This is a genomic window from Streptomyces sp. HSS9-12, from assembly GCF_054963655.1.
Window position 1 is genome coordinate 57,531 of sequence record NZ_JBUEGC010000003.1, and the last position, 56,912, is coordinate 114,442.

General features: G+C 70.0%; 52 protein-coding genes, 1 pseudogene and 1 riboswitch. Of the genes and pseudogenes, 27 read left to right on the forward strand and 26 right to left on the reverse strand.

Annotated elements, in window-relative coordinates:
• Positions 1–138 precede the first annotated feature (138 nt).
• From ACY34J_RS02310 to ACY34J_RS02325, 4 genes are all read left to right on the forward strand, one after another.
• Entirely contained in the window at positions 139–3,942 is a 3,804-nt protein-coding gene (locus ACY34J_RS02310; protein ID WP_462724667.1) for a multifunctional oxoglutarate decarboxylase/oxoglutarate dehydrogenase thiamine pyrophosphate-binding subunit/dihydrolipoyllysine-residue succinyltransferase subunit, read from the forward strand.
• 278 nt (positions 3,943–4,220) lie between these two features.
• Positions 4,221–4,403 carry a DUF6104 family protein gene (locus ACY34J_RS02315; protein WP_462724732.1) on the forward strand — a complete coding sequence of 61 codons (183 nt, stop codon included), beginning with the start codon at positions 4,221–4,223 and terminating at the stop codon, positions 4,401–4,403.
• Positions 4,404–4,511: 108 nt separating this feature from the next.
• A complete protein-coding gene (locus tag ACY34J_RS02320) occupies positions 4,512–5,435 on the forward strand; it encodes a DUF4097 family beta strand repeat-containing protein (RefSeq protein WP_462724666.1) in 924 nt (307 codons plus the stop codon).
• 2 nt (positions 5,436–5,437) lie between these two features.
• Positions 5,438–6,451 carry a PadR family transcriptional regulator gene (locus tag ACY34J_RS02325; RefSeq protein WP_462724665.1) on the forward strand — a complete coding sequence of 338 codons (1,014 nt, stop codon included), beginning with the start codon at positions 5,438–5,440 and terminating at the stop codon, positions 6,449–6,451.
• A 135-nt stretch (positions 6,452–6,586) separates the two neighbouring features.
• On the opposite strand, the gene ACY34J_RS02330 is transcribed toward ACY34J_RS02325, so the two are convergent.
• Together ACY34J_RS02330 and ACY34J_RS02335 are read right to left on the reverse strand one after the other, a co-directional pair.
• The gene (locus ACY34J_RS02330) at positions 6,587–7,549 is read right to left on the reverse strand and encodes a zinc-binding dehydrogenase (RefSeq protein ID WP_462724664.1); all 963 of its coding nucleotides are present in this window, start codon (positions 7,547–7,549) and stop codon (positions 6,587–6,589) included.
• Positions 7,550–7,761: 212 nt separating this feature from the next.
• Positions 7,762–8,976 carry an NAD(P)-dependent malic enzyme gene (locus ACY34J_RS02335; RefSeq protein ID WP_462724663.1) on the reverse strand — a complete coding sequence of 405 codons (1,215 nt, stop codon included), beginning with the start codon at positions 8,974–8,976 and terminating at the stop codon, positions 7,762–7,764.
• 539 nt (positions 8,977–9,515) lie between these two features.
• Between ACY34J_RS02335 and ACY34J_RS02340 the strand changes: the two genes are divergently transcribed.
• From ACY34J_RS02340 to ACY34J_RS02350, 3 genes are read left to right on the forward strand one after another with little or no spacing between them, the layout of a single operon-like run.
• On the forward strand, positions 9,516–10,460 hold the full coding sequence (locus tag ACY34J_RS02340; RefSeq protein WP_462724662.1) for an ABC transporter substrate-binding protein: 945 nt from the start codon (positions 9,516–9,518) through the stop codon (positions 10,458–10,460).
• Positions 10,461–10,519: 59 nt separating this feature from the next.
• Positions 10,520–11,464 carry an amino acid ABC transporter permease gene (locus ACY34J_RS02345; protein ID WP_462724661.1) on the forward strand — a complete coding sequence of 315 codons (945 nt, stop codon included), beginning with the start codon at positions 10,520–10,522 and terminating at the stop codon, positions 11,462–11,464.
• 5 nt (positions 11,465–11,469) lie between these two features.
• Positions 11,470–12,222, forward strand: a complete 753-nt coding sequence (locus ACY34J_RS02350; RefSeq protein ID WP_462724731.1) for an amino acid ABC transporter ATP-binding protein — start codon at positions 11,470–11,472, stop codon at positions 12,220–12,222.
• A gap of 85 nt (positions 12,223–12,307) precedes the next feature.
• Here ACY34J_RS02350 and ACY34J_RS02355 read toward each other — a convergent pair whose 3' ends face one another.
• Positions 12,308–13,099, reverse strand: coding sequence for a class I SAM-dependent methyltransferase (locus ACY34J_RS02355; protein ID WP_462724660.1), 792 nt, complete (start codon positions 13,097–13,099; stop codon positions 12,308–12,310).
• A gap of 89 nt (positions 13,100–13,188) precedes the next feature.
• Here ACY34J_RS02355 and ACY34J_RS02360 point away from each other — a divergent pair, with 89 nt between their 5' ends.
• Entirely contained in the window at positions 13,189–13,854 is a 666-nt protein-coding gene (locus ACY34J_RS02360; RefSeq protein ID WP_462724659.1) for a CGNR zinc finger domain-containing protein, read from the forward strand.
• On the opposite strand, the gene sodX is transcribed toward ACY34J_RS02360, so the two are convergent.
• The gene (sodX, locus tag ACY34J_RS02365) at positions 13,740–14,237 is read right to left on the reverse strand and encodes a nickel-type superoxide dismutase maturation protease (protein WP_462724658.1); all 498 of its coding nucleotides are present in this window, start codon (positions 14,235–14,237) and stop codon (positions 13,740–13,742) included. The genes ACY34J_RS02360 and sodX overlap by 115 nt on opposite strands.
• Before the next feature lie 142 nt (positions 14,238–14,379).
• Here sodX and sodN point away from each other — a divergent pair, with 142 nt between their 5' ends.
• Positions 14,380–14,775 carry a superoxide dismutase, Ni gene (sodN, locus tag ACY34J_RS02370; protein WP_462724657.1) on the forward strand — a complete coding sequence of 132 codons (396 nt, stop codon included), beginning with the start codon at positions 14,380–14,382 and terminating at the stop codon, positions 14,773–14,775.
• A gap of 134 nt (positions 14,776–14,909) precedes the next feature.
• A pseudogene (locus ACY34J_RS02375) lies at positions 14,910–15,410 on the forward strand (NUDIX domain-containing protein).
• A gap of 95 nt (positions 15,411–15,505) precedes the next feature.
• Here ACY34J_RS02375 and ACY34J_RS02380 read toward each other — a convergent pair.
• The 5 genes from ACY34J_RS02380 to ACY34J_RS02400 form a co-directional block, all read right to left on the reverse strand.
• A complete protein-coding gene (locus ACY34J_RS02380) occupies positions 15,506–16,240 on the reverse strand; it encodes an ABC transporter ATP-binding protein (RefSeq protein WP_462724656.1) in 735 nt (244 codons plus the stop codon).
• Positions 16,237–16,794 (reverse strand): hypothetical protein, encoded by a 558-nt coding sequence (locus ACY34J_RS02385; RefSeq protein WP_462724655.1) that lies wholly within the window; start codon positions 16,792–16,794, stop codon positions 16,237–16,239. The genes ACY34J_RS02380 and ACY34J_RS02385 overlap by 4 nt, the downstream gene beginning before the upstream one ends.
• 23 nt (positions 16,795–16,817) lie before the next feature.
• Entirely contained in the window at positions 16,818–18,092 is a 1,275-nt protein-coding gene (locus tag ACY34J_RS02390; RefSeq protein ID WP_462724654.1) for a hypothetical protein, read from the reverse strand.
• An 84-nt stretch (positions 18,093–18,176) separates the two neighbouring features.
• The gene (locus ACY34J_RS02395; RefSeq protein WP_462724653.1) at positions 18,177–18,458 is read right to left on the reverse strand and encodes a hypothetical protein; all 282 of its coding nucleotides are present in this window, start codon (positions 18,456–18,458) and stop codon (positions 18,177–18,179) included.
• 944 nt (positions 18,459–19,402) lie between these two features.
• Positions 19,403–20,449 (reverse strand): family 2 encapsulin nanocompartment cargo protein polyprenyl transferase, encoded by a 1,047-nt coding sequence (locus ACY34J_RS02400; protein WP_462724652.1) that lies wholly within the window; start codon positions 20,447–20,449, stop codon positions 19,403–19,405.
• A 266-nt stretch (positions 20,450–20,715) separates the two neighbouring features.
• Here ACY34J_RS02400 and ACY34J_RS02405 point away from each other — a divergent pair, with 266 nt between their 5' ends.
• On the forward strand, positions 20,716–20,949 hold the full coding sequence (locus ACY34J_RS02405) for a hypothetical protein (RefSeq protein ID WP_462724651.1): 234 nt from the start codon (positions 20,716–20,718) through the stop codon (positions 20,947–20,949).
• Between the two features lie 140 nt (positions 20,950–21,089).
• Positions 21,090–22,061, forward strand: coding sequence for a 1-aminocyclopropane-1-carboxylate deaminase/D-cysteine desulfhydrase (locus ACY34J_RS02410; RefSeq protein WP_462724650.1), 972 nt, complete (start codon positions 21,090–21,092; stop codon positions 22,059–22,061).
• On the opposite strand, the gene ACY34J_RS02415 is transcribed toward ACY34J_RS02410, so the two are convergent.
• Positions 22,058–23,647 carry a Na+/H+ antiporter gene (locus tag ACY34J_RS02415; protein ID WP_462724649.1) on the reverse strand — a complete coding sequence of 530 codons (1,590 nt, stop codon included), beginning with the start codon at positions 23,645–23,647 and terminating at the stop codon, positions 22,058–22,060. The genes ACY34J_RS02410 and ACY34J_RS02415 overlap by 4 nt on opposite strands.
• 109 nt (positions 23,648–23,756) lie before the next feature.
• Between ACY34J_RS02415 and ACY34J_RS02420 the strand changes: the two genes are divergently transcribed.
• The 3 genes from ACY34J_RS02420 (at position 23,757) to ACY34J_RS02430 (ending at position 25,692) form a co-directional block, all read left to right on the forward strand.
• Positions 23,757–24,017 carry a UBP-type zinc finger domain-containing protein gene (locus ACY34J_RS02420; RefSeq protein WP_462724648.1) on the forward strand — a complete coding sequence of 87 codons (261 nt, stop codon included), beginning with the start codon at positions 23,757–23,759 and terminating at the stop codon, positions 24,015–24,017.
• Positions 24,018–24,247: 230 nt separating this feature from the next.
• Entirely contained in the window at positions 24,248–24,661 is a 414-nt protein-coding gene (locus tag ACY34J_RS02425) for an ATP-binding protein (protein ID WP_462724647.1), read from the forward strand.
• Positions 24,658–25,692 carry an RNA polymerase sigma factor SigF gene (locus ACY34J_RS02430; RefSeq protein ID WP_462724646.1) on the forward strand — a complete coding sequence of 345 codons (1,035 nt, stop codon included), beginning with the start codon at positions 24,658–24,660 and terminating at the stop codon, positions 25,690–25,692. Before ACY34J_RS02425 ends, ACY34J_RS02430 begins: the two co-directional genes overlap by 4 nt.
• 31 nt (positions 25,693–25,723) lie before the next feature.
• Here ACY34J_RS02430 and ACY34J_RS02435 read toward each other — a convergent pair whose 3' ends face one another.
• A complete protein-coding gene (locus tag ACY34J_RS02435) occupies positions 25,724–26,203 on the reverse strand; it encodes a hypothetical protein (RefSeq protein WP_462724645.1) in 480 nt (159 codons plus the stop codon).
• A gap of 109 nt (positions 26,204–26,312) precedes the next feature.
• Between ACY34J_RS02435 and ACY34J_RS02440 the strand changes: the two genes are divergently transcribed.
• On the forward strand, positions 26,313–27,281 hold the full coding sequence (locus tag ACY34J_RS02440; RefSeq protein WP_462724644.1) for a diacylglycerol/lipid kinase family protein: 969 nt from the start codon (positions 26,313–26,315) through the stop codon (positions 27,279–27,281).
• A 316-nt stretch (positions 27,282–27,597) separates the two neighbouring features.
• Positions 27,598–27,855: a WhiB family transcriptional regulator gene (locus ACY34J_RS02445; RefSeq protein WP_462724643.1), complete on the forward strand. Its 258-nt coding sequence runs from the start codon at positions 27,598–27,600 to the stop codon at positions 27,853–27,855.
• Positions 27,856–28,075: 220 nt separating this feature from the next.
• Here the strand turns inward: ACY34J_RS02445 and ACY34J_RS02450 are convergent, their stop codons facing one another.
• From ACY34J_RS02450 to ACY34J_RS02475, 6 genes are all read right to left on the reverse strand, one after another.
• Positions 28,076–29,551, reverse strand: a complete 1,476-nt coding sequence (locus ACY34J_RS02450; RefSeq protein ID WP_462724730.1) for a sensor histidine kinase — start codon at positions 29,549–29,551, stop codon at positions 28,076–28,078.
• Positions 29,552–29,864: 313 nt separating this feature from the next.
• Positions 29,865–30,935: an SIS domain-containing protein gene (locus ACY34J_RS02455; protein ID WP_462724642.1), complete on the reverse strand. Its 1,071-nt coding sequence runs from the start codon at positions 30,933–30,935 to the stop codon at positions 29,865–29,867.
• Positions 30,936–30,985: 50 nt separating this feature from the next.
• A complete protein-coding gene (locus tag ACY34J_RS02460) occupies positions 30,986–32,524 on the reverse strand; it encodes a glycoside hydrolase family 3 protein (protein WP_462724641.1) in 1,539 nt (512 codons plus the stop codon).
• Between the two features lie 9 nt (positions 32,525–32,533).
• Entirely contained in the window at positions 32,534–33,280 is a 747-nt protein-coding gene (locus ACY34J_RS02465) for a carbohydrate ABC transporter permease (RefSeq protein WP_462724729.1), read from the reverse strand.
• 104 nt (positions 33,281–33,384) lie between these two features.
• Positions 33,385–34,374 carry a carbohydrate ABC transporter permease gene (locus ACY34J_RS02470; RefSeq protein ID WP_462724640.1) on the reverse strand — a complete coding sequence of 330 codons (990 nt, stop codon included), beginning with the start codon at positions 34,372–34,374 and terminating at the stop codon, positions 33,385–33,387.
• 110 nt (positions 34,375–34,484) lie between these two features.
• Positions 34,485–35,759, reverse strand: a complete 1,275-nt coding sequence (locus ACY34J_RS02475) for an extracellular solute-binding protein (protein WP_462724639.1) — start codon at positions 35,757–35,759, stop codon at positions 34,485–34,487.
• Between the two features lie 228 nt (positions 35,760–35,987).
• On the opposite strand from ACY34J_RS02475, the gene ACY34J_RS02480 reads away from it, so the two are divergent.
• From ACY34J_RS02480 to ACY34J_RS02500, 5 genes are all read left to right on the forward strand, one after another.
• Complete coding sequence (locus tag ACY34J_RS02480; protein WP_462724638.1) at positions 35,988–36,794, forward strand: GntR family transcriptional regulator; 807 nt, start codon at positions 35,988–35,990, stop codon at positions 36,792–36,794.
• Between the two features lie 190 nt (positions 36,795–36,984).
• Entirely contained in the window at positions 36,985–37,242 is a 258-nt protein-coding gene (locus ACY34J_RS02485) for a DUF3311 domain-containing protein (RefSeq protein ID WP_462724637.1), read from the forward strand.
• Entirely contained in the window at positions 37,239–38,912 is a 1,674-nt protein-coding gene (gene mctP, locus ACY34J_RS02490) for a monocarboxylate uptake permease MctP (protein ID WP_462724636.1), read from the forward strand. Before ACY34J_RS02485 ends, mctP begins: the two co-directional genes overlap by 4 nt.
• A gap of 318 nt (positions 38,913–39,230) precedes the next feature.
• A riboswitch (cobalamin riboswitch) is annotated at positions 39,231–39,362 on the forward strand.
• Between the two features lie 151 nt (positions 39,363–39,513).
• On the forward strand, positions 39,514–41,928 hold the full coding sequence (locus ACY34J_RS02495; protein WP_462724635.1) for a ribonucleoside-diphosphate reductase subunit alpha: 2,415 nt from the start codon (positions 39,514–39,516) through the stop codon (positions 41,926–41,928).
• Between the two features lie 143 nt (positions 41,929–42,071).
• Positions 42,072–43,028, forward strand: coding sequence for a ribonucleotide-diphosphate reductase subunit beta (locus ACY34J_RS02500; RefSeq protein ID WP_462724728.1), 957 nt, complete (start codon positions 42,072–42,074; stop codon positions 43,026–43,028).
• 469 nt (positions 43,029–43,497) lie between these two features.
• Here ACY34J_RS02500 and def read toward each other — a convergent pair whose 3' ends face one another.
• From def to ACY34J_RS02540, 8 genes are all read right to left on the reverse strand, one after another.
• On the reverse strand, positions 43,498–44,145 hold the full coding sequence (gene def / locus ACY34J_RS02505; protein WP_462724634.1) for a peptide deformylase: 648 nt from the start codon (positions 44,143–44,145) through the stop codon (positions 43,498–43,500).
• Between the two features lie 86 nt (positions 44,146–44,231).
• Entirely contained in the window at positions 44,232–45,227 is a 996-nt protein-coding gene (locus ACY34J_RS02510; RefSeq protein ID WP_462724727.1) for a tetratricopeptide repeat protein, read from the reverse strand.
• Between the two features lie 340 nt (positions 45,228–45,567).
• Complete coding sequence (locus ACY34J_RS02515; RefSeq protein WP_462724633.1) at positions 45,568–46,785, reverse strand: HD-GYP domain-containing protein; 1,218 nt, start codon at positions 46,783–46,785, stop codon at positions 45,568–45,570.
• A gap of 173 nt (positions 46,786–46,958) precedes the next feature.
• Positions 46,959–48,509, reverse strand: a complete 1,551-nt coding sequence (locus ACY34J_RS02520; protein ID WP_462724632.1) for an HD-GYP domain-containing protein — start codon at positions 48,507–48,509, stop codon at positions 46,959–46,961.
• Positions 48,510–48,709: 200 nt separating this feature from the next.
• Positions 48,710–49,066 (reverse strand): mycothiol system anti-sigma-R factor, encoded by a 357-nt coding sequence (rsrA, locus tag ACY34J_RS02525; RefSeq protein WP_462724631.1) that lies wholly within the window; start codon positions 49,064–49,066, stop codon positions 48,710–48,712.
• Positions 49,063–49,734 (reverse strand): sigma-70 family RNA polymerase sigma factor, encoded by a 672-nt coding sequence (locus ACY34J_RS02530; RefSeq protein WP_462724726.1) that lies wholly within the window; start codon positions 49,732–49,734, stop codon positions 49,063–49,065. The genes rsrA and ACY34J_RS02530 overlap by 4 nt, the downstream gene beginning before the upstream one ends.
• Before the next feature lie 270 nt (positions 49,735–50,004).
• Positions 50,005–50,637, reverse strand: coding sequence for an alpha/beta hydrolase family protein (locus ACY34J_RS02535; RefSeq protein WP_462724630.1), 633 nt, complete (start codon positions 50,635–50,637; stop codon positions 50,005–50,007).
• 64 nt (positions 50,638–50,701) lie between these two features.
• A complete protein-coding gene (locus ACY34J_RS02540; RefSeq protein ID WP_462724629.1) occupies positions 50,702–51,520 on the reverse strand; it encodes an SOS response-associated peptidase in 819 nt (272 codons plus the stop codon).
• Positions 51,521–51,605: 85 nt separating this feature from the next.
• Between ACY34J_RS02540 and ACY34J_RS02545 the strand changes: the two genes are divergently transcribed.
• The 4 genes from ACY34J_RS02545 (at position 51,606) to ACY34J_RS02560 (ending at position 55,258) form a co-directional block, all read left to right on the forward strand.
• On the forward strand, positions 51,606–52,319 hold the full coding sequence (locus ACY34J_RS02545; RefSeq protein ID WP_462724725.1) for a M50 family metallopeptidase: 714 nt from the start codon (positions 51,606–51,608) through the stop codon (positions 52,317–52,319).
• 119 nt (positions 52,320–52,438) lie between these two features.
• Positions 52,439–53,812 carry a 3-phosphoshikimate 1-carboxyvinyltransferase gene (gene aroA / locus ACY34J_RS02550; RefSeq protein WP_462724628.1) on the forward strand — a complete coding sequence of 458 codons (1,374 nt, stop codon included), beginning with the start codon at positions 52,439–52,441 and terminating at the stop codon, positions 53,810–53,812.
• Between the two features lie 12 nt (positions 53,813–53,824).
• Positions 53,825–54,832 carry a ribosome small subunit-dependent GTPase A gene (rsgA, locus tag ACY34J_RS02555; protein WP_462724627.1) on the forward strand — a complete coding sequence of 336 codons (1,008 nt, stop codon included), beginning with the start codon at positions 53,825–53,827 and terminating at the stop codon, positions 54,830–54,832.
• A 102-nt stretch (positions 54,833–54,934) separates the two neighbouring features.
• Positions 54,935–55,258: a DMT family transporter gene (locus ACY34J_RS02560; RefSeq protein ID WP_462724626.1), complete on the forward strand. Its 324-nt coding sequence runs from the start codon at positions 54,935–54,937 to the stop codon at positions 55,256–55,258.
• Here ACY34J_RS02560 and ACY34J_RS02565 read toward each other — a convergent pair.
• Complete coding sequence (locus tag ACY34J_RS02565; RefSeq protein ID WP_462724625.1) at positions 55,150–55,857, reverse strand: TetR family transcriptional regulator; 708 nt, start codon at positions 55,855–55,857, stop codon at positions 55,150–55,152. The genes ACY34J_RS02560 and ACY34J_RS02565 overlap by 109 nt on opposite strands.
• Before the next feature lie 150 nt (positions 55,858–56,007).
• Here ACY34J_RS02565 and hisN point away from each other — a divergent pair, with 150 nt between their 5' ends.
• Positions 56,008–56,808: a histidinol-phosphatase gene (hisN, locus tag ACY34J_RS02570; protein WP_462724624.1), complete on the forward strand. Its 801-nt coding sequence runs from the start codon at positions 56,008–56,010 to the stop codon at positions 56,806–56,808.
• Positions 56,809–56,912: the final 104 nt, after the last annotated feature.

Sequence of the window (56,912 nt, forward strand, 5' to 3'; positions counted from 1 at the left end):
AAACTTGCGCCGAAACCCGCCGATCAATGTGACTTGCACGACGACTGGGCCGCTCAGCCTGCATCAAGCGTTGTAACAGGCGTAGCCTTTATTTCCGCTGTCCACCACCTAAGGAAGCGGAAGAGGGCGGTCGCCGCCGTGTCGCAACAGTCTCCGGATACCTCGAGCATCTCGACCGACCAGGACGGGCAGGGGACCAACCCTGCCTCCGCCTTCGGTCCCAATGAGTGGCTCGTCGACGAGATCTACCAGCAGTACCTCCAGGACCCGAACTCGGTCGACCGAGCTTGGTGGGACTTCTTCGCCGACTACAAGCCGGGCCAGGACACCGGATCGGCCGTAGCCGCTCCGGCCCAGCCCAAGGAGACCTCTGCGCCTCCGGCGCAGACGCAGGCCGCGCCGCCGGGCGCCGCCACCGCCCCGGCGCAGGCCAGGCCCGCCCCGGCCCCCGCGAAGCCGGCCGCGGCGGCCGCGCCGAGTGCCCCCGCCCCGGCGAAGCCTGCCGCTAAGCCGGCGGCCAAGGCCCCGGCCGCCCCCGCCAAGCCGGCGGGCAAGGTGGCTGAGCCTCCGGTGACCGGGTCGGAGTTCGTCACGCTGCGTGGACCGTCCGCCGCGGTCGCGAAGAACATGAACGCCTCGCTGGAGCTGCCGACGGCCACGTCCGTCCGCGCGGTGCCGGTGAAGCTGCTGTTCGACAACCGCATCGTCATCAACAACCACCTCAAGCGCGCCCGCGGCGGCAAGGTCTCCTTCACGCACCTCATCGGCTACGCCATGGTGCAGGCGCTGAAGATCATGCCGTCGATGAACTACTCCTACGCGGAGAAGGACGGCAAGCCGACCCTCGTCAAGCCCGAGCACATCAACCTCGGCCTCGCCATCGACCTGGTCAAGCCGAACGGCGACCGCCAGCTGGTCGTCGCGGCGATCAAGAAGGCCGAGACACTCAACTTCTTCGAGTTCTGGCAGGCCTACGAGGACATCGTCCGCCGCGCCCGCGAGGGCAAGCTGACGATGGAGGACTTCTCTGGAGTCACTGCATCGCTCACCAACCCTGGCGGCATCGGCACCGTCCACTCCGTGCCGCGCCTGATGCCCGGCCAGGGCCTGATCATCGGCGTCGGCGCGATGGACTACCCGGCCGAGTTCCAGGGCACCTCCCAGGACACCCTGAACAGGCTGGGCGTCTCCAAGGTCATGACGCTGACCAGCACCTATGACCACCGGGTGATCCAGGGCGCCGCCTCCGGCGAGTTCCTGCGGATCATGCACCAGCTGCTGCTCGGCGAGAACGACTTCTACGACGAGATCTTCCAGTCGCTGCGCATTCCGTACGAGCCGGTCCGCTGGATGCGCGACATCGACGCCTCGCACGACGACGACGTCACCAAGGCCGCCCGGGTCTTCGAGCTGATCCACGCCTACCGGGTCCGCGGCCACGTCATGGCCGACACCGACCCGCTGGAGTACAAGCAGCGCAAGCACCCCGACCTTGACATCACCGAGCACGGCCTCACGCTGTGGGACCTGGAGCGGGAGTTCGCGGTCGGCGGCTTCGCCGGCAAGTCGATGATGAAGCTGCGCGACATCCTGGGCGTGCTGCGCGACTCGTACTGCCGCACCACCGGCATCGAGTTCATGCACATCCAGGACCCGAAGCAGCGCAAGTGGATCCAGGACCGGGTCGAGCGGCCGCACACCAAGCCGGAGCGCGATGAGCAGCTGCGGATCCTGCGCCGGCTGAACGCCGCCGAGGCGTTCGAGACCTTCCTGCAGACCAAGTACGTCGGCCAGAAGCGCTTCTCGCTGGAGGGCGGAGAGTCGGTCATCCCGCTGCTCGACGCCGTGCTGGACGCGGCCGCCGAGTCGCGCCTGGACGAGGTCGTCATCGGCATGGCCCACCGCGGCCGCCTCAACGTGCTGGCCAACATCGTCGGCAAGTCGTACGCGCAGATCTTCCGCGAGTTCGAGGGCAACCTCGACCCGAAGTCGATGCACGGCTCCGGCGATGTGAAGTACCACCTGGGCGCCGAGGGCACCTTCACCGGCCTGGACGGCGAGCAGATCAAGGTCTCGCTGGTCGCCAACCCCTCCCATCTGGAGGCCGTGGACCCGGTCGTCGAGGGTGTCGCCCGCGCCAAGCAGGACATCATCGGCAAGGCCGGTACGGACTTCACCGTCCTCCCGGTCCAGCTGCACGGCGATGCGGCCTTCGCCGGCCAGGGCGTCGTGGCCGAGACCCTGAACATGTCGCAGCTGCGCGGCTACCGCACCGGCGGCACCGTGCACATCGTGATCAACAACCAGGTCGGCTTCACCGCCGCCCCGACCGCGTCCCGCTCGTCGATGTACGCCACCGACGTGGCGCGCATGATCGAGGCGCCGATCTTCCACGTCAACGGTGACGACCCGGAGGCCGTGGTCCGCGTCGCGCGGCTCGCCTTCGAGTTCCGCCAGGCGTTCAACAAGGACGTCGTCATCGACCTCATCTGCTACCGCCGCCGCGGTCACAACGAGGCCGACAACCCGTCCTTCACCCAGCCGCTGATGTACGACCTGATCGACAAGAAGCGCTCGGTGCGCAAGCTCTACACCGAGTCCCTGATCGGTCGCGGCGACATCACCCTGGAAGAGGCCGAGCAGGCGCTGCAGGACTACCAGGGCCAGCTGGAGAAGGTCTTCACCGAGGTCCGGGAGGCCACCGCCGCTCCGGCCCCGGCGCAGGTCCCCGAGCCGCAGGCCGAGTTCCCGGTGTCCGTGGAGACGGGCATCTCCACCGAGGTCGTCAAGCGGATCGCCGAGTCGCAGGTCAGCATCCCCGACCGGATCACCGTCCACCCGCGTCTGCTGCCGCAGCTGCAGCGCCGTGCGGCGATGGTCGAGGACGGGACGATCGACTGGGCGATGGGTGAGACCCTCGCGTTCGGCTCGCTGCTGATGGAGGGCACCCCGGTCCGCCTGGCGGGCCAGGACTCCCGGCGCGGCACCTTCGGCCAGCGGCACGCGGTGCTGGTGGACCGTGTGACCGGCGAGGACTACACCCCGCTGCTGTACCTGTCCGAGGACCAGGCGCGGTTCAACGTCTACGACTCGCTGCTCAGCGAGTACGCGGCGATGGGCTTCGAGTACGGCTACTCGCTGGCCCGCCCGGAGGCGCTGGTCATCTGGGAGGCGCAGTTCGGTGACTTCGCCAACGGCGCCCAGACCGTGCTGGACGAGTTCGTCTCCTCCGCCGAGCAGAAGTGGGGCCAGACCTCCGGCGTCACCCTGCTGCTGCCGCACGGCTACGAGGGCCAGGGCCCGGACCACTCCTCGGCCCGCCCCGAGCGCTTCCTCCAGCTGTGCGCGCAGAACAACATGACGGTCGCCATGCCGACACTGCCGTCGAACTACTTCCACCTGCTGCGCTGGCAGGTCCACAACCCTCACCACAAGCCGCTGGTCGTCTTCACCCCGAAGTCGATGCTCCGGCTCAAGACGGCGACGTCCGCGACGGAGGAGTTCACCGGCGGCGGCTTCCGCCCGCTGATCGGTGACGACTCTGTGGACCCCGCGGGCGTCCGCAAGGTGGTCTTCTGCTCCGGCAAGGTCTACTACGACCTCGCGGCGGAGCGGCAGAAGCGCGGCGTCACCGACACCGCCCTGCTCCGGCTGGAGCGCCTGTACCCGCTGCCCGGCCAGGAGATCCAGGCCGAACTCGCCAAGTACGGAAACGTGGAGAAGTTCGTCTGGGCCCAGGAGGAGCCGGCCAACCAGGGTGCGTGGCCGTTCATCGCGCTCAACCTGATCGACCACCTGGACCTGTCGGTCGGCGCCGGCCTCCCGCCCGCTGAGCGGCTGCGCCGGGTCTCCCGCCCGCACTCCTCCTCGCCGGCCGTCGGCTCGGCCAAGCGGCACCAGGCGGAGCAGCAGGCGCTGGTCTCCGAGGTGTTCGACATCTGACCCTTGACATCGGTCAGCCCGCCGCAGGCGCGGGGCCCCATCGGGGCTCCGCGCCTGCGGCGTTTCTCAGGTCGGCTGGGCAGTTCGATCTTCTGGATGCGTGCGGCGGCTCCCCCGATTCGCCACGGCAACTCCCTTTCATGGGCTCAAGTTGACCCTGAAAGGGGTTACTGGCCTGCACCGATGCACCCGAGCGCCACGCGGCTCGTGGATCACGGCGAGCCCGGCACCGAATACCCTGGGAGGAGGAGAAATACCGTCCTGATGTGGAGAGCCCCTTGTACTTCACCGATCGCGGCATCGAGGAGCTGGAGAGCCGGCGCGGCGAGGAGGAGATCACCTTCGAGTGGCTGGCCGAGCGCCTGCGCGAGTTCGTCGATCTCAACCCGGACTTCGAGGTACCGATGGAGCGCCTGGCCACCTGGCTGGCCCGGCTCGACGAAGAGGACAACGACGTATAGGTCGGGCCCCGCCGCGACTGACCAGCGCCTTGACTTCCCGGGCACGCGATATATCGTGACTATGAGAGAGTCGCGATATGTTGCGACCCTGCCCGGAGGAGGCCAGGCATGTCATCCCGGTCCAAGCGGTCGTCCCCCAGCCACCACTGGGGGGACCCCCACCAGCCGCGGGAGTTCGCTCTGGAAGAGCCTGTCACCGCGGTCAAGGTGCGCGTCGTTGGCGGCACGGTCAACGTGGTCGGCACCGACGCGCCCGGTCCCGTCCGGCTCGAGGTCACGGAACTGCAGGGCCCGCCGCTGACGGTCACCCACAAGGGTGGAGTGCTGACCATCGCGTACGACGACCTGCCCTGGAAAGGCTTTCTGAAGTGGTTCGACCGCAGCGGCCGGCACCGTAGCGCCGTCGTCTCGGTCACCGTCCCGACCAGCACCCGGGTTCAGGTGGGCGTGGTCGACGCGAGTGCCGTAGTCTCCGGGATCTCCGGGCGTACGGAGCTGTGCGGCGTCTCCGGTGACAGCACCCTCCTCGGCCTGACCGGCGACGTCCGCGCGGACACCGTCTCGGGGCGGGTCGAGGCCCAGGCGGTCACCGGCGACCTGCGCTTCAGCTCCGTCTCCGGCGACCTCACCGTCGTCGAAGGCTCCGGGCGCCACGTACGGGCCGACTCGGTCAGCGGGAACGTCGTGCTCGACCTCGTCCCCGCCGCCAAGGGCTCCCTCATCACGCTGAACACGGTCTCCGGCGAGGTCGCGATCCGGCTGCCCCACCCGGCCGACGCGCACGTGGCGGCCAACACCGCCAGTGGCGCGGTGACGTGCGCCTTCGACGACCTGCATGTCACTGGGCAGTGGGGCGCCAAGAGGATTACCGGCAACCTCGGCTCCGGCAGCGGGCGGCTCGAGGTCAACACTGTCTCCGGCGCGATCGCGCTGCTGCGCCGTCCACCGGCGGAGGAGGAGCCCGCCCCAGCCACGGCCGGAGCTCCCGGTACCGCGGAGCAGGACGCCTCCGGACAGAAGAAGGTGCTCTGACCATGCCTCCCGTGTTCGCCCACGGCCGCCTGCGCCTCTACCTCCTCAAGCTGCTCGACGAAGCCCCGCGCCACGGCTACGAGGTCATCCGCCTGCTCGAGGAGCGCTTCCAGGGCCTGTACGCCCCCTCCGCCGGCACCGTCTATCCGCGGCTCGCCAAGCTCGAGGCCGAGGGCCTGGTCACCCACACCACCGAGGGCGGCCGCAAGGTGTACTCCATCACCGACGCCGGGCGCGCCGAACTGGCCGACCGCCAGGGCGAGATCGCCGAACTGGAGCTGGAGATCCACGAGTCCGTCTCCGAACTGGCCGCGGAGATCCGCGAGGGCGTCCGCGGCTCGGCGAGCGACCTACGGCGCGAGGTGCGCGCCGCCGCCCGGCAGGCCCGTACGGAGGACGCCGGCCAGACGGGCAGGGAGGCCGGGGAGGCGCCTTGGGGCGACACAGAGGCCTGGCGGAAGGCGAAGGACGACATGCGCCGCGCCAAGGAGGAGTGGAAGGAGCAGGCCCGCCGGGCCAAGGAGGAGAGCCGCCGCGCCAAGCAGGAGGCCCAGCGCGCCCGCCAGCAGGCCAAGGACGCGCAGGACGTCGCGCGCGAGGAGGTGCGGCGGATCGCGCGGCGCGTACAGGATCAGGTGCAGTCGCACGCCAAGGGCGGTGACTGGCAGGGCGCGATGCGCGAGGGCATGGCGGAACTGTCCCGGCAGCTGGGCGGCCTGGGCAATCTGGGCAGGATCGTGGGACAGACGACCGCTTGGCCGCCGTACATCAAGCCCGAGCCGGCACAGGCCACGCCGCCCGAGGGCGGCGAGGTGCCGGAGTGGGCTACGGAACCGGAGACTCCGTCAGCGGATCCGGTGCGTGATCTGGAGCGGCTGCTCGACCGGTTCCGCGACGACATTCGCGATACGGCCCGGGACCACGGGGTGACGGCGGATCAGCTGCGGGAGGCCCGCCGTCATCTCTCCACGGCGGCCGCCCACATCTCCGTGCTCCTGCGCGGCCCACGGCCGTAACCGCCGTGACGGCGGGGCGCCCGGCGCTGCGCGCCGGTCTCTTCCCCGCCCACCCGCTCCTGGTGAAGGGCAGGTGGGCGGGAAGGCGCCGAAGGCAGGTGCACGGGCGGAAGCGAAGACGCCCGCGCGCAGTGGTCAGACCGTGAGGACGACCTTCCCGAAGAGGTCGCCGCTGGCCATCTTCTCGAAGCCCTCCCGGGCCCGCTCCAGCGGCAGCACGGAGTCGATGACGGGCCGGACGCCGGTCGCCGCGCAGAAGGCCAGCAGGTCCTCCAGCTCCTCCTTGGTGCCCATGGTCGACCCGACGACCTTCAACTCGAGGAAGAAGATCCGGTTCAGCTCAGTGGCCTTGGGGTTCGGGCCGCTCGTCGCGCCCGAGATGACCAGGGTGCCGCCCGGCTTCAGCGACTTGACCGAGTGCGACCAGGTCGCCGCGCCCACCGTCTCGATGACCGCGTCCACGCGCTCCGGCAGCCGCGCGCCCGACTCGTACGCCTCGAGCGCACCGAGTTCGACGGCCCGCTTGCGCTTGGCCTCGTCGCGGCTGGTCGCGAACACCCGCAGTCCGGCCGCCTTGCCCAGGACGATCGCGGCCGTGGCGACGCCCCCGCCCGCACCCTGGACCAGGACGCTGTCGCCGGGTCGTACGCCCGCGTTGGTGAACAGCATGCGGTACGCGGTGAGCCAGGCCGTCGGCAGGCAGGCCGCCTCCTCGAAGGACAGCTCCTTCGGCTTGGGCAGAACGTTCCACAGCGGGACGGTGACCTGCTCGGCGAAGGTGCCCTGGTAGCGCTCGGTGAGGATCGAGCGCGGCTCCTTCGGGCCCACCCCGTGGCCGGTCTGGCCGATGACGGAGTGGATGACGACCGCGTTGCCGTCCTCGTCGATACCGGCGGCGTCACAGCCGAGGATCATCGGCAGCGACTCCTCCGCGAGGCCGACGCCACGCAGTGACCACAGGTCGTGGTGGTTGAGCGAGGCGGCCTTGACGTTGACGGTCGTCCAGCCGGGACGTACCTCGGGGGCGGGGAGATCCCCCAATTCGAGGCCGGTGAGCGGCTGGTCACGGTCGATGCGGGCGGCGTAGGCAGCGAACATGACCTTGACCTTAGGACCCGGGTGGATGCGACGGAACCTCAGACGGATGTGACACACGCCGCGTGTCAGCTCCCGGCACCAGCGGCGCCCAGCCGCGAGGCCGGGCCGGGCCGCCTGCTGGGCTGCTGAGCGCCTCCGCCCTCGCGCGGCCGCCGGGGAAAGAAAGCGCCGGGCCCGGCACGTGTGCCGGGCCCGGCGCCTGACCGGAAGGCCTACCGGCGGGCGACGCCCTCGGCGCGCGCCGCCGCGGCAACCGCCGCGGTGACCGCGGGGGCCACCCGCTCGTCGAACGGCGACGGGATCACCTTGTCCGCGCTCAGCTCGTCGGCCACGACCGCGGCCAGCGCCTCGGCAGCGGCCAGCTTCATCCCCTCGGTGATCTGGGAGGCCCGCACCTGGAGGGCACCCGCGAAGATTCCGGGGAAGGCGAGCACGTTGTTGATCTGGTTCGGGAAGTCGCTGCGCCCGGTGGCGACCACGGCCGCGTACTTGTGCGCGACGTCCGGGTGGATCTCCGGGTTCGGATTGGCCATGGCGAAGATGAGGGAGTCCTTCGCCATCGTCGCCACCGCGGACTCCGGAACCGTGCCACCGGACACGCCGATGAAGACGTCCGCGCCGTCCAGGGCGCCCTCCAGAGAGCCGGTCAGCCCCACCTTGTTGGTGAAGCCCGCCAACTCGCGCTTGACGTCGTTGAGGTCCTCGCGGTCCGCGCTGACGATGCCCTTGCGGTCGCAGACCGCGACATCGCCGATGCCCGCCTCGACGAGGATCTTGGCGATGGCGACCCCCGCCGCTCCCGCGCCGGAGATCACGGCCCGCAGCTGGCCGAGCGTACGGTCGGTGAGCTTGGCGGCGTTGCGCAGCGCGGCGAGCGTGACGACCGCGGTGCCGTGCTGGTCGTCGTGGAAGACCGGAATGTCCACGCGCTCCTGCAGCCGGCGCTCGATCTCAAAGCAGCGCGGCGCGGAGATGTCTTCCAGGTTCACTCCGCCGAAGGACGGCGCGAGCCGGACGACGGTCTCCACGATCTCGTCGACCTCCCGGCAGTCCAGGGCGATCGGGACCGCGTCCACGCCGCCGAACTGCTTGAAGAGGATCGCCTTCCCCTCCATCACCGGAAGCGAGGCCTCCGGGCCGATGTCACCGAGTCCGAGCACCGCGCTGCCGTCCGTCACCACGGCCACGACCTGGGACTTCCAGGTGTAGTCGTGAACGAGCTCCGGCTGCTCGGCGATCGCGCTGCACACCTTGGCGACGCCCGGCGTGTAGGCGAGGGACAGGTCTTCCTTGTCCCGGACCGGCACGGTCGACTGGACGGCCATCTTGCCGCCCCGGTGCAGCGCGAAGGCCGGATCGAAGAGCTCTTCGTCGCTCTGTTCGTCGCCTTCGTTGTCGCTGCGAGGATTCACGATCTCCGCTGCCACTTTTTGACCCCTTTGTCTGAAATGCTGTTCGAGGGTAACCGCCCCACGTTGAGAGGCGGGCGGGCACCGCGTCCGGAACCCCCGCCCGGCGGATGGCCGGTTACACGCGGAAGGGGCCGCGCGGGGAGACGTACGGACGCCCGGGCGCGCCGCACACGCGCCCTGAGCCCCGGGTGAGGGGTGTAAAGGTCTGTTCTACCGGAAGAGAGCGGCAGCGGACGAGTGACTTCTGCCGCGGCACCGGGCCGCAACGTCACGGACACGTCCAATTCGACCGAACTGCTGGCGCACGACCCTGTCCTGGCACACCATGCGCGTGATGATGGTCTCGTTGTCGCCTACCTGCCGCGCGTCGCGGTCTGGCGGTACCGGACCGGGCCCGACGTTACTCACGAGGATCGCCCGTTATCCGATTTTGACATAAACGACCTGCTGATTCGGCCCTTCCTGATGGCACTATTCCGTAATCCGAACGGCCCGGGACGCTCATAGAACACCCGGCCGCAGGCCACTCCCTCACCGCCCAGGAGGATCCAGTAATGACCGCAATCCCCACTCGCCGGTCGACTGCGCGCACGTCCCGCATGGCCGCGGCCGGCGCGATCGCGGTCGCCGGCGCCCTGCTGCTCACCGCCTGTGGCGACCAGACCGAAGGCGCCAAGGGCAACACATCGGCACCGCTGTTCAAGAAGCTGCCGAAGAACATCCAGGACGCTGGTGCCATCAAGGTCGGATCGGACATCGCTTACCCGCCGGTGGAGTTCAAGAAGGACGGCAAGACCGTCGGCCTCGACCCCGACCTCGCGGACGCGCTCGGCAAGCAGCTCGGTGTGACCTTCCAGTTCAACAACGCCACCTTCGACACCCTGCTCACGGGTCTGCGCTCCAAGCGCTACGACATCGCCATGTCCGCGATGACCGACAACAAGGACCGCCAGAACGGCGTCGACCCGGACACCGGGAAGAAGGTCGGCGAGGGTGTCGACTTCGTCGACTACCTCAGCGCCGGTGTCTCGATCTACACCAAGAAGGGCGACGACAAGGGCATCAAGACCTGGGACGACCTCTGCGGCAAGAAGATCGTGGTCCAGCGCGGCACCGTCTCGCACGACCTGGCCAAGGACCAGTCGAAGAAGTGCGAGAAGGACGGCAAGAAGAAGATCGCCATCGAGGCCTTCGACACCGACGTTGAGGCCCAGACCCGGCTGCGCGCCGGCGGCGCCGACGCCGGCTCCAGCGACTTCCCCGTCGCGGCCTACGCGGTGAAGACCTCCGGCGGCGGCAAGGACTTCCAGATCGTCGGCGAGCAGGTCGAGGCCGCCCCGTACGGCATTGCGGTCGCCAAGGGCAACACCCAGCTCCGCGACGCTCTGAAGGCCGCCATGGACGCCGTCATCAAGAATGGCGAGTACCAGAAGATCCTGGCCAAGTGGGGCGTTGAGCAGGGGGCGGTGAAGCAGGCAACGATCAACGGCGGCTCCTGACCGCCTGACCGTACGAATTCACCCCTCATGCGTACGGAACGCTGAAAGGCAACACCCCCGTGACTGTTCCCACCGAAAAGGTGCAGCCCGAAGACGCCTCACCGCCGGGAAGCGCCCCTGAGGCCGTCAAGGCCGTCCCCGTCCGGCACTACGGACGCTGGGTTTCGGCCGTGGTGGTCCTGGCCCTGCTGGCCCTGCTGGTCAACGCGTTCGCCGGAGCCAACATCAATTACCGGGCCATCCCGGACTTCGTCTTCAACCACTCGGTCCTGGAGGGCCTGGGCAAGACCGTGCTCATCTCGGTCCTGTCCATGCTCGTGGGCCTGGTCGGCGGCATCCTCCTCGCGGTGATGCGGCTGTCGAAGAACCCGGTCACCTCCTCCGTGGCCTGGGGCTACATCTGGTTCTTCCGCGGCACCCCGGTCTACGTCCAGCTGCTGCTGTGGTTCAACCTCGCACTGGTCTTCCCGGTCCTCAATCTCGGCTTCTACAAGGACGAGATGAGCGACTTCATGACCCCGTTCATGGCCGCGCTGCTCGGCCTGGGGCTCAACGAGGCCGCGTACATGTCCGAGATCGTCCGCGCCGGCATCCAGTCGGTCGACGAGGGCCAGACCGAGGCCTCCCACGCGCTGGGCATGACCCACAGCCAGACCCTGCGCCGCATCGTCCTGCCCCAGGCGATGCGGGTGATCGTGCCGCCGACGGGCAACGAGTTCATCAACATGCTCAAGACCTCGTCGCTGGCAGCCTCGGCCGCCCAGTACCTGGAGCTGCTGCGCAGCACCCAGGACATCGGGCAGACGACCGGCGCCGCGGTGGAGATGCTGTTCCTCGCGGCCACCTGGTACCTGGTCCTCACCAGCGTCTTCAGCGTCGGCCAGTACTACCTGGAGCGCCGCTACGCCCGCGGATCCGTCCGCAGCCTGCCGCCCACCCCCTGGCAGCGCGTCAAGGCGAACCTGGCCGCCTTCCGCAACCGTCCCGCCGGAGGTGCCGCATGACCGCCATGGTGAAGGCCGAGGGCGTGCACAAGTCCTACGGCCCGGCCCACATCCTCAAGGGCATCGACCTCGAGGTCGCCCCGCGGGAGGTGTTCTGCCTGATCGGCCCGTCCGGCTCCGGCAAGTCCACCTTCCTGCGGTGCATCAACCACCTGGAGAAGATCAGCGCCGGACGGCTGTACGTCGACGGCGAACTGGTCGGCTACCGGCAGCAGGGCGACAAGCTCTACGAGCTCAGGGACCGTGAAGTCGCCGCCAAGCGCCGCGACATCGGCATGGTCTTCCAGCGCTTCAACCTCTTCCCGCACATGACGGCGCTGGAGAACGTCATGGAGGCGCCGCTTCAGGTCAAGCGAGAGACCAAGGCGGTGGCACGGGAGCGGGCCGAGCGTCTGCTGGACCGGGTGGGGCTGGCCGACAAGGCCGGGAACTACCCCTCCCAGCTCTCCGGCGGACAGCAGCAGCGCGTGGCCATCGCCCGCGCGCTGGCGATGGAGCCGAAGCTGATGCTCTTCGACGAGCCGACCTCGGCACTGGACCCGGAACTGGTCGGTGACGTGCTCGACGTCATGCGCGGCCTCGCCGAGGACGGTATGACGATGGTCGTCGTCACCCACGAGATGGGCTTCGCCCGCGAAGTCGGCGACGCCCTGGTCTTCATGGACGACGGCGTGGTCGTCGAATCCGGCCACCCCCGGGACGTTCTGACCAACCCCCAGCACGAGCGGACGAAGTCGTTCCTCTCCAAGGTGCTGTAGCCGGCTCTCCGCGCCGGGACTGTTCCCGCCCGCCCATCCCGTCAGGGACATGGGCGGGCGGGCCGCGGTTGTGGCCGCGGGCGGGTCACTTGAGGCCGAGCACCAGCGCATCGGGGACGGAGCGCCATACGGCCCGCGCCTCGGCGAAGCCCGCCGCGCGCAGCGCGTCGGCGTGCCACTCGACCGGGTGGGGCTCGCCGTCGGCGTGCTCACCGAAGATCCGGAAACGCTCGGCGACCGGCCCGCCCAGGGTCTCGTCCTTCGCGGCGAGCTCCCACCAGCCGCGCCAGTCCACCACTCCGGCGGCCTTCTCCCGCTCCTGCCGGGCATGGCGGAAGGCGCGCTCGGCCTCGTTGATGCGGGGAGTGGAGGCGTCGGGCATGTGGTCGGCGTTCAGGAAGATCCCGCCCTCCCGCAGCACACCGGCGATCTGCCCGTACAGCGCCTTCAGCGGCTCGGTCTGCAGCCAGTGCAGGGCGGTGGCGGTGAGCACCGCGTCGTACCGCTGGTATGGGAGCCTGCTCGGCCACTGCGGGTCCCGCAGGTCGGCGGTGATGAACTCGACCCTCCCCCGGCCCACGTCATGGGAGACGCCGTCGAAGTACCCGCGGGCGATGGTGAGCAGGGCCGGGTCGAGGTCGACGCCCGTGCTGACCGCCTTGGGGAACCGGCGCAGCAGCCGGTCCGAGATACTTCCCGTACCGCACGCGAGGTCCAGCACCTTCGGCTCGCGTCCCACCAGCGCCTCGACCATGTCGAGCATCACCCGGAAGCGCTCCTCCCGGTCCGGGAGGTACCACTCCTGCTGGCGGTCCCACAGGGCCTGCCACGCGGCCCAGTCGCCGCTGGCCGACACCACCGTGGCCGTCTCCGTCATCCCGATCCTCCCCGTCGTAATACCCTCGAAGCCAGAGTGGTTGTTACGCAGTTCGTCCCGACCCTAGACCGCCTCCGTAAGGAGTACAAGTGGAACTGGCCTATTACTCGGACTACGCAGTACGGCTGGTCAACAGCGAGGAGCCGAACCGCGGCAAGGACGAGCTCACCTCGGTCGAGGCGGTACGTGCCCTCTTCGGCGCCAACACCCACGCGGCCCGCCGGGCCACCGAGGCGGACGTGACCCGGCTGCGGGCCGTACGGACCCGGCTGCGCGCCGTCTTCGAGGCGGCGGACGAGGGCGACGAGGTACGGGCCGTGGACCTGCTGAACGCCTTGCTGATGGAGTTCCCGGTCAGCCCGCAGATCTCCGGGCACGAGGCGCGGGACGAGGACGGCCGCCCCGACTGGCATATGCACATCGCCGACCACCCGGCGAACGCCACCGCCGGCTACGCGGCCACGGCCGCCATGGGGCTCGCCTTCCACCTCACCGAGCTGGGTGTCGACCGGCTCGGCATCTGCCAGGCCGCACCCTGCCGCCGGGTCTATCTCGATACCTCGACCAACCGGTCCCGGCGCTACTGCTCGGACCGCTGCGCCACCCGCGCCAACGTCGCCGCCTACCGGGCCCGCAAGCGTCAGGAGACGGAGCGGTCGGGCCTCTCGGCCCCGGCGGGCGGGACGCAGCGTACGGGCCTGACGGCGGTGAAGAGCCAGGAGACCAGCGCGGGCACCACCCGCAGCGCCCGCTGAGCCCGCACCTCGTGGGGCGGTCGCAGCCGCACCCGGGCGCGCGCGAGCACCATCTCGTCGGGGACGGGGCCGAACTCGCGGCTGTCGTTCTCGGCGAACGGGTTGTCGCCGAGCACCCACCAGCCGGCCGCACGCCGTTCGGCGGCACGTTTGACGATCAGCAGATCCTGCTGCAACGGGTGCTGCAGCACGATGACATCACCTGGGCGTACCTCGGCGCCGTACTCCACCAGCAGCTGGTCGCCTGGCCGCAAGGTCGGCACCATGGACGGCCCGACCACCTCGGCGAGCCCGTACGGCAGTGCCGCCCGGCGCTCCGCACCGGGCTGTGGCTCGCGCTCGAGACCGTGTTCGTAACCCTCCCACCGGCCACCGTCCGGCATCCGGCACCTCCCGGTCCATTCCTCCATCCAGTTCCAGCGTGACACTGGACTTTTGTCCTAAGCCTCCTGGGGCACTCGCGAAAACGCCCCGGGCAGGGAGTAATCTCCCCTCTGAGAAGACGATCACGAGGAAGGACAGCACATGCTCTCCCGCCTGTTCGCCCCGAAGGTGAAGGTCAGCGCGCACTGCGACCTGCCCTGCGGCGTCTACGACCCGGCGCAGGCCCGCATCGAGGCCGAGTCGGTCAAGGCCATCCAGGAGAAGTACCAGGCCAACGAGGACGCGCACTTCCGCGTCCGGGCCACCGTCATCAAGGAGCAGCGCGCGGAGATCGCCAAGCACCACATCTCCGTGCTGTGGAGCGACTACTTCAAGCCCCCGCACTTCGAGAAGTACCCCCAGCTGCACCAGCTGGTCAACGACGCCCTGAAGGCCGCCAGCGCCGCGAAGGGTTCCACCGACCCGGCCACGGGCCAGAAGCTTCTGGACCTGATCGCCGAGATCGACAAGATCTTCTGGGAGACCAAGAAGGCCTGACTGAGCCTTCTCGCTCCCCCGTACGAGACCGCACCCGGCATCCACGCGGAGCCGGGTGCGGTCTTCTGCGTCCGGGGCCCGGGAAAGTCCCGGCCGGAAACAATTCCACCAACCCGGCCGACGAAGGGACCACCGTGGCTCAGCCGACACCCCACGACCAGCCCAAAGCCCTCAAGCCCGCCCTCGAATCCATGACCCTGCTGGTCGCCGCCGTCATCGTCCACGACCAGGCCACCAACCACGTCGTCCTCCTCCAACGCAGCCAGAACACCAAGTTCGCCCAGAGCATGTGGGACCTCCCCGTCGGCAAGCGCGAACCCGGCGAGCCGATCACCGAGACGGCGGTCCGCGAGCTCCACGAGGAGACCGGACTGACCGTGAAGCCCGAGTCCTTGAAAGTCGCCCACATCATCCACGGCGCCTGGGGCGTGGAGGCCCCCAACGGCTTCCTCACCGTCGTCTTCGCCGCCCACGAGTGGGTCGGCGAACCAGAAAACCGCGAACCCCCGCAAACACGCGCAGGTCCGCTGGGTCGGCGCCGACGCCATCCCCGAGGCTTCGTGGACACCACCGCCGGCGCCCTCCACCACTACCTCACCGGCGGACCTGAGGTATCACTGGACGGCTGGAAGTAGGCAGCCCGGTCGCCGTGTCATAGCCGTAGCCGCATCTAGGGAAAACTCACTCGAAGCGCACCGCCCACCAGGCTGGTGGACGGTGCGCTCAGCTCTCACCGTGCTGTGAGCGCCGTATAGGCGCTTTCCGCACGCCGCGCCTCCGGGGTGTCCTGCGGGGCCTGCGCCAGGAACTCATCCGTAGTCCCATTGAAGCGGATCACCCCTCCGGTCAGCACCGTCACGTAGTCGGCATCCTCGGCGAGGTCGGCCACATCGTGCGTGGACATGAGGATCTTCACCCCGTCCGCTTCCGAAACGGCGGTGAGCACGTCCCGGAAGGCCCGCCTCTGCGTGGGGTCCATCCCAGCCGTGGGCTCGTCCAGAAGCAGCACACGGCACTCATGGACCAGAGCGGAGGCCACACCAAGGCGCCGCAACTGTCCGCCGGAGAGACTGGTGGCCTTGGCGTCGGCCTTCTCCAGCAGGTTGACGACCGCCAGCGTCTCGCGGGCCTGGCTCCACGCGTCGGAGCGGTTCATGCCCTTCAGCCAGCCTGTGTACGCGACCTGCTCACGGGAGGTCAGCCCGGCCATGGCCGTGATGTGCTGCGGCATCCACGCCACGTGCTTGCGGAACTCGCGGCTGCGTGAGCTGATGCCGTCCACGCTGATGCGTCCCGAATGGGGATTGATCACCGAGGCGGCGAGCTTGAGCGTGGTGGACTTCCCGGCGCCGTTGGGCCCGAGGAAGATCGTGACGCCGTCCGGTACGCGGTAGGAGAAATCCTCCAGCACAGGCCGGTATTTGCGTCCGTAGCGATAGGTGCAGTTGGTGAAGACGATGCTCACAGCGGATTCCTGGAGTGGTGGGTGAGGAGGAGGCCGAGGGCGAGCGCCGCTGCGGCGGACGCGGCGGCGAGAGCGTGACCGTGGGGCTGTGCGGTCAGCGCCCACTCGTAGTAGCTGGCGCCGGTCTTCCGCCCGAAGAACACGATGGCGAAGATCCAGGTCAGGGGCAGGACGATGCCCGAGCGGCGCACGAAGAATCGGGCGCACAGCATCAGCCCGGCCAGAAAGCAGGTGTTGCGCCCGGCCGCCAGGACGGCTTCGGAACCGGTGGCCCAGCCGCCGATCACGGACACCGCCATCGCGGCGCCCATGGCGGCGGCGATCAGGGCGGTGTCCATCCATGGCACGGGACGGATGCCGGACTCCTCGGCCGAGGTGAGCCGATTGTCGAGGACTTGGGCGAGCGTGCCCACCACAATGACGGGGGTGAAGAACGCCAGCATGGTGGCGTTGCCGACGGAGAGGGTAAGAGCGGGCAGCAGCACCGTGGAGTCCTGCACGAGGAGCGTTAGCGCGGCGAAGGTGAGCATCCCGCAGGTGAGGACAGGGTGCACGCGGCGGGTTTTGATCCACCAGATCACGGGCGGCCCTCACATGCCTTCTTGGAAGTGGCCCGGTACCAGGACTTCTGCTCCGCGGCCGGGAGAGCGGAGACCCGGTCCACCTCGCCCGTGATCTTCTCGTGCTGGCGGAGGGTGTAGTAGGGGTCGGACCTGGAGACCTTCTCGAAGGTGGGGTTGCCGCCGAGCTTCTTCGACAGCCAGAAGCTGATAGTCCGCTGTCCCTCCAAGGTTGGCGTCGCGCACGGAAGCCGCACCGAGTCCTCGACGACATCGGCGACCAGGTGCCGGTCACGGTAGGCGATGGTTAGCGGCAGGTAGCGCGTGCTCGGGGTGGGGTCCTGGGTGAAGCGGCCGTAGAGAAGCTGATCGTTGACCACGGCCGGGGGGTGCTCGATGATCCCGTAGGTCTCCAGCATCGAATAGGTTCTGATCATCTCGTCACGGACGGCCGTGATGCTTCTGGACGCCTGCTCGGGCATGCAGATCCTCGGCGCCTCCCCCTGGCACATCTTGTCGGTGACCAGGTTCAGCGACGGGTTGGGACCCCAGTGGTGGGCGATGCTGTACGAGGTGAAGATGGACGCCGCCACCACGACAACAGCGAGCCCGGCTCGGATCAGGACCTGGCCGCGCCACCAGAACAGCGCAGCCGCAACCGCCACGGACGCGGTCGGCAGGAACTCGGAGAGCATCGAGGAGAGGGTCACCGACTCCCCGAACCCGAGCATGGCCGTGTACTGGCCCATCATGAAACGCACATACATCGGTTCGACGGCGTGGGAGAACGACACGGCGACGAACACCAGGCATATCAGCGCAGGGGCGGCGATCAGCGGCTTGACGCGCTGCCCGATGGTGAACCCGATCACGGCATGGGCCACGACGAGGAGCAGGCCGAGCGCAAGCGGCGGGAGACTGGCGAGGGTGGGCCAGGCGGGGGTCTGGATGAACGCCATCGTCACGGGGACGAGGAACATCAGCCAGCCGAGCGCGACGATCGGCGCGAGAGCGGCGGCGATGACCTGCCAGATGCGGCGGTATGGGGCTGCGTTCCACACCCCGGATTCCTTCAGACGCGCCCCTTGCCAGGCGGCGGCTGCGGAGACGACGGCGTAGGTGACCGCATACATCGGCTCCATGGGGCGCTCCACGAGGAGCGGGGCGTAAGGGTAGGGGAAGAACGCGATCTGATCGGTGGTGCTGGCGACGTAGTAAAGGGCGACAAGCCCGATGGCCAGGGGAAGTGCGGGGAGTGCGCTGGAGGTACGCAGCAATGTTCGGAGGCGCATGGCGTTGTGTCCTGGTGAGGGAATGAAAGAGGGCGCACAGGACGCGGGGTCCTGTGCGCCGATGACCGTCTGGGATGGTGTTTCCTAGTCGGCCAGCGAGGTGTCCTGGTACACCTCGGAGACGAACAGCAGGCAGCACGAGCCGCCCGGTCCGACCTTGTCGGCCTCGAAGTACAGGGTGACATCACCCGAGGGAACGTCGGTCCACTCGCCGTTGCTCCAGTAGCTGGAGCCGTTGAAACAGTTGGTGAAGATCTTCCGGTCAAGCTGCTGGTCTACCTGGAACGGCTTGTCCACCCACATCAGCAGGTCCACGCTCTGCTGGCTGGACGAGGCGTACTGGGCGAAGCAGTCCCGGAATTGCACCTGGCTGTAGGTGCCCTGCTCATCCCAGTGACGGGACTCCTGGCCGTCGGTCTAGCTGCTGATGGAGCTGGACCAGTTCGCCGAGGCGAACGGGGCGTTGAGGAAGGTCAGGGCGCTGGCGGCGGCCAGGACGGCGCCGGCCTTCTTCGCCCGGGAGGAGACGCGCATGGTGTCCCTTCGTATCGAACACTTGGTCACGTGGGAGGCTCCGAAAAGGTAAACATCAAGTAAGAGGAAGTCAACAACTTCCCATGACAAGGCCCTACTTCAATGAAGACATGACAGAAGAGCGCTGTTCAGGAGGAAAGAACCTGAATGTCGGTCATTGCGCAGATGCCTGATATAGCGGGAGGTCGGGGCCCCTGCAGCAGACAGCCACCGCAGACGCCCCTGCTATCCGGACGGGCCCTCTCGCTGAGTACGTGGCCTAGACGGGCCTAGACGCCCGCGGCGACGGGGGGCGTTACGGTCATTCTCGTGCCTGGCTCACGCCGGTTGGTCAGCCGTAGTTGCTCGCGGCGGCGCGGCCTCGCTCGCCCCGCTGATCTACCTGGTGATCCAGCTTCCCCACCTGGCCAAACGGCCGAGTCCCATCCGCTCTGCGTCGCCTTCCCAGCCTCACGACGCCTCCTCCCGAGCCTGGCTTGATCGGAGAACGGGACGCAGCCATCCGGCGTCAGCACTTCTGGCGATACTCCGCCGGCCCTTGGCGCCTGTGTCCCAGAGCCGGGGCCGAACCAGCGAAGGAGATATGGCGATGCGCTACATGCCTGCTGCCGAGCGTGCGTGGAGACCTCCTGGTACGACTCGGGCGGCCGCAGGAGGCACGGGAGGAGTTCGAGCGCGCCGCATCGCTCACCCGGAACGAGCGCGAGCGCACGCTGCTCCTCGAACGCGCCGCCGCATGCACGCCCTCTGGTCCGGGCCGCTGCGCCGCTGGCCGCTCAGCGGCTGCGGCGGGTGACAAACTCCGCGAGCGACAGCAGATCCCCGGCCCGCCCCAGATCCGGCACGGCCCGCGCCAGATGGTCGACCGCCACCGCCATCCGGACGCAGGCCTCGCTCTGCGCCCAGTCCCGCCCGCCCGCGCGCTCGACCGCCTCCGTCGCCCGCCGCAGACCGGCGTCGTCCAGCGGCCCGTCGGTCGCGTATATCTCGGCGAGCTCGGCCCCTGCGGGCGTCCCTGAGGCGAGCGCGGCGACCACGGGCAGGGACTTCTTGCGGGCACAGAGGTCGGCGCCGGCCGGCTTGCCGGTGCTCGACGGGTCCCCCCAGATGCCGATCAGATCGTCGATGAGCTGGAAGGCGAGCCCCGCCTGCCGGCCGAAGGACTCCATGGAGTCCGCGGTGTCCTCATCCGCCCCGGCATACAGCGCCCCGAGCGCGCAAGAGCAGCCGAGCAGCGCCCCCGTTTTGGACTCGGCCATCCGCAGGCATTCCTCCAGCCCGACATCGGACCGCTGCTCGAAGGCACAGTCCGCCTGCTGGCCCTCGCACAACTCGACAACGCACGCCGCCAGCCGGGAGCCGGCCTCGGCCGCGGCAGGATGCGAGTCCTCGGCGAGGATCCGCAGCGCCAGCGAGTGCAGCGCGTCACCGCCGATGATGGCGTCCGGGATGCCGAACACCGTCCAGGCCGTGGGCCGGTGCCGCCGGGTCGGGTCCTGGTCGATGACGTCGTCGTGCAGCAGGGTGAAATTGTGCACCAGTTCCACGGCGGCCGCGGCCCGTACGGCCTCGTCGGCCCGGCCGCCGAACGCCTCCACAGCCGCCAGCACCAGCGCCGGCCGGATGGACTTGCCGACGTTCCGCTGAGTCGGTATGCCGTCGGCGTCCTGCCAGCCGAGGTGGTAGGCGGCGATGCGCCGTAAGGAGGCGGGCAACGAGGCCACCGCGGCACGTAGCTCCGGATCCACCGCCCTCCGTGACCGCACGAGCAGATCCATGGCCTCCCGGCTCTCGCGGCTCTCCATGAACGTGTCAGCGTGCATGATCCCCCCTCGGCTCGCGAAACACCTGATTCCGGTCCGCTTCTTCATCGTGACAGCCAGTAGCAGAGCTGGCCATTACACGAATGAGTGGGAATAGATACGCCTCGGCGGGTGACGCCGTCAGGTTTACGCCATGGATCCGGTATACGCCATGAATCCGGTGTTACAGACCGGCGCCTGAGGGAACCGGACCCGCGACAGGGCCGTTGTTCGGTCAGGGGTGAACGCCGCTTCCGCCCCATCCGCACCGACCGCAGGAGGCAGCGATGGCAGGGATCCTGGAACGCGCGAAGGAGCGGGCGCAGCAAGGCATCTCGCAGGGCAAGGAGAAGCTCGAGGAGGTGCAGGCGAAGCGGGAGGGAGAAACGCTGCTGAAGAAGCTTGGCGCCGCGTACTACGCCGAGAAGCACGGCACCGGCTCACCGCAGCGCACGCGGGACGCGGAGACCGCCGTGGAGGCCCACGTCGCGGCCCACGGCGACAAGTTCCTGCACACATGACCTTTTCTGCGGGCCGCGTGCCCTGCTTCGGGCCGCGTGCCCTGCTTCGGGGCGCGTGGCCTGCTTCGGGGCGCGTGGCCTGCTTCGGGGCGCGTGGCCCACGCTGACCGCCGCAGGTGACAGCGGGTGACAATGGGACGGTGAGTACTCCCGCCCCCCGTCCGGATGCGCTGCGGCCGCGGCTCCCGTCGCCCCTCCAGCCGGTCGAGGACGAGCGGTTCGCCCGGCACGGCGTCCAGTTGCTGCTCAAGCGGGACGACCTCATACACCCCGACCTGCCCGGCAACAAATGGCGCAAGCTCGTGCCGAACCTGCGCGCCGCCGCCGAACGGGGCCAGACCACTCTGCTCACCTTCGGTGGCGCCTACTCCAACCATCTGCGTGCCACCGCCGCGGCCGGCCGGCTTCTGGGGCTCGCGACGATAGGGGTCGTACGGGGTGACGAGCTGGCCGACCGCCCGCTCAACCCCACCTTGGCCCGATGCGCCGAAGACGGTATGCGGCTGGTCTTCGTCGACCGCGGCACCTACCGCCGCAAGACAGAGCCGCAGTTCCTCGAGGGCCTGCACGAGCGGTTCGGCGACTTCTGCCTCGTCCCGGAGGGCGGCAGCAACGCCCTTGCGGCACGGGGCTGTGCACAGCTCGGCCGGGAGCTGCGCGGGGCGGCCGATGTGGTGGCGGTCGCCTGCGGGACCGGTGGCACCCTGGCCGGGCTCGCCGCCGGGCTGGCGCCGGAGCCGGGACCGTATGCCACCGCAGGAACGGCGCAGGCCCTCGGCTTCGCAGTCCTGCGGGGCGGGTTCCTCGACCGTGAGACGGAGCGCCTGCAGCACGAGGCGTTCGGCGGCCGCGCGGGGCACTGGCGCATAGAGCACCGCTTCCACTGCGGGGGCTACGCGAAGACCAGTCCCGAGCTGCGCGCGTTCGCCGATGACTTCTCCGCGCGGCACGGCCTGCCCGTGGACCGCCTGTATGTCGCCAAGATGCTCTACGGACTCGCAACGCTGGCCCGGGAAGGCGCCTTCGCGCCCGGCACCACGGTCGCCGCCGTCGTGACCGGCACCGGCACCGCGACCGGCAGCAGGCCCGGCACGGGCGCCGGGACCCGTTAACGGGACCCGAGCTCCTCCCGGTACGCCGCCGCCTCCTCGAAGTCCAGCCGACGCAGCAGCGTCCGCAGCATCTCGTCGTCGATCCGCCCTTGATCGCGCAGCTTCACGAACACCTCCCGCTCCGCGGCGATCACCTCCCTCGTCAGCCGCCGGTAGATGTCGTCCAGCGACTCCCCCGTCTTCTCGTTCACCGCGCCGAGCCGCTCCCACACCGCGTTCCGCCGCCACTCCAGCACCCAGCGCAACCGCTCCACCAGCGGTGGCGGCAGTGCGTTGCGCTCGTCCGCGAGCAGTTCCTCCAGCCGCCGCTCCGCGGCGCGCGACGCCTCGTGCTGCGCTTCCGCCTCCAGCAGGGTCTCCCGGTACAGGTCCCGTCCGGGAATCTTCAGGAGCCGGATGACCTTGGGCAGCGTGAGGCCCTGCAGCACCAGTGTTCCGATCACGGTGGTGAAGGTCAGAAAGAGCACCAGGTCGCGCGCCGGGAAGGCCTCCCTGCCGTCGGCCGTGAGCGGGATCGAGAACGCGACGGCGAGCGACACCACACCCCGCATGCCGGCCCAGGAGACGACGAACGCGTATTTCCACCGCGGAGGCTCGTCCGATCTGCGCAGCAGCGGCAGCACCGTACCGAGGTACACCCAGACGAAGCGCGAGACGATCACCGCCACGAGCACGGCGACCGCGTACAGGACCACATCCCCGGCCGCGTACCCCTCGAGCCCGCGCAGCACCACCGGCAGCTGCAGCCCGATCAGCGCGAAAACCGCCGACTCCAGGACGAACCCCACCATCTTCCAGACCGCGGCTTCCTGGAGCCGGGTCTCGAAACCCACCTCCCAGGAGTGATGGCCCTGATACAGCGCGACGACCACGACCGCGAGCACCCCGGAGGCGTGCACCGACTCCGCGGCCAGATACGCCACGAACGGGATGAGCAGGGAAAGAGTGTTCAGCAGCAGCGGATCCCGCAGCCGGGTCCGCAGCCAGTGCAGCGGCACCATCAGCAGCAACCCGACACCGATTCCGCCCACCGCGGCGATCACGAACGCCGCCAGCCCGCCGACCCAGGTCGCCCCCTCCCCCAGCGCGGCCGCCAGCGCCACCCTGAAGGCGGTGATCGCAGTCGCGTCGTTGAGCAGCGACTCGCCCTGCAGGATCGTCGTGATCTTCGAGGGAAGCCCGACCCTGCGGGCGATGGCGGTCGCGGCCACGGCGTCCGGCGGGGCGATCACGGCGCCCAGTACCAGAGCGGCGGTCAGCGACAGACCGGGCACCACCAGGTGCGCGATCCAGGCCACGGCCACCGTCGCGAAGAGGACGTACCCGACGGACAGCAGCGCCACCGGCCGCAGATTCGCTCGCAGCCCGAGATAGGAGCTGTCCAGTGCGGCCGTATGCAGCAGGGGCGGCAGCACCAGCGGAAGAATGATGTCCGGATCAAGGGTGTAGGGCGGCAGTCCCGGGATGAACGAGGCAAGGAGCCCGGCGGCGACCAGCAACAGCGGCGCCGGCACCGACGTACGGCGGGCCACGCCGGCGACAGCCGTGCTGCCGGCGACCAGCAGCAGCAGTGGCAAAGCGTCCATCGGTCCCGAACCGTCCTCGTACGTGCTCCGCGCTTACCGCGCTCCGCGCCCCATTCCATGACGCGCACATGACCTCGGTTCCCCGTCGAGGCGTTCTAACCTGGCCATCATGAGCGAGTGTCCGCACGTTCTCGACCTGCCGCGCCCCGAGCCGGACGCGCTGGCCGACACCTGCCTGGAATGCAGGGCGGTCGGCAGCCACCCGGTGCAACTGCGGCTATGCCTAGTGTGCGGGCACGTGGGATGCTGCGACTCGTCACCGCCGCGGCACGCGACGCAGCACTTCGAGGACACCGGACATCCGGTGATTCGCTCGTACGAGCCGGGCGAGAGCTGGCGCTGGTGTTTCGTCGACCAACGGATCACCTGAGCGGCCAACGGGAGAGTTTTTCAGCAGATTTGGACCCGCAGACCCCTAGCCACTGTCCGTACCCGAAGACTTACAATGAGTAACGCTCACCCGGTCCGTACGCCCTTTGACCACGGATCGCGATAGCGTCGCAGCTGAACCATGTGCCGCGCCGGTCGGCTCTCCCCGCGGGGGAGCGAACACCGGCGCGATTAGGAGCTCAACCAGCTTGTGCCACCTTGGAGGTGAGGGTGTCCCAGATCGCAGGCGAGCCCGGGACCCAGGACTTCGTGGAAGTCCGGCTGCCCGCTGCGGGTGCCTACCTGTCGGTGTTGCGTACGGCCACGGCCGGTCTCGCAGCCCGCTTGGACTTCACCCTCGACGAGATCGAGGATCTGCGCATCGCGGTCGACGAGGCGTGCGCGATCCTGCTCCAGCAGGCCGTTCCGGGAAGTGTGCTCAGCTGCGTCTTCCGCCTGGTCGGAGATGCGCTGCGGGTGACCGTCTCGGCTCCCACCACCGACGGTCGCGCTCCCGAGCGCGACACCTTCGCCTGGACGGTGCTCTCCGCACTCGCCGGCGAAGTCGACTCCACGGTCGGTGAGGACCGCACGGTCAGCATCAGTCTGCACAAGAAGCGCGGCTCGGGCCCTGGCCAGCCGTGACGGATGGAACGGGCAGGCCGGTGCAGGACGAGAGGCGCGTCGCGCAGGTGGTGCCCAGCGCCGCCATCCCCGATCAGCAGCAGGCAGAGCGGGCGGACCACATGGACCAGCAGCAGCACCAGCAGCGCCAGGACGAGCGGCACGAGCGCGAGCACGGGGCTGTGCGCGAGCATGAGCGCGAGCACGGGCCCGTGCAGCGGGTTCCGGTGCACGGGAACGGCCACGGTCACGGCCATGGCCACACCCACGCGCCGGAGCACGGGCAGCTGACCGCGCCGCACGACCGCACTGGCGCCCGCGAGCTGTTCATCGAGCTGCGCGGGCTGCCCGACGGCTCTCCGGAGCGTGCCGAGCTGCGCAACCACCTGGTCCGCATGCACCTGCCGCTCGTGGAGCATCTGGCCCGCCGGTTCCGCAACCGCGGCGAGCCGCTGGACGATCTGACGCAGGTCGCCACCATCGGCCTGATCAAGTCCGTCGACCGGTTCGACCCGGACCGCGGAGTGGAGTTCTCCACCTACGCGACCCCGACCGTCGTCGGCGAGATCAAGCGGCACTTCCGCGACAAGGGCTGGGCGGTACGAGTGCCGCGTCGGCTCCAGGAGCTGCGGCTCTCGCTGACCACGGCGACCGCCGAACTGTCCCAGCGGCACGGCAGGTCGCCGACGGTCCACGAGCTGGCCGAGCAGCTCGGGATCTCGGAGGAGGAGGTGCTGGAGGGCTTGGAGTCCGCCAACGCCTACAGCACTCTCTCCCTGGACGTGCCGGACACCGACGACGAGTCGCCGGCCGTCGCCGACACCCTGGGCGCCGAGGACGACGCCCTGGAGGGGGTGGAGTACCGGGAGTCGCTCAAGCCGCTGCTGGAGGAGCTGCCGCCGCGGGAGAAGAAGATCCTGCTGCTGCGGTTCTTCGGCAATATGACCCAGTCGCAGATCGCGCAGGAGGTCGGTATCTCGCAGATGCATGTGTCGCGGCTGCTGGCCCGTACGCTGGCCCAGCTGCGCGACCGGCTGCTGGTGGAGGAGTAACCGCTGCCCCTTGCCGTGCCGCGCGGGGCGGCTACGCGTCGCGCGGCCCGATGCCGAGTGCCTCGGTCGCCGTCGGGTTGACCAGCAGCGCCAGGACGGCCACGGCCGCGAGGCCGAGCGCGACCCCGGCGGCGATCATCGCTCCTCCGGTGTTGATCAGCGTCCAGGCGACCGGCACCGCCATGATCTGGATGATCAGCGCGGGGCCCCGGCTCCAGCTTCGCCGCAGCAGCAGGCCGCGGGCTGCGATCAGCGGCAGCGCGGCGAGCGCCAGCAGGGTCAGCCCGCCCATCTCCGCCTGCCGCGGACTGCCCGGATGTCCGAGCAAGCCCATGACCAGCAGATATACACCGAAGGCGGCGAGCGCCAAGCCCTCGACGGCGGAGAGCACCGCGGCGGCCGTGAGCCGCGCCGGCCGGGGAGTTGTGACGTCCGTCGGCTCGTTGCCCGTCCCGGCGCCCTTGCCTGCGGCGGCGCCCTCGTGCCCATCGGTCGTGCGATTCCTACTCACCCCAGCAGGGTAGCCCGCACGCCGGACCGGCCCGCGCCCGTCTGAGCCGGGGAGCGCCTGTTCTCCAGGGGGCTGGGCCCTGTACCGGCAGGTAGGTAGTCTGCTGCGCATGCGTGCACTCCTTGTGGCCAATCCGGCAGCGACCACCACCAGTGCCCGCACTCGGGACGTCCTCATCCATGCGCTCGCGAGTGATCTGAAACTGGAGGTCGCCGCCACGGAGTACCGCGGGCACGCCCGTGATCTGGCCCGCCGGGCGGCCGAGAGTGGCGAGATCGAGCTAGTCGTGGCGCTCGGCGGCGACGGCACGGTCAACGAGGTCGTCAACGGGCTGCTGCACAACGGCCCCGATCCCGACGCGCAGCCGCGGCTGGCGGTGGTCCCGGGCGGGTCGACCAATGTCTTCGCCCGCGCCCTCGGCCTGCCGAATGACGCGATCGAGGCGACCGGAGCGCTGCTGGACGCGCTGCGTGACCGCAGCGAACGGACCGTGGGCCTGGGGCTCGCCGCCGGCGCGCCGGGCAGCGAGGACGAGAGTGTGCCCGCCCGCTGGTTCACCTTCTGCGCGGGGTACGGCTTCGACGCCGGCGTGGTCGGGCGCGTGGAGCAGCAGCGCGAACGCGGCAGGCGTTCGACCCATGCGCTGTACGTACGGCAGGCCCTCCAGCAGTTTCTCAGCGAGCCGAGCCGCCGGCACGGGACGATCACGCTGGAGCGCCCCGGTGAGGAGCCCGTCAAGGATCTTGCGCTGTCCATAGTCTGCAACACCGCCCCCTGGACCTACCTGGGCAATCGCCCTGTCTACGCCTCCCCCCGGGCCTCCTTCGACACAGCCCTGGATGTACTGGGGCTCCGCAAGCTCTCCGGCCCCGCCATCGCCCGCTACACCGCCCAGCTGCTGACCTCCTCGCCGCAGCGCGGGCCGCGGGGCAGGCACGCAGTCTCCCTGCACGACCTGACGGACTTCACCTTGCATTCGAAGGTTCCACTGCCGTTTCAGATGGACGGCGACCACCTAGGACTGCGTAAGAGCGTGACGTTCACAGGTGTACGGCGTGCACTGCGTGTGATTGTGTGAGCGGAACAGGCAAAAGTCCTTCTACTCGAACGTTTAAGCTCACTTCCACCCCCTGGAAGTACGGCTGTGACAGAGGCGACACCAAGGAATCAAAAAAAACTTTCCGGAAGGGGTTGTATCCGACGCCGAGGTTTGCGAGTCTCTTCCTGGCGATCGGGACGGCCTTTGCAACCGGCCCCCTTGAGAGCCCGAATCCCCTCCCCATTCCCACCGGGACCGCACCAGGTCACTGGACGACGGCCCCTTCCCTTTCGGGGGGATTCGTGAAAGCGTTCACATTCACAAGCAAGCTGTAAAACAAGGAGATGGAGCAGCCATGGACTGGCGTCACCGCGCCGTTTGCCGCGAGGAAGACCCCGAGCTCTTCTTCCCCATCGGCAACACCGGTCCTGCGCTGCTGCAGATCGAGGAAGCCAAGGCCGTCTGCCGTCGTTGCCCCGTCCAGGAGCAGTGTCTGCAGTGGGCGCTGGAGTCCGGCCAGGACTCCGGCGTGTGGGGTGGCCTCAGCGAGGACGAGCGCCGCGCGATGAAGCGCCGCGCCGCTCGCAACCGGGCGCGCAACGCCAGCGCCTGATCAAGCCCCTGTGCCCGGGCGGCGCGTACAGCGCGTACGCACCTCCCGCCCCCGAGCCGCAGCGCGCAGTACCGCCGATGCTCAGCGTAGAGCTTCGTCTGGGGGTGCCCCCAGCAATGTGAGCCCCGGACCGGTCGTCCGGTCCGGGGCTCACAGTTGTACTGCTCACCCTGTTGCATTGCTCACCCTGTTGCATTGCTCACCCGTGGTGCTGCTCAGCTCAGTGCTTCTCGACCCGGACAGGGATGTCCAGCACCGCGCGCGTGCCCCGCTCGGGCGCCGGCACCATGTCGAACGTCCCGCCCAGCTCCCCCTCCACCAGGGTCCTTACGATTTGCAGGCCCAGGTTGCCCGTGCGCTGCGGATCGAAGCCGTCGGGGAGTCCGCGCCCGTCATCTTGCACGGTCACCAGCAGTCGGCCCTCGCCTCGCACCCGCCCGGCGCTGCGTACGGCGGACACCTCGACCGTGCCGTGCTCCCCCGGCCCGAAGCCGTGCTCCAGGGCGTTCTGCAGCAGCTCGGTGAGCACCATCGACAGCGGGGTGGCGACCTCGGCCTGGAGTATGCCGAAGCGGCCCGTCCGGGTACCGGTCACCCGACCCGGGGAGATCTCCGCCACCATGGCGAGCACCCGGTCGGCGATCTCGTCGAACTCGACGCGCTCATCGAGGTTCTGGGACAGGGTCTCGTGCACGATCGCGATCGAGCCGACCCGCCGTACGGCCTCCTCGAGCGCCTCCCGCCCCTGATCGGAGTCCATCCTGCGGGCCTGGAGACGCAGCAGGGCGGCCACGGTCTGCAGGTTGTTCTTCACCCGGTGGTGGATCTCCCGGATGGTGGCGTCCTTGGTGATCAACTCCCGTTCGCGGCGGCGCAGTTCGGTGACGTCGCGCAGCAGAATGAGCGAGCCGATGCGGGTGCCCTTCGGCTTGAGCGGGATGGCTCGCAGCTGGATGACGCAGTCGTTCGCCTCGACCTCGGTCTCGCGCGGGGCCCAGCCGCTGGCGAGTTTCACCAGGGCTTCGTCGACCGGGCCGCGGGACGGGGCGAGTTCGGCGGTGGTCTGGCCGAGGTGGTGGCCGACCAGGTCCGCGGCGAGGCCGAGCCGGTGGTATGCGGAGAGGGCGTTGGGGCTGGCGTACTGCACGATGCCGTCGGCGTCGAGCCGGATCAGGCCGTCGCCCACGCGCGGCGAGGCGTCCATGTCGACCTGCTGGCCCGGGAACGGAAACGCCCCGGCGGCGATCATCTGCGCCAGATCGGATGCGCTTTGCAGATAGGTGAGTTCGAGCCGGCTGGGCGTGCGTACGGTCAGCAGATTGGTGTTGCGGGCGATCACGCCGAGGACGCGGCCCTCACGCCGTACGGGGATCGACTCGACCCGGACCGGCACCTCCTCTCGCCATTCGGGGTCGCCCTCGCGTACGATCCGGCCCTCGTCGAGGGCGGCGTCGAGCATGGGGCGGCGCCCGCGCGGAACGAGGTGCCCGACCATGTCGTCCTGGTAGGAGGTGGGGCCGGTGTTGGGCCGCATCTGCGCCACGGAGACATAGCGGGTGCCGTCGAGGGTGGGCACCCACAGCACGAGGTCTGCAAAGGAGAGATCGGAGAGCAGCTGCCACTCGGAGACCAGCAGGTGCAGCCACTCGAGGTCGGAGTCGCTGAGTGCTGTGTGCTGGCGGACCAGGTCGTTCATGGAGGGCACGTGTGCGAGCCTACCTGTGGCAGAGTTCGTTTAACCTGCGGCGGCCCATGGACAGACAATAATGGTCTAGTCCACAATGAGAAGGTAAAACGTCCGTCCTCCCCGCACCGGAGGGTGGAACGAGGCACGTGGCGCTCTCTGCCCTGACGGCGTCGGCGGCCTCGGGTCGGCCGGAGCGCCGCGAGGTACCGCACACCTCGCGACCAGGCGCGATCGGCCGGCGTCAGCTCCGGGCTGCGGTGCCGGACAGGTTGAGGGTCCTGTCCCGGCGCCGCGGCCCGAAGTGTGTTACGGGCAGCCGCGCTCAGCGGGTCCGGGTGACCTTCGCCAGCGCGCGGGGGGCGTCCGGGTCCTGGCCGCGGGCGATGGTGACCTCGTACGCGAGCATCTGCAGCGGCAGGATCTCCAGGATCGGCTGGACCTCCTCGGCCACCTCCGCCGTCGGCAGCGCGAAGCCGGCGCAGGCCGTGTCCACCTCGGCCTGGCTGCCGATCACGACCAGGTCCGCGCCACGGTCGCGCAGCCGCTTGAGCACGGGCTGAAGTGCCTCGCCGCCCTTGCCCTCGGTGACGATCGCGATGACCGGTGAGATGTTGTCGACCATCGCGAGCGGGCCGTGCAGCAGGTCGGCGCCGGAGTAGGACAGCGCCGGGATGTAGCTGGTCTCCATCAGCTTCAGCGCTGCCTCCTTGGCGGTCGGGTAGCCGTAGCCGCGGGAGGTGAGGACCATGCGCTCGGCGAAGCGGTAGCGGGCGGCCAGCGCCTTGACCTCGTCCTGGCGGTCGAGGATCTGCTGGGCGAGCTCCGGCAGCACCTTGGCGGCCGCGCCGTCGCCGCCGCGCAGGCCCTCGACGAAGAGGTAGAGGGCCAGCAGCTCGGCGGTGTAGGTCTTGGTCGCCGGGAGCGCCTTCTCCGGGCCGGCGAGAACGTCGATGTGGAACTCGGAGACCGCGGCGAGCGGGGAGTCGGCGTTGTTGGTCACCGCGAGGGTGATCGCACCGGCCTCGCGGGCCGCCGTCGTGGAGGCCACCAGGTCCGGCGAGCCACCGGACTGACTGACGGTGATGACCAGGCAGTCGGTGAGATCCGGCTTGGCACCGTACGCCGTGGTGGTGGACATGGAGGTCAGGCCGCACGGCTTGCCCAGCCGCACCTCGAGCAGGTACTTGGCGTACAGGGCCGCGTTGTCGGAGGTGCCGCGCGCGGTGAGCAGTACGAACCGCGGGCCCTGCGCCGCGATCCGCTCGGCGGTCTCGCGGATCCTGGCCGCCCCCTCGTCGAGGATGCGGCGCAGCACCGCGGGCTGCTCGGCCATCTCGCCGGACATGAACCGGCCCGGCTGCTGGCTGTGCTGGGTCGGAGTCGTGGCGGACATGCTGGGTGCCTCCAGTGGGCTGTGTGTCGAGCTCGAGCGAACCACGGCCGTCAACTCCCGGCCGCCGTACCGGTGATGACTTCAGCGGCGGCCCGTCCGCAGACGCGGGCGGCGCCGTGCGTCGCGATGTGCAACGCTCCTGCGGGCGGCGCCTGGGGCACCCCCATCTCGACCACCACGGTGTCGGGCCGGGCGGTGAGCAGGGCGTCCAGCGCGTCGGCCATCCAGGGGTGCCGGTGAACGTCGCGGACCACTGCGACGATCCTACGGTCGGCCGCCGCCTCCAGCACCTGCGCGATCACTGCGGGCATCCCGGTCTCGGCGGCGGTGCCGCTGCCGTATGTGCCGGTCGTGGTACCGGGCAGCAGACGGTCCAGTTCCGCGGCGATGCCCCACGGGGTTTCGTCGCCGACGGCGATATTGGCCACCGGTGTGAAGGCGGCCACGTACGGGGGCGCGGTCAGTGGCTCGTACGCCCCTTGAGCACGCGTCACGCGGAGCGCGCGCCGGGCGGCCACGAGCCCCACCTCGGGCGCGGGCGCGGTCCTCGCTACCGCACGCGCGCCCGATGTCCAGCGCGCCAGTGCGCGCACCCGTGCCGCGGCGTCGGCAAGCCGCTCCTCCGCCAGTTCACCCTCGCGTACGGCGGTGATGAGCGCGTCGCGCAGCCGCAGCACGGTCTCCTCGTCGGCCAGGCCGCCGCCGACACAGATCGCGTCGGCACCCGCGGCGATGGCCAGCACACTGCCGCGCTCGATGCCGTAGGCGGCGGAGATCGCGCGCATCTCCATGCCGTCGGTGACGATCAGGCCCTCGAAGCCGAGCCCGCCCTCACTGACAGGGGCGCGAAGGAGGCCGCACAACGCCGGACGGCTCAGCGTCGCGGGCCGGTCGGGATCCAGCGCGGGCAGCAGGATGTGCGCGCTCATCACGGCCTTGGTGCCGGCTTCGACGGCGGCGCGGAAGGGCACGAGCTCGCGGGCGTACAGCGTCTCCAGGTCGGCGCCGATGCGCGGCAGGGCGTGGTGGGAATCGACGTCGGTGTCGCCGTGCCCGGGGAAGTGCTTGGTGCAGGCGGCAATCCCCGCCGCCTGCAGGCCCTCGACATACGCTGCGGTGTGCCGGGCGACCAGGGCCGGGTCGGCGCCGAAGGAGCGGACGCCGATGACGGGGTTGTCGGGGTTGGAGTTGACGTCCGCGGAGGGCGCCCAGTTGAGGCTGACGCCGCACTCGGCGAGCCGGCGGCCCAGCTCCCGGGCGACGGCCCGGGTCAGATCCACATCGCCGACCGCCCCGAGGGCGAGATTGCCGGGGAAGGAGGAGCCCGTACGGGCCTCCAGGCGGGTGACGTCACCGCCCTCCTCGTCGATGGCGACGAGGAGATCGCCGCTCTCGGCCCGCAGCTGGGCGGTGAGGGCGGCGAGTTGCTCGGGCGAGGCGATGTTGCGGCCGAACAGGCCGACCGACACCAGCCCTTCCCCGAGCCGGCGCAGCAGCCAGTCGGGCGCGCTGGTGCCGGTGAAACCGGGCTGCAGGACGGCGAGCGCATCGCGGGTGAGGCTGCCGGTGTTGCGTACGACGGTTGTCATGGCACTACGTCATCCCTTCACCGCGCCGGAGGTCAGACCCCCGACCGCCTTCCGCTGCAGAAACACAAAGAGCACCAGGATCGGCAGGGCGAACAGGGAAGCGGCGGCCATGGTGGCGCCCCAGTCGTTGCCGAAGTTGGTCTGGAAGCTCGACAGCCACAGTGGCAGCGTCTGGGCCTCGGCGTCCTTGTTGAGGATCAGCACCAGCGGGAATTCGTTCCACGCGGTGATGAAGCCGAAGAGCGAGGTGGCCATCAGGCCCGGCGCGAGCAGCGGGAGAACGACCTTCACGAAGGCCTGCGGCCGCGAGCAGCCGTCGACCATGGCGGACTCCTCCAGTTCCGCCGGCACCGCAGCGATGAATCCGCGCAGCGTGAGGATCGTCAGCGGCAGCACCATGACCATGTAGAACGCTGTCAGCGGCAGGAGGCTGTCGAGCATGTCGGCGTCCCGCACCAGCATGTAGATCGCGATGACCATGACCTCCCAGGGTGCCATCTGCGCGATCATGAAGGTCAGGACGACACCCCTGCGGCCCCTGAAGCGCATCCGTGCGATCGCGAAGGACGCGAGGAGCGCGATCAGCAGCGACAGGACCACGGCGAGGACGGTGACCGTGACGGAGTTGCGGACCAGCGTCCAGAAGTTCTCCGCGCCGACGGCCGTACGGAAGTGTTCGAGGGTGGCATCGCCGGGGAACCACACCGGGTCCTCGCTGATGATGGCCCCGGTGGGCTTGAAGGCCGTGCTGAACATCCAGTAGACGGGAAAGACGAACCCGACGGCCAGGACGAGGGCGGCCACGGCGGGCCATGTGCCCCGGGCGCGGACGATGACGATGCTGCGGAAGTCTGAGCGCGTCACAGCTCGTCCCTCTCCTGCTGCAGGGCGATGCGGAAGTAGTAGGACATCAGGGCCAGCAGGATCAGGATGGTCAGCAGCGAGATCGCCGCGCCCATGCCGTAGTGCTGGTTTCCGATGCCCTCGACGAAGGCGTAGATCGGCAGAGTCTCGGTGAGCCGGTCGGGGCCGCCGGCGTTGATGGCGTAGATCTGGGCGAAGGCCTTGAAGACCCAGATCACCTCGAGGAAGGTCGTGGCGAGGAGGAAGGGCTTGATGAGGGGGAACGTCACCGAGGTGAAGCTCCTCCACCCGCCGGCGCCGTCCAGCGCGGCCGCTTCGTACAGCTCGGCGGGAATCGTCGTCGTCGCCGCGTAGAGGTTGAGCGCGACAAACGGGATCGACTGCCAGACGATCAGGACCGTGACCACGAAGAAGGTCGACAGCTGGCCGCCGGTCCAGTTGAAGTCGGCCATCTTGTGCAGGCCGAGCAGCCGGTCGAGGACCCAGTTGACGACGCCGAAGCGCTGGGCGAACAGCCACTGGTAGACGGTGGTGGCGGCGATGTTCGGCATGGCCCAGGCCAGCACGAGGCCGACGGACAGCAGCAGCCGCATCGCCCTGCCGAGCCGGGCCAGCAGCAGGCCGATGAGGGTGCCGAGCACCATGATCAGTACGACGTTGGCGGCGGTGAAGACCACCGACCGGACGGTGACCCGCCAGAAGTCCTCACTGCCCAGGATCGAGCGGTAGTTCTCGATGCCGTTCCACTCGGTGACATGCCGGATCAGCTGCCCCATGTTGAGGTTCTGGAACGACAGCAGGCCGTTGCTCACCAGCGGCCAGCCGAGGAAGGCGGCGGTCGCGGCGAGCGCGGGGAGCAGCAGCAGATACGGCGCGGAGCGTCCTGCCCGCCCGCTCTCCCGTCCCGGTCGGGTGGGCGGTCCTCCCGTGCTCTCCGGGATGCCGGCGGCCGGGCCCGGGGCCGCCCGTTCGGTCTGCACTGACATGCCTGCCATCTCTTTCCTGGTGCCGACGAGCCGTGGTGGGCCGTAATGAGCCATACGCGTCAAGGCCCTGCCGGAAACGGTCGCCCGTCCCCGGCAGGGCTGGTGGTGCCCTACTGCTGCTGGCTGAGGCGCTTGTTGAACTCGGCCTCGACCTGCTGGGCGGCGGCCGTGGGCGACTTACCGTTCAGGACGGCGGTCATATAGGTCTTGATCGGGTTCGGCGGGTTCTCCACCGGGGCCCACTCGGGGATCAGCGGAGTGGTGCCACCGCCGGCGGCGGCCGGGGCGGCGGCCTCGGCCGCCGCGTTGCCCTTCAGGCGGGACTGCAGCGACTGCTTGTTCGGGATGACGCCGCCTTCCTCGGCGAGCATGCCCTCGAACGTGTCGGAGAGGGCGATCTTCAGGAACTCCTTGGCCAGTTCCTGCTTCTGGCTCCCGGCCGCGACGGCGAGGTTGGAGCCGCCGAGGAAGACGCCCTCGGGCTTGCCGGCGGTCTCACCGGGGATGGTGAAGTAGCCGATCTCCTTCTCGATCTTCGGATTGGCCTTGATGGCGGTGGCCGCCTCCCAGCCCATGCCGATGAAGGCGCCGGTCCTGCCCTTGGCGAAGACCTCCGCCTGCTGCGGGGTCGCCTCGTCCTTGTCCTTGGGGGCCTTGCTGAAGGACTGGTACTGCCGGTAGATGTCCATGGCCTTGGCGACCTTGGAATCGGCGAGATTGGACACCCACTTCTTGCCGTCCTTCTTCACCAGGTCGGCCCCGGTGCCGATGGTCAGGCCGTCGAAGAAGTACCAGTTCTGGCCGGGCAGATAGATCGGTTCCGCATCGGTCTTCTTCCCGATCGCCTCGAGGTCCCTGAAGAACTCGGTACGGGTCTCGGGCGTGCCCTTGAGGCCGGCCTCGGCCCAGATCTTCTTGTTGTAGACGACGACGCGGTTGGCGACGTACCAGGGCGCCGCGTACTGCTTGCCGCCGTAGACAGCGGACTTGTTGATCGACGCGGTCCAGTCCGCGCCGATCTCCTTCTTCAGATCGGTCAGGTCGGCGAGGCCGCCGGTCCGGGCGTACGCCGGGGTCTGGGTGTTGCCGACCTCGATGACGTCCGGCGGCTCCGACTCCGAGAGCGCTGTGGTGATCTTCTGCTGGATGCCGTTCCACTGCTGGGTCTCGAACTTCAGCTTCGCGCCGGTCTTCTTCCCGAATTCCGCCGTGACGGCCTTCGTCCAGCCCTCGGGGGTGGAACCGTCCATGGCCCAGACGGTCAGGGTCTCCCCCTTGAAGCCGTCCGAGCCGGACTTGTTCCCCCCGTCGCCGCTGCTTCCGCAGGCGGCGACGCTCGCCAGCATGGCCGCGACACCCGTCGCTGCTATGAGCCCGCGCTTCATAGCACCCCTCCTCCACGAACCGGATGTGGTCAATAATGGTTTAGACCAGTGCGGGCAGCTTGGCCTAGACCTTTGAGGGTGTCAAGGGTGTATAAGAGTCGCTGTCGGGTCCGTTACCGTTCCGACACCCGGACGGGGGCCACCCGCTGAGGCCGGACCGTGCCACGATGTGAGCCGCTACAGACGGAGGAGCCGGTGACGGCAGGAGATGAGCCGGGGAGGCAGACCATGGAGTCCGACGGCGCCGCCCAGGCCACAGAGCACGCCCCCACGCTCCACTCGGGAGACGAGGCCCCTCATGGGGCGGGCGGCGCGGCGCGCACCGCGCGCGTGCCCAAGTACTACCGCCTCAAGCGCCACCTCCTGGAGATGACCCAGACGCTGCCCCCCGGCACACCGGTCCCCCCGGAGCGCACCCTCGCCGCCGAGTTCGACACCTCCCGTACGACCGTGCGGCAGGCCCTCCAGGAGCTGGTCGTCGAGGGCCGGCTCGAGCGGATCCAGGGCAAGGGCACCTTCGTCGCCAAGCCGAAGGTCTCGCAGACCCTGCAACTCACCTCCTACACCGAGGACATGAAGGCCCAGGGCCTGGAGCCGGCCTCGCAACTGCTCGACATCGGCTACGTCACGGCGGACGACCGGCTCGCCGGCCTGCTCGACATCGCGACGGGCGGGCGGGTCCTGCGCATCGAACGGCTGCGGCTGGCGAACGGCGAGCCGATGGCCATCGAGACCACGCATCTGTCGGCCAAGCGCTTCCCGGCGCTGCGCCGCAGCCTGGTCAAGTACACCTCGCTCTACACGGCCCTGGCGGAGGTGTACGACGTCCGGCTCGCCGAGGCCGAGGAGACCATCGAGACCTCGCTGGCCACGCCGCGCGAGGCCGGGCTGCTCGGCACGGACGTCGGCCTGCCGATGCTGATGCTCTCGCGGCACTCGATCGACACCAACGGCGAACCGGTGGAGTGGGTGCGGTCGGTCTACCGCGGCGACCGGTACAAGTTCGTCGCCCGGCTGCAACGGCCGGGCACCTGAGGCGGATAGCGGACGCCGGTCGGCTGACACTGGCCCACTGATCGGCGCGGCACCCCCACATCGCTCCTGACCTGCGGTTCCATCAAGCGTTTCCGTACCGATATACGAACGGGGGTGACGTCCGGAGGGAGCCTCCCTTAGATTTCCCCCGCATTACGGAGGAGATCACTCGAGGGGACGGTGCCGGGTCATGACAGAACCACCAGAAGACCGCCAGAGAGGGGTCGCCGCCCTGCCGCTGACCGTGGCGGGCGTATGCCTGTTCATTCCGTTCGTGGCCCTGCTGTGGGTCGGCTCGTACTCCCGGGTGACGCCGACCGTGATCGGCATCCCGTTCTTCTACTGGTACCAGATGCTCTGGGTGCTGATCTCTACCGCACTCACCGCCGTCGCGTACGCCGTGATCCGGCGCCATGAGAAGGCGCGCAAGGGGGGTGCGTCGCAGTGAAGGACGGCGTGAACGTCATCGCCCTGGTCGTGTTCGGCCTCTTCTTCGTCGCCGTGACGGTCATGGGCTTCCTGGCCGCCAAGTGGCGGCGCGCGGAGAACGCCGAGAACCTCGACGAGTGGGGCCTGGGCGGCCGCAGCTTCGGCACCTGGATCACCTGGTTCCTGCTCGGCGGCGACCTCTACACCGCCTACACCTTCGTCGCCGTCCCGGCGGCGATCTACGCGGCGGGCGCGGCCGGCTTCTTCGCCGTGCCGTACACGATCATCACGTATCCGCTGGTCTTCACGTTCCTGCCGCGGCTGTGGTCGGTCGCGCACCGGCACGGCTACGTGACCTCCTCGGACTTCGTACGCGGCCGCTTCGGCTCCAAGGGCCTGTCGCTGGCGCTCGCGGTCACCGGGATCCTCGCGACCATGCCGTACATCGCGCTCCAGCTCGTCGGCATTCAGGCGGTGCTGGACGTGATGGGCATCGGCGGCGGCACGAGCACCCACTGGTTCGTCAAGGACCTGCCGCTGCTGATCGCCTTCGGTGTGCTCGCCGCCTACACGTACTCCTCCGGGCTGCGCGCCCCCGCGCTCATCGCCTTCGTCAAGGACACCCTGATCTACCTCGTCATCGCGGTGGCGATCATCTACATACCGATCAAGCTGGGCGGCTTTGACCACATCTTCTCCGCGGCGAGCGACGCTTTCGCGGTGAAGAACCCGCAGACGGGGCTGCCCCGCGGCTCGCTCGTCACGGCACCGCAGGCGCAGTGGGCGTACGCCACGCTGGCCCTCGGCTCCGCGATGGCGCTCTTCCTGTACCCGCACTCGGTGACCGCGGTGCTCTCCAGCGGGAGCCGCAACGTCATCCGGCGCAACACGACGATCCTGCCGCTGTACTCGCTGATGCTGGGCATGCTGGCGCTGCTCGGCTTCATGGCGATCGCCGCCGGGATCAAGGTGGAGAACGGGCAGCTGGCGATCCCGCAGCTGTTCGAGAACATGTTCCCGGACTGGTTCGCGGGTGTGGCGTTCGCGGCCGTCGGCATCGGCGCACTGGTCCCAGCGGCCATCATGTCGATCGCCGCCGCGAACCTGTTCACCAGGAACATCTACAAGGACTTCATCAAGCGGGACGCGACGCCGGCGCAGGAGGCCAAGGTCTCCAAGATCGCCTCGCTGCTGGTGAAGGTCGGTGCACTGGCCTTCGTCCTGACCATGGACAAGACGGTGGCGATCAACTTCCAGCTGCTCGGCGGGATCTGGATCCTGCAGACCGTTCCGGCGCTGGTGGGCGGCCTGTTCACGCGGTGGTTCCACCGCTGGGCGCTGATCGCGGGCTGGGCGGCCGGCATGCTCTACGGCACCTGGAAGGCGTACGAGACGCCGGGTCCCAATCAGCCGCACTTCGGCAACACCAACCTGATTCCGCTCATCGGCGAGAAGGGCTACATCGGGCTGACCGCCTTCGTGCTGAACGTCGCGGTCGTGGTGGTGCTCACGGTGGTCCTGAAGGCCGTCAAGGCGCCGGAGGGTGTGGACGAGACCTCCGCGGACGACTACACGGCGGATGCGGGCGAGCCTGGCGTGCGGACCAAGCTGCCGCCGGCCACAGTCGGAGCGCCCGGCCCGGGTCCCGACGACGCCGCTGACACCGCGGAAGCCCCCGCCAAGAACTGACACCGCGGATCCGTACGGTCAGGCAGCCGTACGGTACGCACCGGCCACGGGCCGTCGCCCCCGCACGGGGCGGCGGCCCGTTGTCATACCCCTGGTGCACACTCGGCTTCGTGACTCCGCTCCCCCCCACCTGAAACCAGAAGATGGTGACGGCCCATCGGCTGTACGGCGGCTGGGTTTCTACGGGCTCCGGAGCGGGACTGGGAGCCGATACCGGGCGTCGTGCTGCAGGTGCTCAGCTGCGAGCTGTGATGGGCGAGCCCGATGTGGCCACCCCAAGCCCCGCCACAATATGTGGGGGCCGCGCGCGGACTACAGCACAAGATGTATGCTCATGCTCGCTGCCGCAGCAGGGGAATCCGGTGCGACTCCGGAACTGTCCCGCAACGGTGTAGACACGCGCACGTCGCGCGTGCCAGTCCGAATACCTGTCGGCGGCCTGCCCGGATCGACCGACCGGGCCGAAATCGTCCGGGCCTCGCGGGTTGGGTCGGCGGACGCTGCGCGGTGTCACTTCGCCCTGCCCGGGGGACGTACGCCCGTATGCGCCCGTCGCGCATCACCCCTCGCGGCCCCCAGCCGAGCGAGGGAGAGCACACCGGTGACCATCGCGCCCGTAGATCCGTCCTCATCGACCACAGCCGAGGACGGCCCCGAAGGCCCCGGAACCGCGCTGCTGCGCACCCTGACCGACCTCACCGCCGACCTTCCCGCGACCGACCCCGGCCGGGTCGCCGCCGCGGCGCTGCGCGGCCGTCACGCGGGTTCGGACGAGGCCGAGTTGCGGGGGCTGGCGACCGAGGCCGCGGCCGGTCTGATCTCCGAGGACCCGCAGTACTCGCGGCTCGCGGCGCGTCTGCTCTCCCGCGCCATCGCCGACGAGGCCGCGAGCCAGGGTGCGGTCTCCTTCTCCGCCTCCGTCGGGACCGGCCACCGCGAGGGTCTGATCGCCGACAGCACCGCGGAGTTCGTACGGACACACGCCGCGCGCCTGGACACGCTTGTCGAGACGGCGCTGGCCGACGGCGCCGACGACCGCTTCGGCTACTTCGGGCTGCGCACCTTGCACAGCCGCTATCTGCTGCGCCACCCCACGACGCGTCAGGTCATCGAGACGCCGCAGCACTTCATGCTGCGCGTCGCCTGCGGCCTCGCCGCTGGCAACGCGGGCCGGGCGGTCGACGAGGTGGCCGCGCTCTACCGGCTGATGAGCCGCCTGGACTATCTGCCCAGCTCCCCCACCCTCTTCAACTCCGGTACCCGGCACCCGCAGATGTCCTCCTGCTATCTGCTGGACTCGCCGCTGGACGAGCTGGACTCCATCTACGACCGGTACCACCAGGTCGCGCGGCTGTCGAAGCACGCGGGCGGCATCGGCCTGCCGTACAGCCGGGTGCGGTCCCGCGGTGCTCTGATCCGCGGCACCAATGGGCACTCCAACGGCATCGTGCCGTTCCTGCGCACCTTGGACGCCTCGGTCGCGGCCGTGAACCAGGGCGGCCGGCGCAAGGGCGCGGCCTGCGTCTATCTGGAGACCTGGCACGCGGACCTCGAGGAGTTCCTGGAGCTGCGTGACAACACCGGCGAGGACGCGCGCCGCACCCACAATCTCAACCTGGCGCACTGGATCCCGGACGAGTTCATGCGCCGCGTCGAGGCGGACGGGGTGTGGTCGCTGTTCTCGCCCTCCGACGTGCCGGAGCTGGTCGACCTGTGGGGCGAGGAGTTCGACCTGGCCTACCGCACGGCGGAGGCGGAGGGCCGCTACGTCAAGCAGGTTCCGGCCCGGCAGATCTACGCCCGGATGATGCGCACCCTCGCGCAGACCGGCAACGGCTGGATGACCTTCAAGGACGCTGCCAACCGCACCGCCAACCAGACGGCCGAGCCGGGCAAGGTCATCCACTCCTCCAACCTCTGCACCGAGATTCTGGAGGTCACCAGCGACGGCGAGACGGCCGTGTGCAACCTGGGGTCCGTCAACCTCGCTGCCCATCTGGGTGCGGACGGGACGGTTGACTGGGAGCGGCTGGACGCCAGCGTGCACACCGCCGTCACCTTCCTCGACCGGGTCGTGGACATCAACTACTACCCGACCCGCCAGGCGGCGGCGTCCAACGAGCGCTGGCGCCCGGTGGGCCTCGGCGTGATGGGCCTGCAGGACGTCTTCTTCCGCCTCAAGCTGCCCTTCGACTCCCCCGGGGCGGCACGGCTGTCCACCCAGATCGCCGAGCGCATCATGCTCGCGGCGTACGAGGCGTCCTGCGACCTCGCCGACCGGCACGGCCCGCACCCGGCCTGGTCCTCCACGCGCGCCGCACGCGGGGTGCTGCACCCGGATCACTACGGCGTCCAGCCGCACTGGCCGGAGCGCTGGGAGGCGCTGCGCGCCCGTATGGCCCGGACCGGCATGCGCAACTCCCTGCTGCTGGCGATCGCGCCCACGGCCACGATCGCCTCGATCGCGGGCGTGTACGAGTGCATCGAGCCGCAGGTCTCGAACCTCTTCAAGCGCGAGACCTTGTCGGGCGAATTCCTTCAGGTCAACTCGTACTTGGTGGAGGAGCTGAAGCAGCTGGGTGTGTGGGACGCCCGGACCCGCGAGGCGCTGCGCGAATCGGGCGGCTCGGTGCAGGACTTCGCCTGGCTGCCTCAGGACGTGCGCACGTTGTACCGCACGGCGTGGGAGATCCCGCAGCGGGCCCTGATCGACATGGCCGCGGCCCGTACGCCGTTCCTCGACCAGAGCCAATCGCTGAATCTCTTCATGGCCTCGCCGACCATCGGCAAGCTCAGCTCGATGTACCTGTACGCATGGAAGCAGGGCCTGAAGACGACGTACTACCTGCGTTCGCGCCCGGCCACCCGGATCGCCCGCGCGGCCGGCAACTCGACGGCCGCCGACCTCCGCGCCCTGCCTTCGGCGGGGGGACCCCCAGTACAGCAGACGACCGAGTCCGCCGACGCCGTCGCCTGCTCTCTTGAAAACCCCGAGTCCTGCGAGGCCTGCCAGTAATGACCACCCCGGCCCACCCTCCCCTTGCCTCCGGCGTGGGGGACCCCACCGACCACCACCCCGCAACGACGACGCTGCGCGTCGGCACCTCTGATTCTCCGAAGAACCTCCTCGATCCGGGCTTCGAGCTGACGCTCCGTCCGATGCGCTACCCGGAGTTCTACGAGCGCTACCGGGACGCGATCAAGAACACCTGGACCGTGGAGGAGGTCGACCTCCACTCGGACGTGGCCGACCTCGCCAAGCTCTCCCCGGGCGAGCACCACCTGATCGGCCGTCTGGTCGCCTTCTTCGCGACTGGCGACTCGATCGTGGCCAACAATCTGGTGCTCACCCTCTACAAGCACATCAACTCCCCCGAGGCGCGGCTGTATCTGTCGCGGCAGCTCTTCGAGGAGGCCGTGCACGTCCAGTTCTACCTGACGCTGCTCGACACCTATCTGCCGGACCCGGACGACCGTGCGGCCGCCTTCGCGGCAGTCGAGAACATCCCGTCGATCCGCGAGAAGGCGCAGTTCTGCTTCCGGTGGATGGACTCCGTGGAGGAGATCGACCGCCTGGAGTCGAAGGAAGACCGCCGCCGCTTCCTGCTCAACCTGATCTGCTTCGCGGCATGTATCGAGGGGCTGTTCTTCTACGGCGCCTTCGCCTACGTCTACTGGTTCCGCTCGCGGGGGCTGCTGCACGGGCTGGCCACCGGCACCAACTGGGTCTTCCGTGACGAGAGCATGCACATGGAATTCGCGTTCTCGGTCGTGGACACCGTCCGCGAGGAGGAGCCGGACCTCTTCGATGAGGACATGGGCAAGCAGGTCACGGCGATGCTGGAGGAGGCCGTCGAGGCCGAGCTGCAGTTCGCGTGCGATCTGTGTGGTGACGGCCTGCCCGGAATGAACACCGATTCGATGCGGCAGTATTTGGAGTGCGTCGCCGACCAGCGCCTGCGCCGCCTCGGCCTGCCGGCCCGCTATGGCTCGGAAAACCCGTTCTCGTTCATGGAGCTTCAGAACGTCCAGGAGCTGACGAACTTCTTCGAGCGCCGGGTGTCCGCCTATCAGGTCGCGGTGGAGGGTTCGGTCGCCTTCGACGACGACTTCTGACCCGCGAACTCCGTCCCGATCCCGTGGCAGCGGGGATCGGAACGGAAGCGTTGGTGATCTAGATGGTCGCTCGGACTCGCTCGCATGCGTGGCAGCGGCTGTGAACTGAGCCTCGGTCGGCGGAACTGCCGTCGCTGCCGGTTGCCTTGGCACTGCCACCCGAGTCGCAGGCGGTCAGGCTCAGGCCCGCCACCATGACGCCGGCAGCGGTGGCGGTGATGGCTCGAAGTCGCATGGGTACTTCCCCCTGTGTAGCGACCGGAGCGGTCTCCCCGGCCACGTCCGGGCCTTGTTCGGTGCGCCGTGGTCACGTCACGTAGTTGCGCGACTGGCGCCCGTCGAGTGGCCGGGTCGCCGCCGCGGCGCTCGACGCGCGTCAACTACCCGCGCATGACGGGCGGGAGGCGCACAGGTAAGGGGCGGACCCCAATGGGGTCCGCCCCTTACCACTCGCTATCGGTGCCGTGGTTCAGTCGTTCGGGACCGTCTCGTAGCGCGGGGTGCCCTCAGCCATCTGCCGCAGGGCTTCCTTGCGCTCTCGCTTGGACAGCCGGTCGATGTAGAGGTAGCCGTTCAGGTGGTCGGTCTCGTGCTGCAGGCAGCGCGCGAAGTAGCCGGTGCCCTTGACGACGATCGGGTTGCCCTGCGCGTCCTGGCCGCGGCAGATCGCGTAGTCCGGGCGCGCGAGCGGGGCGTAGGCGGTCGGCACGGACAGGCAGCCCTCGTTGGACTCGTCGAGCACCCGGCGGTCGGCCGGCAGCTCCTCGATCTCCGGGTTGCAGATCGCGCCGACGTGCCGTACGCCCTCGTCGTCCGGGCAGTCGTAGACGAAGACGCGCAGGTCGACACCGATCTGGTTGGCGGCCAGGCCCACGCCTTCCGCCGCCCGCTGGCTGGCGAACATGTCGTCGATGAGCTGGGCGAGCTTGTCGTCGAACTCCGTGACGTCCTTGCAGCGGCGGTGCAGCACCGGGTTGCCGTAGACGGTGATCGGGCGGACCGTGCCGCGCTCGCGGTGCTCCTTCTCGCGCTGCTCGGCGTCGATGGTGTCGTCGAAAAACTCGATGTCCTCCGCCTCGTCCGCCGTCCGCTGCTGCCCGCTGTCCTGCTGCGCCATGTCCGCCGTACGCCTTCCTCAAGCTTCCTCAGCCATTTGCCTTCAGCCTGTACAGGGTACGGCCCCAGGCAGGCGGGCGGCCCAGGTCAGCAGACTTCTTCCAGGTCCCGCCAGGCACGGGTGTCCGGGCTGTCGGCGACCCAGCCGTCCAGCAGGCCCCGTACGAGTCCGGCGGGCGCCGCGATGCCGCACTCCCGCTCCGGCACCCACAGCACGCCCGAGCCCGCCGTCCGGTGGCCGAGCGGACCCGGGTGTCCGGGCTCACTGTGGTCGTGCGGGTCGAGATGTTCGCCCTCGCCCTCGTCGCTCGGCATCCGGCTCTCCGAGCAGGAACGGCACAGCAGCCGCACCGACGACGACCAGTCCTCGGCCGCGTAGCCCGCGTCGCCCGCGAGCCGTTCCAGGGCGTCCCGGTCGGCCTCGGTGGCCGCCTCCAGCAGCACCACCCAGGTCGGCACCGGGGAGGGCGCCCACAGCTCGATCTCGTCGAAGACCGGGTACGAGTGCCCCGCCGCGGTGGTGCGCTCGCCGTGCGGGACGCCGTCGTGCAGCACGACCTCGCCCCAGCGCCGCCCCGAGGACGGCAGTGGGATGCTCAGCACCTCCAGGCGGGCCGGGTCCAGCCGGCGGCCCCATACGACCTCGGCCTCGCCCTCCGGCGACAGCCGTACGGCCGCGCTGCCCAGCTCCATCTCGATCGGCTCCGCGGACGGGCCGTCCGTGCGCTGGTCGCCGCGGACCTTGAGGCCGTACGCCTGCCAGGCGCGGCGGGCCAGGGGCCAGTCCTGCAGGGCGGTCGCCGCGATGCCCACGTTCCACCAGTCCGGGGCGCCCTCCTCGCGGTCCAGGAGGGCGACGGCGCGCAGGCCCGCGGCGCGCGCCTGCTCCCAGTCGTGCCGGAACTTGTGCAGCAGCGCCAGGTTGAACCAGGACTCGGAGAGCCAGGGCTCAAGGTCGGCGGCACGGGTGAGCAGCGCTCCCGCGTCCTCGTACCGACCGTCGCCGATCAGCGTGAAAGCGCGGTCGGTCGCCTGCCGCCACGAGGCGGAGGGCCGATGCCGTCCCTTGCCGAAGATCCTCACGATTCCCGCCTGCCGGTTCACTCCGTGTCCGTTGCCTTGTGCCTGCCGACTGTGTCAGAAGCCCGGCCCGGGAGGTGCCCCCAGGGGGAGCGTCCCCCTCCCTGGGACAACCTGCCACAGATCGGCCGCCATCTCAGCCCGGCCCCTTTCGTCCAGTGCGCTGCAGCCTGCGCGGAGCGTTGTTCACGGTGCTCCTTGCCGACTGCGCGACCCCGAACCCCCTCTGCTTCCGCATCCAACCATGCCCATCTCGACGCGCGCTCATTACCCGTGGGTTCAGCAAGATTCAACGGCTCCCCCTGGCGGTTTCGACGGCTGTTTCTGCGGTAGTGAACCGGGATTACGGGGGTGAACCGGGCGGTCGGCCACCGCGGGCGAGCACGCGCGCGAGAGCATCGACCACCCGGGGTTCGTAGTCGCGGGCGGTGGCCAGCCGGAGCCGTTCCAAGGCGCTCAGCGGACCGCCCAGGCTCCGCCCACCGCATGCCAGGTCGTCGTAGGCGTTGACGGCGCGGACGATCCGAGCGGCGAGCGGCTGCTCGCAGTACGGATCCGCCTGGCGCTCGACGACGACCGCCACCTCGGCGGGCACCCCGGTCTGGCGTACGACCGCGCCGCCGAGCAGCGCTATCCGGCGCTGTTCCTCCGGCGGCAGCGACGCGGTCGCCCCTGCGGGGACCGGGTCCACCAGGGAGAGCTGACCGATGTCGTGCATCAGCGCCGCGCACTCCAGCACATCCAGCTCGGGTTCGGACAGCCCCAGCTCTCGGCCGACGGCCCCGCTGAGGGCGGCGACGCGGCGGGCGTGGCCGGTGGGGGTGTAGCCGGCGATCTCGGTGGCGCGGGCGAGGGAGGCGATGGTCTGCCGGTAGGTGGCCCGTACGGCGGCGTAGCGGCGGCAGGAGAACTGGGTGAGCAGCAGCGGCACGCAGAACACGGGCAGCGCCCACAGTCCGGCCACGGCGACGGCAAGGGCGATGACCACACCGGTCGCGCAGATGGCCGAGCCGATGCCCAGCAGGGCCCGTAGCTCGTCACGGAGCAGCGGTCCGTACGGCCAGCCGGTGCGGGAGCGGGCGAGAGCGGCCGCGACGACGGCGTCGCACAGGGCGGTAAGGGCCAGCAGAAGCAGCAGGAAGAGGGCGTAGTACGGGCCTTGCCCGATCCGTTCGTCCAACTGTCCGGAGGTGTGCAGTGGTTGGAAGCAGGTGGCGGCGAATCCTGCGGTCAGGACGCGGCGGGCGAGGTGGTCGAAGACGGATGTACCGGCGCGGGCGACGTGCGGCGCGGTCCCGGCCAGCGCGGCCGCGCCGACGACGGTGACGACCTGGAACACACCGTGGGTGGTGGGGTGTCCGGCTATCTGGCCAAGGAGCGCGTAGGCGAGCGCTCCGGCGGCCGCGAGCGGGGCTGCCTCGCGGCCGGCTGGTCCCCAGCGCAGCAGCTCGCCGACGGCTATGAGCACGGCGAAGGCAAGGGCGGTGCCCGGCTGCTGGATCCCGTGCCACAGGGTCCACCCAAGGGCGCTCGCCCCGAGGGTCACCGCGGCACCGCGCACACACGCCACGGTGAGAGGCGCACGTGGGCCCGCGGGCGCATCGGTCTCCCGGCCCGCATGGATCCCGGAGGGCACGGCAGAACGTCTCTCCCCCGGTCCGGGGCCCGGCGTGCCGCCTTCATCCGCGGGTGACGGCGAAGGGCCGCAGGCTTCGGGGGGCTCCTGTCCGCGGCTCATGCGCCTCCGCCTCGGTTGGGCTCCACTCCGGCCTGGTCTGGGTGCTGAGCGGGGCCGGACGGCCTGGCAGCGGGGCCGCCGGCCGGCGGTCCGCCGGTCGCGGGTGCCAGTGCCGGGGCCGCTCGGCGCCGTTCCGAGACGGAGTCCGCTGGGGACCGGGATGGTGGCGGGCCTGCGGCCGGTGTCGGCTGCGGCGTTGGCGGCACGTTTCCGCACGCGCCCGCTCCGTCCGCCCCGTCCGCCGTACTGGCCCTGTCGGCCGTGACCCCTGGATGCCAGCCGTGCTGGTCGAGGGCCTGGGCCAGAGCCAGGACCATCCGGGGGTCGAACTGGGTGCCCGCGCACCGCCGTAACTCCTCGACAGCGTCCGGGACCGGGCGCGCCCGTCGGTAGGAGCGCGTCGACGTCATCGCGTCGAACGCGTCCGCGACCGCCACCACCCGCGCGAACTCCGGGATCTGCGAGCCGGACAGGCCGTATGGATAACCGCTGCCGTCCATGCGCTCGTGGTGGTGCAGGATCGCCGCGCGCGCCTCCCGCAGAAAGGCGATGCCGCGAACCATTTCGTGCCCGTACTCGGGATGGAGCTCGATGACACGGCGCTCCTCGGGAGTCAGCGGCCCGTCCTTGCGCAGCAGCCGCGTGGGGACGCCGATCTTGCCGACGTCGTGCAGTATGCCCGCGAAGCGGAGCACTTCGAGCCGGTCCCCTGCCATACCCAGCTCCCTGGCGATCATCACGGAGGCGCGGCCGACGCGCTCGCTGTGGCCGCGGGTGTAGCGGTCCTTGATGTCGACGGCCTGGACCAGCGCGCGGATGGTGGCCTGGTGGGCGGCCCGCTCACGGTCGTACTGGGCGAACATCCAGCAGCAGACGTACATCGGCAGCAGCACCAGCAGGGCGGCGAGCGGACCGTACGGGCTGCGCCAGAGCACCGCCATCATCAGCCCGGCCAGCCCGTGCACCAGGTGCGGGGCGAGCGCGCGCAGCAGCAGCCCGCGCCAGGCGGTGCGCGGGGAACAGCGTTCGGCGGTGACGAGGATGCCGCCGTCGAGGGCGACGAGGACCAGGCAGTAGGCGAGCGCCCCGGCGGCCGCGGACAGCAGGGCGTAGGGGAAGTCGGCGGCGGCCACGGCGGCATGGCCGCTGGCGGTCAGGCCGCCGTGGCCGCCGCCGAAGGCGTATGCGGCGGCGTACGACGCGAGCGCGCGCTGGGCGGCATGCCACACCCGCCGCGGCCAGGCCGGATGCTGCTCGACGCGGCCGATCAGCGCGCCCGGAACGGGGACCAGCGCAGCGGCCGCGGGCGGCAGCAGAAACGCTCCGGCAAGGAGCACGGGCACGAACGAGCCCATGCCGCCGGGGGCCCGGCGGCCCATGAAGGGACAGCGCGTCACCTGCTCACAGGCGGCGTAGAGGACGACGAGCAGGCCGACAGCGGCCCAGGGGATTGGGGCGGCTGGGCGTAAGGAGGGGGCGGCACAGGCACCGGCGGCCAGCACGGCGCACATGATGTACACGCGCGCCCCCGGCGGCAGAGCTCGCATGCGCCTCCTCCCCGCGTTCCCGCACGCTTTTCTGTCTGCGCGTCAGGATGGGGAGAATAGGCCCGCGCTTGCCGCGCGGCAGGCGCATCGGCGGATTAGGCCGTCCGAGCGTTCCGGATTCGCACCTTCGGGTGACGTTAAGGGCGCGTACGGGCTCGAGCCGCGTCGGCTCACACGCCTCCTCGCGCCCCGCTCTGCACTCAGGCCGAGTCGGCCCGGGCGGACGCCGACTGGGCGTCGGCCTCCCTCGCCTGCTGCTCGGCGACAGCCTGCTCCAGCACGGTCTGGTCGGGCACTGCCTCGCCCGCCCGGATGAGCTCGATCCGGCCCATGACCTTCGCCCGGAGGTCGGCGGGTACGTCGTCATGGCCGCAGCAGCGCTTCACGAGCTTCTTCACCGCGTGTTCGAGTCCGTACTTCTCCAGGCACGGCGAGCACTCGTCGAAGTGCTCCTCGAACTTGTGGAACTCACCATCGGGCATCTCGTGATCGAGAAACTCGTACAAATGGTCAAGGACCTCTGAGCAGTCGATCTCGTGCGGCTTGCCGCAGCTCATGATCCCGAGCCTTCCTCGTCGTGCGACTCGGTCGACGCAGCGCTCGCGCCGGCGGGGACCAGCCCGCGGTCACGGGCGTAATCCTCCAGCAGACCGCGCAGTTGGCGACGACCGCGGTGCAGGCGCGACATAACGGTACCGATGGGGGTTCCCATAATGTCCGCGATCTCCTTGTACGCAAAGCCTTCGACGTCCGCGAAGTAGACCGCGATCCGGAACTCCTCGGGGATGGCCTGCAGCGCCGCCTTCACGTCCGAGTCCGGCAGGTGGTCGAGCGCCTGCGACTCCGCGGAGCGCAGACCGGTCGACATGTGCGACTCGGCGCGTGCCAGCTGCCAGTCCTCGATCTCCTCGGCCGCACTGCGCTGTGGCTCGCGCTGCTTCTTGCGGTAGGAGTTGATGAAGGTGTTGGTGAGGATCCGGTAGAGCCAGGCCTTGAGGTTGGTGCCCTCACGGAACTGGTGGAACGAGCCGTACGCCTTCGCGTACGTCTCCTGGACGAGATCTTCCGCATCCGCCGGGTTGCGCGTCATGCGCAGCGCGGCGGAGTACATCTGGTCGAGGAACATGAGGGCGTCCCGCTCGAAGCGCGCGTTGCGCTCGGCGACCGTCTCTTCCGGCTGGCCGTCGCCGGTCGTCCCTGCGTCGGTCCCGGTGACCGGACCCACCTCCTCCAGCGCGTCAGCGGGAACGAATGCGGACCCGCTCGAATCGGAGGATAGACGACGATCCGCTCCGGCGGCCGCTCCGGCGAAAGCAGCCGGCTGAACCACCGCCATCTGCGACCACCCCATCTCGGCGGTCTGCGGGCGGGGCGGGCATTGGATCGAACCCATGCGGCGGACTCCCTCTCCTGGCTCTGTGCCTGCGGACAACCGGGACAACGCAGGTCAGGCTCGGCGCATTCCCGCCGGCTGAGACCGGCTTCGGGATACGTCCTAGGGCCGGATCCCATCCAGCCACGCGGCGACGGCGCCGGTCAGGATGCCGAGTGCCTCGTGCTGCGTCAGCTCGGCCCTCTTGGGCACGGTGAAGGAATGATCGCTGTTCGGGACCTCGACGATTTCGGTCCCGAGCGGGAACTCCCCGGGCCGCCCGAAGGGGTCGCGGCCGCCCTGCACGACCAGGGTGGGCAGCCCCGCGCCCGTCAGCTCCCCGGCGCGGGACTTCTCCGGCTTGCCCGGCGGATGGAGGGGGAAGGACAGTGCCAGCACGGCGCACGCACCCAGCTCGCGCGCCGTCCGGCAGGCCACGCGACCCCCCGCGCTCCGCCCGCCGGCCACGACCGGCAGCCCGGGCTTCTCCAGGGCGGGCCACAGCGCCGCCCACGCGGTGTCGAGGGTCTTAGGGGCGGGGGCCACCTTCTTGCCGGCGACGCGCCAGGGCTGCTCGACGAGCGCGACGGTCACGCCGTGAGCGGGCAGCGTGGCGGCCAGGGCCTGCAGATCGCGGGCCTCGATGCCGCCGCCCGCGCCATGGCTCAGCGCCAGCACCAGCTTGGCCTCCGGAGCCGCGAACCAGGTGATACGGGCATCGCCCACGGAGGTGGGGACGGTTTCGATCTCGCTCACGCCCCCATCCTGCCGCGCCGAGAGCCGCGGGCGTGGCGCCGCGCCCCGGCAGTCTCGCGGCGGCTCAGAAGAGGGTGCTCACTTCCGGCGCGGTGAGCTCCTTGACCAGCTCCGGACCGTTGTTCCGTACGTTGCTGACCTCGGTCGAGACCGGGTAGGCCCGCATCATCCCGGACGGCGGCGGAGCCAGCAGCGTGCGCAGGTCGTCCGGGTCCGTCCGCGCCGGATCGAGCCACGCCGCCCAGCGGTCCTCCGGCAGCACCAGCGGCATCCGGGGGTGGATGTCCGCGAGCGACCGCGGCCCGTCCTCACCCGATGTCCCGGCCAGCGGCGTGGTCTCCGCGGCCGTGGTCACGACCGTGCAGGTCACCCACCACGCCCGCGGGTGGTCGCCGGGCAGCGTCGGGTCCCGCCAGAACTCGTACAGTCCCGCCATCGCCATGACCGAGCCGTCGGAGGGGGTCACGAAGTACGGCTGCTTGCGCGCCCGCTTCTTCTTTCCCTCCTCCTCGAGCCGGCGCTCGGCCGCCCCGGTGGCCCACTCGTAGTAGCCGTCCGCGGGCAGCAGGCAGCGCCGGGAGGCGAAGGCCCGCCGGTAGGACGCCTTCTCGTGCACCGTCTCCGCCCGGGCGTTGATCATCTTCATCCCGACGTCGGGTGACTTCGCCCACGACGGTACGAGGCCCCAGCGCAGCATCCTCAGCTGCCGCACGGGCTCGGGGCTGTCGGACTCCTTGTCCGGCCGCTCCAGGACCGCGTACACATCCTTCGTCGGAGCGACGTTCCAGTCCGGGGCCAGGGCCTCCTTGGGCTCCCACTTGGCCACGTTGAACAGCCCGACGAGATCTTCCGGCTTCCGGCTCGCTGCGTATCGACCGCACATAAGTGCCACACTGCCACGACGCCCGTACCGCGCGACATGCCCAGCCGCCGCTGGGAACGCCTCAGGACAAGGGAGCCGCCCGTTGATAGGCACCGCTGATCTCGGTGAGCTGCTGGACCGCGTCATCGGAGCCCAGCCCGCCCCGCCCGTCTGGCTGGTCGCCGTCACGGCCGCCGTCGCGCTCGCGGCTGTTCTGCCGCACAGCGCCTGGCGGCTGAGCCGGAACGCCGTGACCATCGCGCACGAGGGCGGCCACGGCTTGGTCGCCCTGCTCAGCGGTCGCCGCCTCGACGGCATCCGGCTGCACTCCGACACCTCGGGGCTGACCGTCTCCCGTGGCAAGCCCACCGGCATCGGCATGATCCTCACGGCGGCCGCCGGCTACACCGCGCCGTCGCTCATCGGCCTGGGCGGCGCCTGGCTGCTGGCAGCCGGGCACATCACGGCCCTGCTGTGGCTCGCGGTCGCGCTGCTCGCCGCCATGCTGGTGATGACCCGGAACGCGTACGGCGTCCTGAGCGTGCTGCTCACCGGAGCCGCCTTCTTCCTCGTCTCATGGCTGACCGGCCCCGCCGTACAGGCCGCCTTCGCCTATGCCGCCGTGTGGTTCCTGCTCATCGGAGGGGTACGGCCGCCCTTCGAGCTGCAGGGGAAGCGGCGGCGCGGCGGCGCGCCCGACTCCGACGCCGACCAGCTCGCGAGACTCACCAACGTCCCCGCCGCAATGTGGCTGTTCCTCTTCCACGCCGTCTCGCTGACCTCGCTCATAGGCGGTGGCCGCTGGCTGCTCGGCTGGTGACACCTCTTCCCCGCTTGGTCACTCCCGTTGCTCAGGCCCCTATCACTGCTCTGTTTCCTCTGGGTTTCTCCGCTTTTGATCGAGATTCGTGCCAGGCATGAGCCACTAAAGTGATGGCCATGACCGGTAACCCCGTGCACACCGCACTCTGGCCCGCCCCGCTCGCGTCCGGGCCCGTCGACGCGACCGTCACCGTGCCCGGCTCCAAATCGGTCACCAACCGCGCTCTGGTGCTGGCCGCGCTCGCCTCCGAGCCCGGCTGGCTGCGCCGCCCGCTCCGCTCCCGCGACACCCTGCTGATGGCCGAGGCGCTGCGCGCCATGGGCGTCGGCATCGAGGAGACGGTCTCGAGCGCCACGTCCGGCCCGGGCACCCCGGACGGCGCCGGCGAGGCCTGGCGGGTCATCCCCAGCGGTCTGCACGGTCCGGCCAGCGTCGACGTCGGCAACGCCGGCACCGTGATGCGCTTCCTGCCGCCGGTGGCCGCCCTGGCCGACGGCCCGGTCCGCTTCGACGGCGACCCCCGCTCGTACGAACGCCCCCTGCACGGTGTGATCGACGCCCTGCGCGCGCTCGGCGCCCGGATCGACGACGACGGGCGCGGCGCCCTGCCGATGACCGTGCACGGCGGAGGAGCGCTGGACGGCGGTCCGGTCGAGATCGACGCGTCCTCCTCCTCCCAGTTCGTCAGCGCCCTGCTGCTGTCCGCCCCGCGCTTCAACCAGGGCATCGAGGTGCGGCATGTCGGCAGCACCCTGCCGTCCCTGCCCCACATCCGGATGACCGTCGACATGCTGCGCACGGCCGGCGCGGCCGTGGACACCCCGGAGTCGGGCGGCGAGCCGAACGTCTGGCGGGTCGCGCCGAGCGCCCTGCTCGGCCGGGACCTGACCATCGAGCCGGACCTGTCGAACGCCCAGCCGTTCCTGGCCGCGGCACTGGTCACCGGCGGCCGCGTCACCATCCCCGACTGGCCGGAGCGCACCACCCAGCCCGGCGACGCGCTGCGCGAGATCTTCACTCGTATGGGTGGCTCCTGTGAACTGACCGACGCCGGCCTGACCTTCACTGGCAGCGGCAGCATCCATGGCATCGACGTGGACCTCAGCGACGTCGGCGAGCTGACTCCGGGCATCGCGGCGGTCGCGGCGCTGGCCGACTCCGAGTCCGTTCTGCGCGGCGTCGCGCATCTGCGGCTGCATGAGACCGATCGGCTCGCCGCGCTCACCAAGGAGATCAACGAGCTGGGCGGCGACGTCACCGAGACCGACGACGGGCTGCGCATCCGGCCGCGCCCGCTGCACGGCGGGATCTTCCACACCTACGACGACCACCGGCTCGCCACCGCCGCGGCCGTCATCGGCCTCGCGGTCGAGGGCGTTCAGGTGGAGAACGTGGCCACAACCGCCAAGACACTGCCGGACTTCACCGAGCTGTGGGCCAGGATGCTCGGCATGCCGGCCGACCCGGCCGCCGTCGAGCGGAGAGCCTGAGGTCGTCCCGCGATGCGCCGCTACGGCAAGCACACCGACGAGGACGACGTCCGGGTCCGCCCCGGCCGCAGGGGCTCCCGGCCGCGGACCAGCATCCGCCCCAAGCACGAGGACGCGGCCGAGGGCTTCGTCCTGACCGTCGACCGCGGCCGGATCACCTGCCTTGTCGAGGACCGCACGGTCGTCGCGATGAAGGCCCGCGAACTGGGCCGCAAGGGCGTCGTGGTCGGTGACCGGGTCGGCATCGTCGGGGACCTGTCGGGCGCCAAGGACACCCTGGCGCGCATCGTCCGCGTCGAGCCGCGGTCCTCGGTGCTGCGGCGGACGGCGGACGACGACGATCCGTACGAGCGGGTGGTCGTAGCCAACGCGGACCAGCTCGCGATCGTCACCGCCCTCGCCGACCCCGAGCCACGGCCACGCCTCATCGACCGCTGCCTGGTCGCCGCCTACGACGCGGGCCTGGATCCACTGCTGGTACTCACCAAGTCCGACCTGGCCCCGGCAGGACCGCTGCTGGAGACGTACGAGCCGCTGGGCGTGCCGTACGTGGTGACCAGCCGCGAGGAACTGGCGGACGGCGAGGCGGCGGAGCGGGTACGCGAGCGGCTGGAAGGCCGCGTCACCGCGTTCGTCGGGCACTCGGGGGTCGGCAAGACCACGCTGGTCAACCATCTGGTGCCGGACCGGCAGCGGGCCACCGGCGAGGTCAATGTGGTGACCGGGCGCGGCCGGCACACCACGACCTCGGCGCTGGCGCTGCCGCTGCCGGGCGGGCCGGGCTGGGTGATCGACACCCCGGGGGTGCGGTCCTTCGGCCTGAACCACGTCGATCCCTCGCGGGTCATCCACGCCTTCCCCGACCTGGAGCCGGGCACGGACGGCTGCCCGCGCGCGTGCAGCCACGACGAGCCGGACTGCGCGCTCGACGAGTGGGTCGCGGACGGGCACGCGGAGCCCGCCCGGCTGTACTCGCTGCGGCGGCTGCTCGCCACGCGCGAGCGACGCGAGGGCGACTGAGCCCGGGATTGCGCTGCTCACCAACCGCAGAGCGGCATAATCGCAGCCGAACCAGGCAAGGCGGGCGGTCATCGACGGGCCACCGCGGCGGAAGGCGAACTGATGGCGTGGCTGCTGGTCGTGGTCGCCGGGCTGCTGGAGGTCGGCTTCGCGGTGTGCCTCAAGCTCTCGCACGGCTTCACCCGACTGTGGCCGACGGTCGCCTTCTGCGTCTTCGGGCTCGGCAGCTTCGGGCTGCTGACGCTCGCCCTGAAGAGACTCGAGGTGGGAGCCGCCTACGCGGTCTGGACGGGCATCGGAGCCGCCGGGACCGCGCTCTACGGCATGGCGTTCCTGGGCGATGTCGTCTCCACCGTCAAGATCGTGTCGATCACCTTGGTCATCGTGGGAGTGATCGGCCTGCAGCTGTCCGTCTCCGGGCTGTGAGCCGGGCTCGCGCCGTTGCCACGAGCGGCCGTCACCGTGGGCGGCGGGGCCACCACGTACGACAGCGCCAGCCGCAGGGCAGCCTCGCAGGCGTGCTCCAGCCGCTCGGTCTCCTCCGGCGGCCGGCACGCCTCCAGCGCCGCCACCGCACGGTCGCGGACCTGCACAAGCAGTTCGCCAGGTGACGGCAGGACGGCGTCCGCCCGGCGCTGCGCCGGCACGTACAGGGCGGGGGACGGCGGGCCCGGGGTGCGTACGGGGGCCGGCAGCCGGTCCCCCCAGAAGCCGGTCAGCACCGCCCGCAGCAGCGGATTCGCCTGGGCCCGGCGCACGGTCCACTCGACGACCGCGGCCAGCGCGCCCCCGGGGTCCGCGCTCTGCGGCGCGGCCAGCGCGCTGTCCACGCCCGCCAGATACGCGTCCGCCTCGCGCCGCACCAGGGCCCGCCCGAGCCCGTCCTTGCTGCCGAATTCGTTGTAGAGGGTCTGCCGGGACACTCCGGCCGCCGCCGCGACATCGACCATCCGCACCCCGGACCACGGGCGGCCCGCGAGCGCCGAGTACGCGGCGTCCAGTAAGGCTTCACGCGCAGTAGGCATCATTGCCTCCAAGCCATGCGGCTCTCATGGCACAGTGCGCAAAGAATTGACGCAGCGGCAGAGCGTGTCAATAGTCCCGACGGGCACACGACCGGCCCCAGCGCGCTCTGCCGTGTGGCCCGTCCCGACCTCCCTCGATACTGTTCGCACATGCCCGACTATCACGATGATCTGCGCCTGGCCCACGTACTGGCGGACGCTGCCGACGCCGCGACCATGGACCGGTTCAAGGCACTCGACCTCAAGGTCGAGACGAAGCCGGACATGACGCCGGTGAGTGAGGCCGACAAGACCGCGGAGGAACTGATCCGCGGCTCGCTGCTGCGCGCCCGGCCACGCGACGCGGTGCTCGGCGAGGAGTACGGCAGCGAGGGCGCCGGCCCGCGCCGCTGGATCATCGACCCCATCGACGGCACGAAGAACTACGTCCGCGGCGTGCCGGTCTGGGCCACGCTCATCGCCCTGATGGTGCAGGGCGAGGGCGGCTTCCAGCCGGTCGTCGGGGTGGTGTCGGCGCCGGCGCTGGGCCGCCGCTGGTGGGCCGCGCGGGGCGCGGGCGCGTACACCGGGCGCAGCCTGTCCTCGGCGACCCGGATGAACGTCTCCCGGGTCGGCAGGCTCGAGGACGCCTCGTTCGCGTACTCCTCGCTGAGCGGCTGGGAGGAGCAGGGCCGGCTCGACGGGTTCCTCGATCTGACCCGGGTGTGCTGGCGGACCCGCGGCTACGGCGACTTCTGGCCGTACATGATGGTGGCCGAGGGGTCGGTGGACATCTGCGCCGAGCCGGAGCTGTCGCTGTGGGACATGGCGGCGAACGCGATCATCGTCGAGGAGGCGGGCGGGGAGTTCACCAGCCTGGACGGGGTACGGGGTCCCGGCGGCGGCAACGCGGCGGCCTCCAACGGCCTGCTCCACGACGACCTGCTGGAGTATCTGAACCGGCGCAAGTGACGGGCCACGCACGCCCCTAAGCAGTACCGAATGCACCCTTGCTGGCGGAACTGACGCCATGTGAACATGAGAATCCCCAGCTTGTGAACTTGTGCATCCCTTCA

What these genes read in the sequence shown, in the direction of transcription:
- aroA (WP_462724628.1), top strand. Translation starts at nt 52,439, where the DNA reads ATGACCGGTAACCCCGTGCACACCGCACTCTGGCCCGCCCCGCTCGCG.
- sodX (WP_462724658.1), bottom strand. Translation starts at nt 14,237, where the DNA reads ATGCCGGACGGTGGCCGGTGGGAGGGTTACGAACACGGTCTCGAGCGC.
- ACY34J_RS02420 (WP_462724648.1), top strand. Translation starts at nt 23,757, where the DNA reads ATGAGCGAGTGTCCGCACGTTCTCGACCTGCCGCGCCCCGAGCCGGAC.
- ACY34J_RS02445 (WP_462724643.1), top strand. Translation starts at nt 27,598, where the DNA reads ATGGACTGGCGTCACCGCGCCGTTTGCCGCGAGGAAGACCCCGAGCTC.
- rsgA (WP_462724627.1), top strand. Translation starts at nt 53,825, where the DNA reads ATGCGCCGCTACGGCAAGCACACCGACGAGGACGACGTCCGGGTCCGC.
- def (WP_462724634.1), bottom strand. Translation starts at nt 44,145, where the DNA reads ATGGCGCAGCAGGACAGCGGGCAGCAGCGGACGGCGGACGAGGCGGAG.
- ACY34J_RS02320 (WP_462724666.1), top strand. Translation starts at nt 4,512, where the DNA reads ATGTCATCCCGGTCCAAGCGGTCGTCCCCCAGCCACCACTGGGGGGAC.
- ACY34J_RS02540 (WP_462724629.1), bottom strand. Translation starts at nt 51,520, where the DNA reads ATGTGCGGTCGATACGCAGCGAGCCGGAAGCCGGAAGATCTCGTCGGG.
- ACY34J_RS02440 (WP_462724644.1), top strand. Translation starts at nt 26,313, where the DNA reads ATGCGTGCACTCCTTGTGGCCAATCCGGCAGCGACCACCACCAGTGCC.
- ACY34J_RS02350 (WP_462724731.1), top strand. Translation starts at nt 11,470, where the DNA reads ATGGTGAAGGCCGAGGGCGTGCACAAGTCCTACGGCCCGGCCCACATC.
- ACY34J_RS02460 (WP_462724641.1), bottom strand. Translation starts at nt 32,524, where the DNA reads ATGACAACCGTCGTACGCAACACCGGCAGCCTCACCCGCGATGCGCTC.
- ACY34J_RS02485 (WP_462724637.1), top strand. Translation starts at nt 36,985, where the DNA reads ATGACAGAACCACCAGAAGACCGCCAGAGAGGGGTCGCCGCCCTGCCG.
- ACY34J_RS02500 (WP_462724728.1), top strand. Translation starts at nt 42,072, where the DNA reads ATGCGCTACCCGGAGTTCTACGAGCGCTACCGGGACGCGATCAAGAAC.
- sodN (WP_462724657.1), top strand. Translation starts at nt 14,380, where the DNA reads ATGCTCTCCCGCCTGTTCGCCCCGAAGGTGAAGGTCAGCGCGCACTGC.
- ACY34J_RS02330 (WP_462724664.1), bottom strand. Translation starts at nt 7,549, where the DNA reads ATGTTCGCTGCCTACGCCGCCCGCATCGACCGTGACCAGCCGCTCACC.
- ACY34J_RS02415 (WP_462724649.1), bottom strand. Translation starts at nt 23,647, where the DNA reads ATGGACGCTTTGCCACTGCTGCTGCTGGTCGCCGGCAGCACGGCTGTC.
- ACY34J_RS02480 (WP_462724638.1), top strand. Translation starts at nt 35,988, where the DNA reads ATGGAGTCCGACGGCGCCGCCCAGGCCACAGAGCACGCCCCCACGCTC.
- ACY34J_RS02390 (WP_462724654.1), bottom strand. Translation starts at nt 18,092, where the DNA reads ATGCGCCTCCGAACATTGCTGCGTACCTCCAGCGCACTCCCCGCACTT.
- ACY34J_RS02455 (WP_462724642.1), bottom strand. Translation starts at nt 30,935, where the DNA reads ATGTCCGCCACGACTCCGACCCAGCACAGCCAGCAGCCGGGCCGGTTC.
- ACY34J_RS02560 (WP_462724626.1), top strand. Translation starts at nt 54,935, where the DNA reads ATGGCGTGGCTGCTGGTCGTGGTCGCCGGGCTGCTGGAGGTCGGCTTC.
- ACY34J_RS02405 (WP_462724651.1), top strand. Translation starts at nt 20,716, where the DNA reads ATGGCAGGGATCCTGGAACGCGCGAAGGAGCGGGCGCAGCAAGGCATC.
- ACY34J_RS02400 (WP_462724652.1), bottom strand. Translation starts at nt 20,449, where the DNA reads ATGCACGCTGACACGTTCATGGAGAGCCGCGAGAGCCGGGAGGCCATG.
- ACY34J_RS02325 (WP_462724665.1), top strand. Translation starts at nt 5,438, where the DNA reads ATGCCTCCCGTGTTCGCCCACGGCCGCCTGCGCCTCTACCTCCTCAAG.
- rsrA (WP_462724631.1), bottom strand. Translation starts at nt 49,066, where the DNA reads ATGAGCTGCGGCAAGCCGCACGAGATCGACTGCTCAGAGGTCCTTGAC.
- ACY34J_RS02565 (WP_462724625.1), bottom strand. Translation starts at nt 55,857, where the DNA reads ATGCCTACTGCGCGTGAAGCCTTACTGGACGCCGCGTACTCGGCGCTC.
- ACY34J_RS02465 (WP_462724729.1), bottom strand. Translation starts at nt 33,280, where the DNA reads ATGTTCAGCACGGCCTTCAAGCCCACCGGGGCCATCATCAGCGAGGAC.
- ACY34J_RS02520 (WP_462724632.1), bottom strand. Translation starts at nt 48,509, where the DNA reads ATGCGAGCTCTGCCGCCGGGGGCGCGCGTGTACATCATGTGCGCCGTG.
- hisN (WP_462724624.1), top strand. Translation starts at nt 56,008, where the DNA reads ATGCCCGACTATCACGATGATCTGCGCCTGGCCCACGTACTGGCGGAC.
- ACY34J_RS02450 (WP_462724730.1), bottom strand. Translation starts at nt 29,551, where the DNA reads ATGAACGACCTGGTCCGCCAGCACACAGCACTCAGCGACTCCGACCTC.
- ACY34J_RS02355 (WP_462724660.1), bottom strand. Translation starts at nt 13,099, where the DNA reads ATGACGGAGACGGCCACGGTGGTGTCGGCCAGCGGCGACTGGGCCGCG.
- ACY34J_RS02470 (WP_462724640.1), bottom strand. Translation starts at nt 34,374, where the DNA reads ATGTCAGTGCAGACCGAACGGGCGGCCCCGGGCCCGGCCGCCGGCATC.
- ACY34J_RS02340 (WP_462724662.1), top strand. Translation starts at nt 9,516, where the DNA reads ATGACCGCAATCCCCACTCGCCGGTCGACTGCGCGCACGTCCCGCATG.
- ACY34J_RS02475 (WP_462724639.1), bottom strand. Translation starts at nt 35,759, where the DNA reads ATGAAGCGCGGGCTCATAGCAGCGACGGGTGTCGCGGCCATGCTGGCG.